Source organism: Clostridium drakei, from assembly GCF_000633595.2.
Lineage (GTDB): Bacteria > Bacillota > Clostridia > Clostridiales > Clostridiaceae > Clostridium_AM > Clostridium_AM drakei.
Map to the genome: position 1 here is coordinate 1 of NZ_JIBU02000014.1, position 57,671 is coordinate 57,671.

64 protein-coding genes and 2 CRISPR repeat arrays (1 of these 66 running past the window's edge) are annotated in these 57,671 nt (G+C 29.4%); of the genes, 52 read left to right on the forward strand and 12 right to left on the reverse strand.

Going from position 1 to position 57,671, the window contains the following annotated elements; translation table 11 throughout:
• The 7 genes from EG57_RS0208430 to EG57_RS0208460 form a co-directional block, all read left to right on the forward strand.
• Nucleotides 1–634: PD-(D/E)XK nuclease domain-containing protein (locus EG57_RS0208430; RefSeq protein WP_032076804.1), on the forward strand; the 634-nt coding region annotated here is incomplete at its 5' end.
• Nucleotides 635–767: 133 nt separating this feature from the next.
• Nucleotides 768–1,475 (forward strand): CRISPR-associated endoribonuclease Cas6, encoded by a 708-nt coding sequence (locus tag EG57_RS0208435; protein WP_032076805.1) that lies wholly within the window; start codon nt 768–770, stop codon nt 1,473–1,475.
• Between the two features lie 270 nt (nt 1,476–1,745).
• Complete coding sequence (locus EG57_RS0208440; RefSeq protein ID WP_032076806.1) at nt 1,746–2,498, forward strand: methyltransferase domain-containing protein; 753 nt, start codon at nt 1,746–1,748, stop codon at nt 2,496–2,498.
• Between the two features lie 27 nt (nt 2,499–2,525).
• Nucleotides 2,526–2,663: a helix-turn-helix transcriptional regulator gene (locus tag EG57_RS26255; protein WP_479686497.1), complete on the forward strand. Its 138-nt coding sequence runs from the start codon at nt 2,526–2,528 to the stop codon at nt 2,661–2,663.
• A gap of 80 nt (nt 2,664–2,743) precedes the next feature.
• The gene (locus EG57_RS0208450; protein WP_032076807.1) at nt 2,744–3,328 is read left to right on the forward strand and encodes a sugar O-acetyltransferase; all 585 of its coding nucleotides are present in this window, start codon (nt 2,744–2,746) and stop codon (nt 3,326–3,328) included.
• A 21-nt stretch (nt 3,329–3,349) separates the two neighbouring features.
• Nucleotides 3,350–3,772 carry a VOC family protein gene (locus EG57_RS0208455; RefSeq protein WP_032076808.1) on the forward strand — a complete coding sequence of 141 codons (423 nt, stop codon included), beginning with the start codon at nt 3,350–3,352 and terminating at the stop codon, nt 3,770–3,772.
• Between the two features lie 48 nt (nt 3,773–3,820).
• On the forward strand, nt 3,821–4,339 hold the full coding sequence (locus EG57_RS0208460; RefSeq protein ID WP_032076809.1) for a GNAT family N-acetyltransferase: 519 nt from the start codon (nt 3,821–3,823) through the stop codon (nt 4,337–4,339).
• A 2-nt stretch (nt 4,340–4,341) separates the two neighbouring features.
• Here the strand turns inward: EG57_RS0208460 and EG57_RS0208465 are convergent, their stop codons facing one another.
• Entirely contained in the window at nt 4,342–5,076 is a 735-nt protein-coding gene (locus tag EG57_RS0208465) for a site-2 protease family protein (protein ID WP_200880535.1), read from the reverse strand.
• A gap of 268 nt (nt 5,077–5,344) precedes the next feature.
• Between EG57_RS0208465 and EG57_RS0208470 the strand changes: the two genes are divergently transcribed.
• From EG57_RS0208470 to EG57_RS0208550, 17 genes are all read left to right on the forward strand, one after another.
• Nucleotides 5,345–5,710: a hypothetical protein gene (locus tag EG57_RS0208470; RefSeq protein WP_029159870.1), complete on the forward strand. Its 366-nt coding sequence runs from the start codon at nt 5,345–5,347 to the stop codon at nt 5,708–5,710.
• 271 nt (nt 5,711–5,981) lie between these two features.
• Nucleotides 5,982–6,248 (forward strand): CD3324 family protein, encoded by a 267-nt coding sequence (locus EG57_RS0208475; RefSeq protein ID WP_029159869.1) that lies wholly within the window; start codon nt 5,982–5,984, stop codon nt 6,246–6,248.
• A gap of 223 nt (nt 6,249–6,471) precedes the next feature.
• A complete protein-coding gene (locus tag EG57_RS0208480) occupies nt 6,472–7,230 on the forward strand; it encodes a class I SAM-dependent methyltransferase (RefSeq protein ID WP_032076811.1) in 759 nt (252 codons plus the stop codon).
• A 144-nt stretch (nt 7,231–7,374) separates the two neighbouring features.
• The gene (locus EG57_RS0208485; protein ID WP_032076812.1) at nt 7,375–8,601 is read left to right on the forward strand and encodes a type III PLP-dependent enzyme domain-containing protein; all 1,227 of its coding nucleotides are present in this window, start codon (nt 7,375–7,377) and stop codon (nt 8,599–8,601) included.
• A 109-nt stretch (nt 8,602–8,710) separates the two neighbouring features.
• Nucleotides 8,711–9,574, forward strand: coding sequence for a cell division protein (locus EG57_RS0208490; RefSeq protein ID WP_032076813.1), 864 nt, complete (start codon nt 8,711–8,713; stop codon nt 9,572–9,574).
• 217 nt (nt 9,575–9,791) lie between these two features.
• Nucleotides 9,792–10,220, forward strand: a complete 429-nt coding sequence (locus EG57_RS0208495; protein ID WP_032076814.1) for an N-acetyltransferase — start codon at nt 9,792–9,794, stop codon at nt 10,218–10,220.
• 148 nt (nt 10,221–10,368) lie between these two features.
• Nucleotides 10,369–10,725 (forward strand): DUF3796 domain-containing protein, encoded by a 357-nt coding sequence (locus tag EG57_RS0208500; protein WP_029954483.1) that lies wholly within the window; start codon nt 10,369–10,371, stop codon nt 10,723–10,725.
• Nucleotides 10,726–10,733: 8 nt separating this feature from the next.
• Nucleotides 10,734–10,934: a helix-turn-helix transcriptional regulator gene (locus EG57_RS0208505; RefSeq protein ID WP_032076892.1), complete on the forward strand. Its 201-nt coding sequence runs from the start codon at nt 10,734–10,736 to the stop codon at nt 10,932–10,934.
• A 35-nt stretch (nt 10,935–10,969) separates the two neighbouring features.
• On the forward strand, nt 10,970–11,500 hold the full coding sequence (locus EG57_RS0208510) for a CDP-alcohol phosphatidyltransferase family protein (protein WP_032076815.1): 531 nt from the start codon (nt 10,970–10,972) through the stop codon (nt 11,498–11,500).
• 226 nt (nt 11,501–11,726) lie between these two features.
• The gene (locus tag EG57_RS0208515) at nt 11,727–12,023 is read left to right on the forward strand and encodes a YciI family protein (protein ID WP_032076816.1); all 297 of its coding nucleotides are present in this window, start codon (nt 11,727–11,729) and stop codon (nt 12,021–12,023) included.
• A 111-nt stretch (nt 12,024–12,134) separates the two neighbouring features.
• On the forward strand, nt 12,135–12,836 hold the full coding sequence (locus tag EG57_RS0208520) for a pentapeptide repeat-containing protein (RefSeq protein WP_032076817.1): 702 nt from the start codon (nt 12,135–12,137) through the stop codon (nt 12,834–12,836).
• Nucleotides 12,837–13,337: 501 nt separating this feature from the next.
• Complete coding sequence (locus EG57_RS0208525) at nt 13,338–13,532, forward strand: DUF4177 domain-containing protein (protein ID WP_032076818.1); 195 nt, start codon at nt 13,338–13,340, stop codon at nt 13,530–13,532.
• 65 nt (nt 13,533–13,597) lie between these two features.
• Entirely contained in the window at nt 13,598–14,089 is a 492-nt protein-coding gene (locus tag EG57_RS0208530) for a hypothetical protein (protein ID WP_032076819.1), read from the forward strand.
• Between the two features lie 100 nt (nt 14,090–14,189).
• Nucleotides 14,190–14,804 (forward strand): DUF3267 domain-containing protein, encoded by a 615-nt coding sequence (locus EG57_RS0208535; RefSeq protein ID WP_032076820.1) that lies wholly within the window; start codon nt 14,190–14,192, stop codon nt 14,802–14,804.
• Between the two features lie 115 nt (nt 14,805–14,919).
• Entirely contained in the window at nt 14,920–15,474 is a 555-nt protein-coding gene (locus EG57_RS0208540; protein ID WP_032076821.1) for a DNA-3-methyladenine glycosylase I, read from the forward strand.
• 261 nt (nt 15,475–15,735) lie between these two features.
• Nucleotides 15,736–16,470: an MEDS domain-containing protein gene (locus EG57_RS0208545; RefSeq protein WP_029159857.1), complete on the forward strand. Its 735-nt coding sequence runs from the start codon at nt 15,736–15,738 to the stop codon at nt 16,468–16,470.
• A gap of 73 nt (nt 16,471–16,543) precedes the next feature.
• Nucleotides 16,544–17,812 (forward strand): hypothetical protein, encoded by a 1,269-nt coding sequence (locus EG57_RS0208550; protein ID WP_032076822.1) that lies wholly within the window; start codon nt 16,544–16,546, stop codon nt 17,810–17,812.
• Nucleotides 17,813–17,960: 148 nt separating this feature from the next.
• Here EG57_RS0208550 and EG57_RS0208555 read toward each other — a convergent pair whose 3' ends face one another.
• Nucleotides 17,961–18,923, reverse strand: a complete 963-nt coding sequence (locus EG57_RS0208555; protein ID WP_032076823.1) for a DHH family phosphoesterase — start codon at nt 18,921–18,923, stop codon at nt 17,961–17,963.
• Nucleotides 18,924–19,215: 292 nt separating this feature from the next.
• On the opposite strand from EG57_RS0208555, the gene EG57_RS26710 reads away from it, so the two are divergent.
• The 3 genes from EG57_RS26710 (at nt 19,216) to EG57_RS0208570 (ending at nt 20,453) form a co-directional block, all read left to right on the forward strand.
• Nucleotides 19,216–19,515 (forward strand): hypothetical protein, encoded by a 300-nt coding sequence (locus EG57_RS26710; protein WP_052037794.1) that lies wholly within the window; start codon nt 19,216–19,218, stop codon nt 19,513–19,515.
• Nucleotide 19,516: 1 nt separating this feature from the next.
• The gene (locus EG57_RS0208565; RefSeq protein WP_032076824.1) at nt 19,517–19,711 is read left to right on the forward strand and encodes a helix-turn-helix transcriptional regulator; all 195 of its coding nucleotides are present in this window, start codon (nt 19,517–19,519) and stop codon (nt 19,709–19,711) included.
• 187 nt (nt 19,712–19,898) lie between these two features.
• Nucleotides 19,899–20,453 carry a flavodoxin family protein gene (locus tag EG57_RS0208570; protein ID WP_032076825.1) on the forward strand — a complete coding sequence of 185 codons (555 nt, stop codon included), beginning with the start codon at nt 19,899–19,901 and terminating at the stop codon, nt 20,451–20,453.
• Between the two features lie 109 nt (nt 20,454–20,562).
• Here EG57_RS0208570 and EG57_RS0208575 read toward each other — a convergent pair whose 3' ends face one another.
• The gene (locus tag EG57_RS0208575) at nt 20,563–21,165 is read right to left on the reverse strand and encodes a hypothetical protein (protein WP_032076826.1); all 603 of its coding nucleotides are present in this window, start codon (nt 21,163–21,165) and stop codon (nt 20,563–20,565) included.
• 349 nt (nt 21,166–21,514) lie between these two features.
• Between EG57_RS0208575 and EG57_RS0208580 the strand changes: the two genes are divergently transcribed.
• The 11 genes from EG57_RS0208580 to EG57_RS0208620 all read left to right on the forward strand — a co-directional run bounded on the left by EG57_RS0208580 (nt 21,515) and on the right by EG57_RS0208620 (nt 29,194).
• Nucleotides 21,515–22,327 carry an alpha/beta fold hydrolase gene (locus EG57_RS0208580; protein ID WP_032076827.1) on the forward strand — a complete coding sequence of 271 codons (813 nt, stop codon included), beginning with the start codon at nt 21,515–21,517 and terminating at the stop codon, nt 22,325–22,327.
• A gap of 146 nt (nt 22,328–22,473) precedes the next feature.
• The gene (locus EG57_RS0208585; RefSeq protein WP_029159848.1) at nt 22,474–22,833 is read left to right on the forward strand and encodes a cupin domain-containing protein; all 360 of its coding nucleotides are present in this window, start codon (nt 22,474–22,476) and stop codon (nt 22,831–22,833) included.
• A 341-nt stretch (nt 22,834–23,174) separates the two neighbouring features.
• Entirely contained in the window at nt 23,175–23,993 is an 819-nt protein-coding gene (locus tag EG57_RS0208590; protein ID WP_032076828.1) for a methyl-accepting chemotaxis protein, read from the forward strand.
• Nucleotides 23,974–24,132 (forward strand): hypothetical protein, encoded by a 159-nt coding sequence (locus tag EG57_RS26645; RefSeq protein WP_162531437.1) that lies wholly within the window; start codon nt 23,974–23,976, stop codon nt 24,130–24,132. The genes EG57_RS0208590 and EG57_RS26645 overlap by 20 nt, the downstream gene beginning before the upstream one ends.
• 264 nt (nt 24,133–24,396) lie before the next feature.
• Nucleotides 24,397–25,023: a GNAT family N-acetyltransferase gene (locus EG57_RS0208595; RefSeq protein WP_032076829.1), complete on the forward strand. Its 627-nt coding sequence runs from the start codon at nt 24,397–24,399 to the stop codon at nt 25,021–25,023.
• Nucleotides 25,024–25,245: 222 nt separating this feature from the next.
• The gene (locus EG57_RS0208600) at nt 25,246–26,010 is read left to right on the forward strand and encodes an alpha/beta fold hydrolase (RefSeq protein WP_032076830.1); all 765 of its coding nucleotides are present in this window, start codon (nt 25,246–25,248) and stop codon (nt 26,008–26,010) included.
• 93 nt (nt 26,011–26,103) lie between these two features.
• Entirely contained in the window at nt 26,104–26,688 is a 585-nt protein-coding gene (locus EG57_RS0208605; protein WP_032076831.1) for a DJ-1/PfpI family protein, read from the forward strand.
• Between the two features lie 491 nt (nt 26,689–27,179).
• Nucleotides 27,180–27,317, forward strand: a complete 138-nt coding sequence (locus EG57_RS27260; RefSeq protein WP_341350110.1) for a nucleotidyl cyclase domain-containing protein — start codon at nt 27,180–27,182, stop codon at nt 27,315–27,317.
• Between the two features lie 88 nt (nt 27,318–27,405).
• On the forward strand, nt 27,406–27,744 hold the full coding sequence (locus tag EG57_RS0208610) for a helix-turn-helix domain-containing protein (protein WP_032076894.1): 339 nt from the start codon (nt 27,406–27,408) through the stop codon (nt 27,742–27,744).
• Nucleotides 27,719–28,123: a hypothetical protein gene (locus EG57_RS26510; protein ID WP_052037796.1), complete on the forward strand. Its 405-nt coding sequence runs from the start codon at nt 27,719–27,721 to the stop codon at nt 28,121–28,123. The genes EG57_RS0208610 and EG57_RS26510 overlap by 26 nt, the downstream gene beginning before the upstream one ends.
• A 384-nt stretch (nt 28,124–28,507) precedes the next feature.
• The gene (locus EG57_RS0208620; RefSeq protein WP_032076832.1) at nt 28,508–29,194 is read left to right on the forward strand and encodes a SanA/YdcF family protein; all 687 of its coding nucleotides are present in this window, start codon (nt 28,508–28,510) and stop codon (nt 29,192–29,194) included.
• 306 nt (nt 29,195–29,500) lie between these two features.
• On the opposite strand, the gene EG57_RS0208625 is transcribed toward EG57_RS0208620, so the two are convergent.
• Nucleotides 29,501–30,892 (reverse strand): amino acid permease, encoded by a 1,392-nt coding sequence (locus EG57_RS0208625; RefSeq protein ID WP_032076833.1) that lies wholly within the window; start codon nt 30,890–30,892, stop codon nt 29,501–29,503.
• 884 nt (nt 30,893–31,776) lie between these two features.
• Between EG57_RS0208625 and EG57_RS25775 the strand changes: the two genes are divergently transcribed.
• Nucleotides 31,777–31,938: a DUF4351 domain-containing protein gene (locus EG57_RS25775; RefSeq protein WP_084572190.1), complete on the forward strand. Its 162-nt coding sequence runs from the start codon at nt 31,777–31,779 to the stop codon at nt 31,936–31,938.
• A 193-nt stretch (nt 31,939–32,131) separates the two neighbouring features.
• Nucleotides 32,132–32,889: a CRISPR direct-repeat array (repeat unit 30 nt; unit sequence GTTGAACTATAACATAAGATGTATTTAAAT).
• Nucleotides 32,890–32,988: 99 nt separating this feature from the next.
• Nucleotides 32,989–33,252, forward strand: coding sequence for a DUF4351 domain-containing protein (locus EG57_RS0208630; RefSeq protein ID WP_032076834.1), 264 nt, complete (start codon nt 32,989–32,991; stop codon nt 33,250–33,252).
• A gap of 209 nt (nt 33,253–33,461) precedes the next feature.
• A CRISPR array of direct repeats spans nt 33,462–34,084; the repeat unit is 30 nt.
• A 346-nt stretch (nt 34,085–34,430) separates the two neighbouring features.
• On the opposite strand, the gene EG57_RS0208635 is transcribed toward EG57_RS0208630, so the two are convergent.
• The 3 genes from EG57_RS0208635 to EG57_RS27380 all read right to left on the reverse strand — a co-directional run bounded on the left by EG57_RS0208635 (nt 34,431) and on the right by EG57_RS27380 (nt 36,324).
• Entirely contained in the window at nt 34,431–34,787 is a 357-nt protein-coding gene (locus tag EG57_RS0208635; protein ID WP_052037798.1) for a hypothetical protein, read from the reverse strand.
• On the reverse strand, nt 34,720–35,724 hold the full coding sequence (locus EG57_RS0208640) for a DnaD domain-containing protein (RefSeq protein ID WP_032076835.1): 1,005 nt from the start codon (nt 35,722–35,724) through the stop codon (nt 34,720–34,722). The genes EG57_RS0208635 and EG57_RS0208640 overlap by 68 nt, the downstream gene beginning before the upstream one ends.
• A 486-nt stretch (nt 35,725–36,210) precedes the next feature.
• The gene (locus EG57_RS27380) at nt 36,211–36,324 is read right to left on the reverse strand and encodes a DUF1659 domain-containing protein (RefSeq protein ID WP_341350111.1); all 114 of its coding nucleotides are present in this window, start codon (nt 36,322–36,324) and stop codon (nt 36,211–36,213) included.
• Between the two features lie 415 nt (nt 36,325–36,739).
• On the opposite strand from EG57_RS27380, the gene EG57_RS0208645 reads away from it, so the two are divergent.
• On the forward strand, nt 36,740–38,623 hold the full coding sequence (locus tag EG57_RS0208645) for an APC family permease (RefSeq protein WP_032076836.1): 1,884 nt from the start codon (nt 36,740–36,742) through the stop codon (nt 38,621–38,623).
• 196 nt (nt 38,624–38,819) lie between these two features.
• Here the strand turns inward: EG57_RS0208645 and EG57_RS0208650 are convergent, their stop codons facing one another.
• The gene (locus EG57_RS0208650; protein ID WP_032076837.1) at nt 38,820–40,367 is read right to left on the reverse strand and encodes a PucR family transcriptional regulator; all 1,548 of its coding nucleotides are present in this window, start codon (nt 40,365–40,367) and stop codon (nt 38,820–38,822) included.
• 177 nt (nt 40,368–40,544) lie between these two features.
• On the opposite strand from EG57_RS0208650, the gene EG57_RS0208655 reads away from it, so the two are divergent.
• The 3 genes from EG57_RS0208655 (at nt 40,545) to EG57_RS0208665 (ending at nt 45,382) form a co-directional block, all read left to right on the forward strand.
• Nucleotides 40,545–41,942 (forward strand): M20 family metallopeptidase, encoded by a 1,398-nt coding sequence (locus EG57_RS0208655; protein ID WP_032076838.1) that lies wholly within the window; start codon nt 40,545–40,547, stop codon nt 41,940–41,942.
• 190 nt (nt 41,943–42,132) lie between these two features.
• Complete coding sequence (locus EG57_RS0208660) at nt 42,133–43,314, forward strand: MFS transporter (protein WP_032076839.1); 1,182 nt, start codon at nt 42,133–42,135, stop codon at nt 43,312–43,314.
• 70 nt (nt 43,315–43,384) lie between these two features.
• Nucleotides 43,385–45,382: an oxidoreductase gene (locus EG57_RS0208665; RefSeq protein WP_032076840.1), complete on the forward strand. Its 1,998-nt coding sequence runs from the start codon at nt 43,385–43,387 to the stop codon at nt 45,380–45,382.
• A gap of 144 nt (nt 45,383–45,526) precedes the next feature.
• Here EG57_RS0208665 and EG57_RS0208670 read toward each other — a convergent pair whose 3' ends face one another.
• Nucleotides 45,527–46,306 carry a cupin domain-containing protein gene (locus EG57_RS0208670; RefSeq protein ID WP_032076841.1) on the reverse strand — a complete coding sequence of 260 codons (780 nt, stop codon included), beginning with the start codon at nt 46,304–46,306 and terminating at the stop codon, nt 45,527–45,529.
• Between the two features lie 322 nt (nt 46,307–46,628).
• On the opposite strand from EG57_RS0208670, the gene EG57_RS0208675 reads away from it, so the two are divergent.
• From EG57_RS0208675 to EG57_RS0208685, 3 genes are read left to right on the forward strand one after another with little or no spacing between them, the layout of a single operon-like run.
• Nucleotides 46,629–46,880 carry a (2Fe-2S) ferredoxin domain-containing protein gene (locus tag EG57_RS0208675; protein ID WP_029159827.1) on the forward strand — a complete coding sequence of 84 codons (252 nt, stop codon included), beginning with the start codon at nt 46,629–46,631 and terminating at the stop codon, nt 46,878–46,880.
• Entirely contained in the window at nt 46,880–48,601 is a 1,722-nt protein-coding gene (locus EG57_RS0208680) for a [Fe-Fe] hydrogenase large subunit C-terminal domain-containing protein (protein WP_032076842.1), read from the forward strand. The genes EG57_RS0208675 and EG57_RS0208680 overlap by 1 nt, the downstream gene beginning before the upstream one ends.
• On the forward strand, nt 48,601–49,773 hold the full coding sequence (locus tag EG57_RS0208685) for a SpoIIE family protein phosphatase (protein ID WP_032076843.1): 1,173 nt from the start codon (nt 48,601–48,603) through the stop codon (nt 49,771–49,773). The genes EG57_RS0208680 and EG57_RS0208685 overlap by 1 nt, the downstream gene beginning before the upstream one ends.
• Nucleotides 49,774–49,849: 76 nt before the next feature.
• Here EG57_RS0208685 and EG57_RS0208690 read toward each other — a convergent pair whose 3' ends face one another.
• Both EG57_RS0208690 and EG57_RS0208695 read right to left on the reverse strand, forming a co-directional pair.
• Nucleotides 49,850–50,206, reverse strand: a complete 357-nt coding sequence (locus EG57_RS0208690) for a hypothetical protein (protein WP_032076844.1) — start codon at nt 50,204–50,206, stop codon at nt 49,850–49,852.
• A gap of 699 nt (nt 50,207–50,905) precedes the next feature.
• The gene (locus EG57_RS0208695) at nt 50,906–51,829 is read right to left on the reverse strand and encodes a carbon-nitrogen hydrolase family protein (RefSeq protein WP_032076845.1); all 924 of its coding nucleotides are present in this window, start codon (nt 51,827–51,829) and stop codon (nt 50,906–50,908) included.
• Between the two features lie 119 nt (nt 51,830–51,948).
• Here EG57_RS0208695 and EG57_RS0208700 point away from each other — a divergent pair, with 119 nt between their 5' ends.
• Together EG57_RS0208700 and EG57_RS0208705 are read left to right on the forward strand one after the other, a co-directional pair.
• Nucleotides 51,949–53,325 carry an aminotransferase-like domain-containing protein gene (locus tag EG57_RS0208700; protein ID WP_032076846.1) on the forward strand — a complete coding sequence of 459 codons (1,377 nt, stop codon included), beginning with the start codon at nt 51,949–51,951 and terminating at the stop codon, nt 53,323–53,325.
• Between the two features lie 149 nt (nt 53,326–53,474).
• A complete protein-coding gene (locus EG57_RS0208705) occupies nt 53,475–54,599 on the forward strand; it encodes a radical SAM protein (RefSeq protein ID WP_032076847.1) in 1,125 nt (374 codons plus the stop codon).
• Between the two features lie 59 nt (nt 54,600–54,658).
• On the opposite strand, the gene EG57_RS0208710 is transcribed toward EG57_RS0208705, so the two are convergent.
• Nucleotides 54,659–55,339: a YczE/YyaS/YitT family protein gene (locus tag EG57_RS0208710; protein WP_032076848.1), complete on the reverse strand. Its 681-nt coding sequence runs from the start codon at nt 55,337–55,339 to the stop codon at nt 54,659–54,661.
• A 191-nt stretch (nt 55,340–55,530) separates the two neighbouring features.
• On the opposite strand from EG57_RS0208710, the gene EG57_RS0208715 reads away from it, so the two are divergent.
• The 3 genes in view from EG57_RS0208715 to EG57_RS0208725 are tightly spaced (at most 55 nt apart) and all read left to right on the forward strand, a layout consistent with a single transcriptional unit that may run on beyond the window.
• On the forward strand, nt 55,531–55,953 hold the full coding sequence (locus EG57_RS0208715) for a MarR family winged helix-turn-helix transcriptional regulator (protein WP_029159820.1): 423 nt from the start codon (nt 55,531–55,533) through the stop codon (nt 55,951–55,953).
• Nucleotides 55,954–56,008: 55 nt separating this feature from the next.
• Nucleotides 56,009–56,908: an MBL fold metallo-hydrolase gene (locus EG57_RS0208720; RefSeq protein ID WP_032076849.1), complete on the forward strand. Its 900-nt coding sequence runs from the start codon at nt 56,009–56,011 to the stop codon at nt 56,906–56,908.
• A 42-nt stretch (nt 56,909–56,950) separates the two neighbouring features.
• A protein-coding gene (locus tag EG57_RS0208725) for a universal stress protein (protein ID WP_032076850.1) crosses the window boundary here: on the forward strand, nt 56,951–57,671 show its 5' portion. It continues 425 nt past the right edge of the window; 721 of the gene's 1,146 nt are visible here — the first part of the coding sequence; it begins with the start codon at nt 56,951–56,953; its stop codon lies beyond the right edge, outside the window.

The following is a 57,671-nucleotide window of genomic DNA, read 5'->3' on the forward strand; positions in this document are numbered from 1 at the left end:
TATTGAAATGAAGGAAATAGACAAGAGTACAGAAAATGTATGGAGTTTTTTACTTCTTAGCGGATATTTGAAAACCGTGAAAAAGACAAGAAAGCCAGATGGAAGACTTGTATGTGAACTTGCCATACCTAATATAGAAGTAAAATACTTGTATAATGAGATAATAATGAGCTGGTTCAGGGAAAGCATAAATAATGATGAATTTAACTTTATGTTGAATAGCCTTATAAATGGTGATATAAAAACTTTTGGAAAAATACTTAAAAAATTTGTATTAAGTAGTGTAAGTTATTTTGATATAAGTGGACAGGAAAGTGAAAAAGTTTATCATGCTTTTGTTCTTGGTATGCTTATAGCACTTTCAGAGGATTATGAGGTAAAATCCAACAGAGAAAGTGGTTATGGAAGATATGATGTAATGATTATTCAAAAGGATAAGAATAAAATAGGAATAATAATGGAATTTAAAAAAGTTGACAGAGATGATGAAGAAGATTTGAAAAAAGCAGCAGAAGAAGGCTTAAAGCAGATAAGGAAAAGAAAATATAAACAAGAACTCATAGCACGAGAAATTAAAAACATAATAGAAATAGGAGTAGCCTTTGAAGGAAAAGATGTTATGGTATTAACCTAGAGCTTAATTTTAACATGGATTTTAAAGAAAGCAAATAGGTGATTTTCATTACTTAGTTGCTTTCTTATTTGAAAATTTTAAGTGAAAGTTTTGCTTTGTAATTTAGCAATAAAGCTTGAAGAGGAGAAATATTGTGCGTATATTTGAATGTAATTTTAAGGTTTTTTTAATAAAGAATATATTAAAAGAAGATGTACAGGAGGCTATAAGTAAGTTAATAGACAAATCTTTTTATAAAAATGAGAGCTTGAAAGATTTTCATGAAGAAAATAGGATAAAGGGGTACTGCTTTAATAGCTTGTATCCAATTTCAATAAATAAAGATTATGGTGAAGGTGAAATATACAATTTTCAGATAAGATGTGTAGGAGAAGAACTAAAAAATCATTTCGTAAAGTTTTTAACTAATGAATATACAACTCATATAAAGGCACTTACTTGCCAGAGTAAAAGCATATTTAAAAAGCCAATAGATAGGGTCTACAGTATAACTCCAGCTGTAATTAAGATTTCAGATTTAGAAAAAACAGAATACTGGAGAAATAATCACAATGAAGAGGACTTTTTTGAATACATAAGAGAAAATAGCATAAAAAAGTATGAAGTATTAACAGGTGAAAAAGTAGATAGAAGCTTAAGGATATTTACATATGAAAGAGTAGATAACAGGACTCCAATAGCTACTAATTTTAAAGGCAGAAGAATGCTTGGCGATAAAATTACATTGACTGTTGATACAGGGATTGAAGCTCAAAATATTGCCTATATGCTTCTTGGAACTGGTATAGGGGATATGTCTCCTAGAGGATATGGATACATGAATTATCAATATATTAAATAGAGAGAAGGGATAATTTGTGTTGAACTTTAACATGATATGTATTTGTAAATATCATGTAATTAAATACTACATAAACTTACCAGCTATGGGAAAAGAAAAAGTGCTTTTAAAGTTTTGAAATATATGCTTTAAGGGTGTTTTTTTATTGGGATTTTAAGAAATTAAAATTAGATGCAATAACATTACAAATATAGTATAATTTTCATATGTTTAAGTAGGAAATGTAAATTACTATGAATTAATGATTATTTATAATAAGGAGATTTTATTATGGATTTTAGGAAAGTTTTTGACAGTATTCCTAAAGAGTTTGATGAATGGAGAACTCGATATTGCGATGAACTTTTCGCTGATGTTATAGAGTACTCAAAGCTAGGTTGCAGCAAAACAGTTCTTGAAATTGGTCCTGGAACAGGTCAGGCTACTGAACCAATATTGAAGACAGGATGTTCCTATTTAGCCATTGAACTAGGTGAAAATCTTGCCGAGTATACAAAGAAAAAATTTAGTTCATATGATAATTTTCAAATTGTAAATGATGATTTTGAAACATATGATTTTGGTTATAATCAATTTGATTTGGTTTATTCAGCAGCTACCATTCAATGGATACCAGAGAAAATTGGTTTCAAAAAAGTTTATGATATATTAAAAAATAATGGAACATTTGCAATGATGTTAACTCGAACAGATGAAAAAAGCGCTAATGAAGCCTTATATTTGAAGATACAGAAAGTATATGCTGAATATTTTCGTCCAGAAACAGAATATACATGCCATTTAAATTATAACAATATCAAAAAATATGGATTTACTAATATTGAATATTTTGAGTATCACAAAACAAGAGTACTTAATTCTGATGAGTATGTCTTGTGGATAAGTACTCATGCTACTCATATAACCCTAAAGGAGCCATATAAATCAAAATTTTACGCAGGTATTAAAGAGGCTATTTTAAGTTTTGGTAATAATATAAAGCTTTATGATACTATAGTTTTGTATTTGGCAATAAAAGCATAATGTGTCAATATCAACAGAGGTTATGGCATGGTCAGAACTACCAAGTGTTTTTCAGAAACAATTATGCGATTAGAATCAGCAAAATATAATCCATCTTTAAAGTTGGCAATAGATATATCAAGAGCTGTCGAGGCACCTATTGAAGAAATATTTATTTTTGACTAGTATTTGTTTAAAAATGTTTTTATAAAATGTTGAACTTTAACATATATCTAATTAAATAGCAATTTGAAAGGAATAAGATAATGGATTTTACAGAAATTATGAAACATAATAAAGGATATTTTTCAAAACATACAGATGCGCAACCAAAATTACAACGAAAGGCCAAGGAACTATGTTGGAGATACAATCAGACTGGACCATCTGAAGAAGAAAAGAGAAGTAGTATTTTAAAGGAATTACTTGGAACGTATCATCCATTAACATTTATTGAACCATCATTTCGCTGTGATTATGGCTTTAATATACATACTCATGGACTTACTGTAATTAACTATAATTGTGTTATACTAGATACATCGCCAGTATATATTGGTGCAAATGCATTTATAGCTCCTGGAGTTTGCTTGGCATGTTCTGGTCATGCTATACTTCCAAAGCAGAGAGCAGAAGGAATTGGAACTTCAAAACCTATTACAATAGAAGATGATGTATGGATTGGTGCTAATGCTGTTGTATGTGGGGGAGTTACTATTGGAAAAGGCAGCATTATTGGAGCAGGAAGTGTGGTAAATAAAGATATACCAGCAGGGGTAATTGCTGTAGGTAATCCTTGTAAAGTGCTGCGAGAAATTACAGAAGAAGATTTGATTAGCTTGTCAAATTAAATAGAGCAAGGGGGAAAAACAATGATTCAATCAGTTGTACATATTGCTTTAGTAGTGAAAGATTATGATGAAGCAATAGAGTTTTATACAAAGAAACTTCATTTTACATTAGTAGAAGATACATATCAACCTGAACAGGAAAAAAGATGGGTGGTAGTATCTCCACCAGGTTCAAATGGAACAACAATATTACTTGCAAGAGCATCTAAGCCAGAACAAAAGCCTTTTATAGGAAATCAAGCAGGAGGAAGAGTTTTTCTTTTCTTAGGTACTGATGATTTTTGGCGTGATTATAATGAAATGATAGAAATAGGAATAGAATTTGTTAGAGAACCTAAAGAACAGGATTATGGGATAGTTGCAGTATTTAAAGATCTATATGGAAACCTATGGGACTTGGTTCAATTCAATGAAAATCATCCAATGTTTAAAAGAGTTAAATAAATTTTAAATTTGGATTTATTAATTAAAAATTTGTAGAGGAGTAAAAATATGATTAGAGTTGCTGCGACATATGATATTTTGGAAATAGAAAATATATATAATGAGATTTTAGATTATGAAGAAAAAACGGTATCTTATACTAATTGGCAAAAAGGGCTTTATCCAACAGTTGATTATGCTAGAAGTGCTATTGGCAATAGTACAATGTTTGTTGGAGAAAATGAAAAAGGAATATATGGCTGTGTAGTGCTTAATAGTATACAGCCAAAAGAATATGGCAATATTTCATGGGGCATAAAGGCAAAGCCAAGCGAAATTATGGTCATTCATACATTATGTATTCGACCTTCTGAAAGTAGAAAAGGCAAAGGAAAAATAATGATGGATTTTATCGAGAAATATGCCAAAGAAAAAGGATACAAAGCTATACGTCTTGATACTTATGAAGGAAATATTCCAGCTGGAACACTATATCCGAAGCTTGGATATCATTACGTAGGTACAACAAAATTTCATTTTCAAAATGTAATATGGGAAAATCTAAAATGTTTTGAAAAATCATTATAGTATTAAGCCTTAAATCTAGAAATACTTTTAAATATATATTTATAATCAAATACATTATAAAGGTATATTGCACTGATTGCTAAAAACAAAATCAATATACTATACATAATTATAAACTTTATTTTACTATTTTTATCCAATTTGTAATAAGAATCAGTTTTATGTTTTACAGTAAAATTATATGTTTGATAAATACCTGCTAACATAATGAAAATCAATAATAGCTTACTCTTTAATCTATTTACAGATATAAACAAATATATTAAAAATGGAAATCCCATGTAGCATAGAATAGGGGATATTGCTTCAACTATTTGTCCACCATCAAGAGGGCTTACAGGTATTAAGTTTGCTAAATTTAATATTATTGAAGTAAATGTTAGTGCTAAAAATGTATAATCACCTGTAACATAGTAAACTATATAGTAAATAAGTCCAAGTATGCCTCCAAATAACGGACCTGCCATTGCAATGAGTGCATTTTCTTTACAATTTTTAGTGTCTTCATGAATTACATATGCCCCAAAAGGAGTGAAACCTCCAAAAGCAACATCCAATTTTAAAAATTTTGCCATAATATAATGACCTGATTCATGAATTATAAGCACAAATAAATATCCCACTGAATATTTAAAATTTATAACAAATCCTAACAATAAAACTATTAAGGAAACCATTAAAATATTTAATAGAATCTTTTTTATATTTAATTTCTTGATTAAATTTTTATTTTCCATAATATACCTTGACTCCTATCTAAATGTGATAATATACAAAAATCATACCATTTTAGTACTATACCTAAATTATAATAACATAACTTACATATTATAGATATACTGTTAGGTTACCTTTTAAATTTTTTAGCCTTTATGAGATATTTGGAATAGTATAAAGTGAGTCTTAGCAGAACTTATCAAGGCGCGTAGCAGTGATTATACACAATTTGAAGAAGATGGGGTATTAGCAATGATAGTGATGTACATAAAAGGAGGGCACCTTAAAATGATTGTTGATGATTTATTAGAAAAATTGAACGAGTTAATGTTTAAAAATATAGATTTTGATGAAATTCTGGATTTACGTGATAGCTCCATATTTGATAGAGAATGGAATCGTGTATATAAAGTTGTTGAGGAAGAAAAGAAGATTAAAGGATATTCGGAGGAAAATAAACAATTATCAGATGAATATCGTAAAAATGCATATTTCAGAGTATATAATTTATGTGAAAATGATAGTTTAGCTGCTTACATATCAGATGATTTTGGTATGATATGTGATAGTGAATTAGTTGGATATACAGATAGTTGGTTAGAAGCGCTAATAAAAACTTATGCTGCATCAAAGATTCCATGTGGAGATATATAATTTTGAACTTTAACATGAGATGTGTACGCGAAGACTGCATAATAATTAATGTTTGGAGGTGAGAAAGTGTTAATGATTCGCTTAAATTTAGCATATTTTGGAGGAAATTTCATAACAAATACAAAACTCTATGCAGAATCAGTCTTATAGACAATGGCGATAGCTGCATAGAGATAATTTAAATCGCCATATTCGTTTTAATTTTGAAGTGATAATAAGTCTGATTTTGCAACCTGAACTATTTTAATTAGTGATGAAGGAGCGAATTAGAATGAAGTATATAAATGCTGTAGAAGTATTACCTAAAAGTCTAATTGATGAGATTCAAAGGTATGTTTCTGGGAAAATAGTGTATATTCCTCAACCAGAAGGCATAAAAAACAATTGGGGAAGTAAAACTGGTGCAAAAGAGAAAATCGAAAATAGAAACAGAAAAATTAGATTTGAAAAAGAAAACGGTAAAACTATTGATGAACTTATGATTAAATACCATCTTTCCTATGATACAATTAAAAAAATTGTATATGTAAAAAAATAGTTATTTATAATCCCTATAGTTTCAGAACTATAGGGGTTTTGTGCATAAAATGATTATAGTAATTATTTATCTTTTATAGTGATAACAGATTGTTTATTATAATTATAGGATTCTTAAGATAATCAATTTTTTAAAGTGAAAAATAAGCTGATTTATGTATATAAATAAAAATTTTTTATATAAACTTAAGAGTCACTTTATAATGAAGGATGGTTGTATTTAAATGGATAAAAACTATACGGATATAAATTCTAAAATTATTAGTGAATGGTCTGAAAAAGGATGGAAATGGGGTCAACCAATTAGCCATGAGATCTTTGAAAAGGCTAGAAACAATGATTGGTTCGTGCTGCTAACACCAACTAAACCAGTACCTAAGGAATGGTTTGGTAAAATGGAAAATACTAAAGTACTAGGACTAGCTTCTGGTGGTGGTCAACAAATGCCTATATTTACTGCATTAGGTGCAAAGTGTACAGTACTAGATTATTCAGAAAAGCAATTACTAAGTGAAAAAGAAGTAGCCATGAGAGAAAATTACGAAATTAAGTTAGTTAGAGCGGATATGACCAAGCCTCTTCCTTTTGAAAATGAAGTCTTTGACTTAATATTCCATCCAGTTTCTAATTGCTATATTGAGGATGTTATTCCTGTTTGGAAAGAATGTTATAGAGTGCTTAAAAAAGGGGGAATATTGCTTGCAGGATTAGATAATGGTATTAATTTTATTATTGATGAAAAAGAAACAGAGATAATTCAAAAACTGCCATTCAATCCTTTGAAAGATAAAGAATTGTATAAGACCTCAATAAAAAATGATTGGGGAATTCAATTTTCACATACCATTGAAGAGCAAATTGGTGGACAATTACAAGCAGGATTTTTGCTCACAGACATATATCAGGACACAAATGGGGAAGGAAGACTTCATGAATTAAATATTCCTTGCTTCTATGCAACAAGAGCAGTTAAAATAGATTAAATAATACAGTATTTATGGTAAAATGAATATATTTAGATGTTGTGATATAATTTGCATATAAATTAAATAATAATTATAAGATAATGTGATTACAATTTATATTTTTAGATTCATACAAATAGTGAACTTAGGGGGATTTAGTTAATGGAAAATAATTTAGATATTATTAAAAAATTGATGATACAATATGACCGACCTTTTTACATCTATAATGAAAGTGTTATTTCTAAGCAAATTGAAATACTTTCAAAAAAGTTTTCACAATTTGAGTTTTTATATTCAGTAAAGACTAATCCATATGCCCCTATAGTAAATTTCATGGCATCAAGTGGATTTGGTGCAGATGCAGCTTCATCAGAGGAAGTAATAATAGCACAGAAATCAGGTTTATCTTATGAAAAAATATTATATTCATCACCAGGAAAAACACTTAAGGATATTGAAAAAACTTTAGATAAATCAATAATAATAGCAGATAGTTATAATGAGTTAGCCATGATTAATGATGTTGCAAAACAGAAGAAATTGCATGTAAAAGTAGGGTTAAGAATAAATCCTGATTATGTTATGGATATTGGAAAAGGAGTAAGTAGCAAATTTGGCGTTGATGAGGAGACAATTGTTAAGAATAGAGATTTTTTAAATAGTTTGACCAATATAAAAATAATTGGTATTCATGTTCATCTACGTTCCCAAGTTCTTAATCATAGTTTACTTTATCGATATTATAAGAAAATCTTTAAAGTGGCCTTATTTTGTAAGGAGACAATGGGATGGGAATTGGAATTTATTAATTTTGGTGGAGGACTTGGTATAGTATATTCACCATTAAATGATAGAGAGCTCGATATTCAGCTTCTTAGTGATGAATGTGAGGAATTGGTTCATAGATTTAAAGATAAAATCAATGTAAGACTTATTATTGAAACAGGTAGATTTGTAGTCTGTGAAGCTGGTCAATATGTTACTCGTATTGTAGATATAAAGGAATCCAGAGGAGTAAAATATTTAATAGTAGAAAATGGGCTTAATGGTTTTTTAAGACCTTCCATTGCAGAACTTTTAGCGGCTTATGCACCACAAGAAAGTAAATTACAGAGCTGTGAACCTATATTTACAGTTAAAGATGCTTTTGAATTTACCATTCTTGAAAGAAAAAAGTACTTTTCTGAAAAGGTAACTATAGTGGGCAATTTATGCACATCAGCTGATATAATGGCTAAAGATATATTGATTCCTAAGGCTGATATTGGGGATATATTAGTGGTGTCAAAGGCTGGAAGTTATTCATATACATTGACACCAGTGCTATTTGCAAGTCATTCTCTTCCATTGCAATTTTATGTAAAAGCAAATGGTGAGTATGTATAGAACATGAAGTTCATTGTTATAATAGTATAATTACAATATACAAATTTGATATACATACTGATTTTAAAGATGATGTTGAACTATTTGAAGATTATAGGGGAGAATAAAATTGATAAAATCAAGAACAATAAAGCTTATTCCATTAATGGTTACAATGCCTTCAATATTTATTGGAGCAGCAGCAATGAGTTATAATAGAGTTCCAGCTTCTATTTGGCAACAAAGCATTGTTTATCTATTTATAGTTGGGATTATTTCATATTTTGCAATTTGCAGTAAATTTAATATAAGAGAAGATAAGTTTTATTATAAATCCATGTTAATATCACTTATATTCATAGTATTAACATTTGCGGGAACAGGTATTGAAGGTGTTCATAGATGGGTATCTATAGCAATAATTAAGATTAATGTTTCAATGGTAGTGCTGCCAATAATATTGATATCATCATGGAAATTATTAGAATTAAAATCATTGTGGATTACTATAATTACAACAATTGCTGCAGCAGTTTTATTATTAATTCAACCAGATGCCTCACAGTTAACGGCTTTTGCTATTCCTATGATGATTATGCTTATTAATAAGATTGATAAATGGATTATTCGCTTAATAATTGTAGTAATATTATCCGCATTAATTATATTTTCCTGGATATTTTTAGACAGTTTACCTGCAGTGGCTTATGTGGAAGGAATATTGGGTTTGGTAAAAAATCTTGGAATACCATTCTTTGTATTAGGGGTCATTTCTCTTATAATATTACCAATGCCTTTTATATTATTTTCACCGAAGAACTTTGAATTACCTTCAATATGTTTAGGATTATATTTTATAATAATCTTGATTTCTACATTGTTTGGTAACTTTCCAGTTCCATTAATGGGGTATGGAATTTCTCCAATTATAGGTTATTTTATAGCAATATCATGGTATACAAGAGCTAAAATTAATGAACATTTAAAGTATTAGATTAAAGACTTGTTTTTAATTTTCATAAAACATATGAAGATGGGAGATATGATGTAAAACGATTAATTGGATATATTTAAATTTTTGTTGTTTAGATATTGAAACAAATATATATTAAGTAAGGAAAATATAATTGTATTTAGTAGAAAGGGTGAACTTGATGAGTGGATTTTGCTCTAATTTTTAATATTTTAAAAAATTAAGGAGAAGAGTAAGTATGATTAAAGATTTTAATTTAAATAAATTAGATTCAATAATGGAAATTTGGCTTGAGACTAATATAGAGGCACATGATTTTATACAAAAGGAGTATTGGATTAATAATTATGATTTGGTTAAGCAAATGTTGCCTTTAGCTGATATTTATATATTTGAAGAAAATAATGTTATAAAAGGCTTCATAGGAATTACAGAAGGAAATTATATAGCAGGACTTTTTGTAAAAAAGGAATATCAAAGAGAAGGTATAGGTAGGAATTTAATAGATTATTGTAAGTGTAAATATTGGTTTCTTAAATTAGATGTGTTTATGAAAAATAAAAATGCAGTGAATTTTTATTATAAAAATGGTTTTAAAGTTTTGGATGAACATCTTAATGAAGAAACAAGCGAGATAGAATATACTATGTTATTTAATAATAAATAATAACAAAATAGTTGTTAAAATTCTAAGGAATCTCTATTTTTTAATCTAAAATAATGAATTTTTGAGTTAGCACTTGACTTCTCAATTACAAAGAGATATATTTGTATCAATAAGAGATAAATATATCTCTTTTGAAGGAGGAATAAAAATGTCTAAACGAAAAAGAGGATATTGGGGATTTATAGGATTCATGGGGTTCTATGCTTTAAACTATTTAACTACACATAATATTTTAGATCTTTGCTATATTGCATACTTTGGTTTTTTTGGATATTTTTTAACTGATAAAATTAGTGTTGATATTCCAGATGAGCGTTATCATGAAAATATTAAATTAGCCACAGCTTTTATAGGTAATATAGCTCTATTTGAAATGGGGATTATGTTCGCCTGTGGAATATTTTTCTCTGCTATCCGTGAAAATATGATAGTATTTGTTTCAGCTTGTTTTGCTTCATTAGTTATTGCATATTCTATAAAATTTTATACTTTAGAACAGAGATAAGGAGTAGTATTGTGGATTTTATCTGTAATTTAAAGAAATATCGGCAATTGAAAGGACTTACACAGGAGGAATTAGCTAATATAGTTGGGGTAAGACGAGAAACAATTATGCGATTAGAGTCAGCAAAATATAACCCGTCTTTAAAATTGGCAATAGATATATCAAGAGCTGTTGATACACCTATTGAAGAAATATTTATTTTTGATTAGTATTTAACAAAATAATTGGAGAGATGGTGATATAGGTGAAGAATATTGCCAATTTAGTTACAATAATAAGAATATTAGGGACAATGGCTTTCGTGTTTATAAAACCATTTTCAAAATTATTTTTTATCATATATTTTATATGCGGTATTAGTGATATTTTGGATGGAATAGTTGCACGAAAAATGAATTTAGTCAGTAAAAAGGGGCAGATTCTTGATAGTATTGCAGACTTTTTTATGTTTATAGTTTTATTATTCGTATTTATAATCAATTTTAGAGTTCCTTTACTAATCATATATTGGGTAGTTGTTATCACCATTATTCGTTTTACATCGTTGTTTTTTGGTTTTATGCGCTATAAAGAGTTAGCTTTTTTACACACTTATGCTAATAAATTAACAGGTATAGCCTTGTTTTGCTTTCCTTTTATGTATGTTGGATTAGGAATGTACATATCGACTATTTTAGTTTGTTTTATTGGAAGCATTTCGGCGCTGGAGGAATTGATTATTAACATTATTTCTAAAAAATTAAGTAGAGATATTAAGTCCATATTTTCATTGTAAAAATATATATAATTTATAAATTAAATGAAAAATGAATAGTTTTTAAAAGCACTGCGTAATTCAATTTTGAATTGTGCAGTGCTTTGATCATATTAAATAGGAAACAAGGATTATTTACAATAGTAGAAATATATGTTACTATTATTACGAACAAATGTTCTTGAAATCTTAAAAGGGTTTGCAGAAAATTTAGCGTCTATAATGAAGAAAGTGAGGATTAATTTATATGAAAAAGGGTGATAAATTATTCGTAAGAATTGATTATAAGAACAGCGAAAGAGAAGTGACTTCAAAAGATTTTCAGGATCACGTAGAGTACTTAAAGGGTGTTGCTGACGAAAGGTATTTTGCTGGAGGAGGCTTTGCCAATGAATCAGGTGGTATGATTATATTTGAGGCTAAGGATTTTGAAGAAGCAAAAACAATTGCTGAAAAAGACCCAATAATTCAAAGAGGACTATTTAGAGTTAAAATATATAAATGGGATTTACTGATATTATCGGATAAAAAATATGAACAATAGTCTTTGAAAATTGAGTAGTGTGGTAGTATACTCAAAATATAAAGATTATTTGCATTTTAAATGAGTGGAAATACATAGAATTACCAATCTATAATTTGGGAGGTAAATATTGTGTATAAATTATCACAAGAAGAATTTAAGGATATATTAAAAAATAGGAAGCCAAAAGAAAGACTTGTTTTGAGAGAGATAGAGCTTTTTGATATGGATTTTACAGGTTGGGATTTATCCAACATTGATTTCTCTTTGAGTGCATTCCATAGAATTAGGTTTGATGAGGCAAATTTACAGTGTAGTAGTGTTTGCAATGCATTGTTTGATGAATGTACTTTACATAACACAGATTTTCGACATGCAAATTTAGAATGTGCAGCGCTTCGATATGCAGATATGCGGGGCTGCAATATTGAGGATGCAAATTTATATGGTGCAGTGCTTGAATATGCAAAATTAGAAGGTATTATTTCTAATGAAAATACAAAATGGTTTAGGCTGCGCTGCCCAGAAAAGGGAGCTTTTCTGGGATATAAGAAGTGTTTTAATAATCGTTTAGTACAGCTTCTTATACCAGCAGATGCAAAGCGTACTTCGGCTACATTACCTTCTTGCCGCTGTAGCAAAGCAAAAGTTCTTACAATCAAAAGTTTTGACTACAAAGAAAGTTATAAGGAAGCTTGGTCCTTGGTAGATGATAATTTTGTTTATCGTGTAGGTGAGTGGGTAGAAGTAAAGGATTTTAATGAGAACCGATGGATGGATTCCACTACAGGTATTCACTTTTGGCTGACAAGGGAGGAAGCGAAAAATTATTAGAAAGGTGCCTTTAAGGCTTTGAAATATAGGCACTAAAGGTACTTTTTTACACAAAAAATACTAGTAGGAATGATTTTGCAATTCAGTACTAAATGTGTACTTTTGAACTTGATTTTTGTATAGTATAACCATTAGATGTAAAAATTTCAATATTAGCATGATATAATATTTATACAAGAACAAAATCAATATACTTATGCATGTATTCACATATATTCTTTAATATCATGGAAGTTATATTTATATATATACCTAAAATTAATAGTTTGTTAGTTACTGTTTTATTTATAATAGCAGCATTCATATTTATGATTTATGGTATAAAGAAACTTGATAGTTTTCAAATGGTTAATTTATAAAATTTTTAAGTACAGAATTAGTTAATAAGGACACCTTTTTAAATAAATTAAAATCAAGGGTTGTATAGGATGTACACGTGGTATTTTAAAGAGTAATTTAAAATAATTGGGGTATAGTGCTTAAATAAAGGAGGGGATTAGGTTGGACAAATGGGAATATAAAAGTATTAAATTTGAAACTAAAGGTTTTTTAAGTATAACATTAGAAATTGAGGATTTTAACTTTAAACTTAATGAACTTGGAAATGAAGGTTGGGAACTAGTATCTTGTGTCCCAATAAGTGGAACTAGTGGAGAAACAGTAGAAGTAACAGCTGTTTTTAAAAGAAAAAAATAGAAGACTTTTACAAAATTACTTTTAAACTATGAAAGATTTATATTTTAGAAATGGAGGTTTATAAGATGAAAAAAAGAAGAAATTCAATTATCTTTTTATTAGTAATCATAATAATTGCAGGAGGAACAGCGCTATATAGAAGCTACTTTAATAATATTGATTCAGATCATTATTTATCAAGCAATGTGCTTGAAAAAAGCGTTGAAGAACATCAGAATGACAAAATGGGTAAAAACAGTAGAAGTTTTGATTTTAAAAAATTTGATGGTCAATGGTCTTTAATACAATTTACATCAAATAAAAGTAATAAAATAAATATTGTTGATAATACAAAAATTAATAGTGGTAAATTTTATATTGTAGTTTTGGATTCGAAAAATAATATTGTAGCTAAAAAAAATGAATTGAAGGATAAAGGAAATATAAGTTTTACTACTCCTAAAGATGGCAAATATGCTATTAAAATTGCAGGGTCAGGTGCAAGTGGTAATTTTGATATAAGTGTAAATGCTAGTAATAATATAGATATTTCTCATAAAGATTTTTTTGATGAATAAAGTTATTCTTAGAAGGATTTTCATATAAAGAAAGTGGGGTATTAGCAATGGTAGCGATGGTATAAAAATTAATTATGTTTAATAAAAAGGAGTTTGATTAATGAAATATTCAAAAAAGATACCTTCTACGGATAAAGAACTAAGTAGTAAATTAATATCAGAGGGATGGGTGAAAATAAAAGAACCTTCTAATTTGGGAATAGCAACTTTACTATCAATACCTTTCATGTTTATAAATGGAATTGTTTCTATGGGAATTTTCTATTACTTATATCCACCATTTAAAGAACTTTTTTTCAATCAACATGAATTTAGTATTACTTTTAAAATAAGTTTATTTACTCTTGTATATGTTGCTATAATTTTCATGTTTATGACTATACATGAATTTATACATGCCTTTTTTATACCTAATGTATTTAAATCAGATAAAACATATTGGGGAATAAATGCTCTTTGTGGATTTGTTTACACTACTGAAAAAATCAAAAGAAACAGATTTTTAATTATTTCTATTATGCCTTTCATTTTGCTATCAGTTATATTACCTTTCATTATAAGTTTTTTAGGATGGCTAAATGGATTCATAATATTTTTATGTTTAATAAATGCAATGGGTTCGTGTGTTGATTGTCTGAATATATGTTTAGTGGCAATTCAAGTTCCAAGAGGTTCGTATATTGTTAATAATGGATTTGAAACATATTTTAAGTAATTTAAGATTATGGGTTTAGTATTTATAGCAAATGACTCAAATGTAAGAAATTAATAAGAAATTTAAGAAGAGTTAGATGAAGATTAAAATATAAAGTAAAAGGATGGTATTCTAGATGATTAAAAGATGTGCTTGGGTAACAGAAGAAAAATTATATATTGAGTATCACGATAAAGAGTGGGGAGTACCAGTATATGATGATAGGAAATTGTTTGAAATGCTGTGTTTAGAAGGAGCACAAGCAGGATTAAGTTGGTGGATTATTTTGAAAAAAAGAGAAAATTATAAAAAAGCCTTTGATAATTTTGAAGCAAAAAAAATTGTTAAATATACAGAGGAAAAATTGAATTTATTAATGGAAGATAAAGGTATTGTTCGAAATAGACGAAAAATTGAAAGTGTTGTTACTAATGCTAAATCATTTTTAGAAATTCAAGATAAGTATGGTTCGTTTTCTAATTATATATGGGAATTTGTAGATAATACACCTATCATTAATTCTTGGAAGAGTATAGGAGAAGTTCCTGCTTCAAATGAATTAAGTGACAAAATGAGCAAACAGTTAAAAAAAGATGGATTTAAATTTGTAGGTACTACAATCTGCTATTCTTTTATGCAAGCAGTAGGAATGGTAAACGATCATACAACAGAATGTTTTTGCCATCCTTAATTTTTAAAAAAATGTAATGATAAATATGCTACATGAGAATTTACCAAAAATATACATGGTATAATTACAAATAAAGAAATAAAATGTAATTAAAATAGGAAATTGATATTTAAATTGTATGAAAATTATCTTATTTGCAATATTAATATAAAATATTGTAGATAAATAAATAATATAGTACAATGTTTGTAATAAATTACCTGTATTGATAATAACTTTAATAAAAGTTCCAAAGCATACATTAAATATTGGGGTGATACTATGAATTCTTCGTGTAGTGATTGTAGTATGTATAGTAAAATAGAAGAATTGAGACTTATGCTTAATAATTTAATACTTGAAAAAAATCAAGAGTTACTTAATAAAGAAATTATTACATTAAGCCAATCTTTAGATGAATTAGTGTACAAGTGTATATTTTGTAGTGAAAATTTGAATACCGTTTTTAAATTGAATTTAAGAAATATATTTGGAATACATTCTACCTTTTATTATTATGGATATCAGCATCTTTTTAGCAGCATGTATTTTTATATAAATGAAGGAATTAATAATGATGAACTCATTTACATTTCTATGGAAGAAAATCTTTATAATAAGTTAATCAGTTTTCTAAAAAATAACAATGTTTCTATTGAACATATCAAATTTAGGGCTGTAAAAGGATTGATTGAAAGTAGTGCTAATGGTGGATTGATTGGATTAAGGAAAGAGATTAAAAATATTTCTTCAGAAGATGAAGTTAAGCAGTATAATGGAGTAAGGTGGATTGGGCAACCTACTTATGCTATTCAAACTACTTCACAAGAAGCCTTTTTGAGTTGGGAGGTTAATTTGAGTGAAGCTTTAAAGAATACTAATATTTCTTTAATTTGCATATATGATGCTTATGATTATATAAATAAGAGAGAATTTATAAATGAAATAGTAATAAAGAAATCTTTAAAGACTCATACACATATTCTAAAAAGCTTAGCTTTAGAAAAAATATGTTAAGAAGGTGAAAGTGTGTATAATGTCACAGAATTAATTGATTATTGATATTCCGTTGAGAGAAGGGCGCGGTAAAATGTTAAACAATCAATCTTTTAATTATAAAGTTGAAGCATGGGATATACTTCAACATCTTTTTAAAGTTAAAAGCATAAATGATCATACATTACATTTTGTAGCAGTACTTGGAGAAAAGCTTGATTTAGAACGTTTGAAGCAAGCTGTTAACATTTCAGCAGATTCTTTTCCTCTAATTAGAAGCAGTTTCAATGAGACAAAAAATAAATGTTACTGGGAAGATAAAGGATATACAGCAGATGATATGGTAAAAATTTTAGAAACATCAAATACGGATAAAAGTGTTAATGAATTTATCTGTAAAGAAATTGATGATTTAAATGGTCCACAGCTGAAAATTTTAGTCGTTCGGAATGAAAAAAGTGATACGCTCTGTGTTCTAATCAATCATATGTTATGTGATGCTGCTGGATTTAAAGAGTATCTTTATATGCTCAGTGATATTTACTCCAATATAGAAAAGAAATTATATTACTCTCTAGTGTCAATGAATAATAGAAAGATAAGTCAAATATTGAAGGCATTTTCCATGCATGATAAATTGAAAATAATGCTTAGCAAAAATGATATGCTTTCGCTTGACCCAGCTAAGTTTGAGCTTAATGGAAATTTTAGCAATCCATTTATAGAGATTCGTATGGTTTCAAAAGAGCATTTTTGTAAGATTAAAGCTTATGCTAAAAAATATGGTGCTACAGTGAATGATGTGATTCTAACAGCGTATATACGTGTGCTCTTTCAAGTATTTGGTCGTGTTGTTACCACAACTTGTACTTTAGACACGAGAAAATATCTTCCAAACCGTAGAGCAGATGGTCTTTGTAATCTATGTACTAATCTTAACTGTAATATAGGTTCAGAAATTGGTACAGACTTTGAACAAACCCTTATTAAAGTAAAAAATACCATGGACAAGGAAAAATCCAATATTGCTTGCATTAAAAGCATTAACTTATTGGAAAAGTTATTTTATGTATTGCCATATAAAGTGGTAAGAAACATTGTAAAAGAGAAATTCGCTAATCCATTTATTGCATTCACAAATATAGGGATACTCGATAAAAAGAGGCTTGTTTTTGGAAATATTGAAATTACTAAAGCTTATATGACAGGTTCAATCAAATATAGTCCATATTTTCAACTAGCTATTTCAACATTTGATGATCAGGCAGCATTTAGTGTAAATCTTTATGGAACACAATCTGACAGAAATACAATATCAATTTTTTTAGATAAACTTGTTGAAGAGTTAAATAATTGTATGTGATTATATGAATATGTAATAAAAATAAGATTGAGCTGAGAAGAACTTATCCAGACGCGTAGCAGTGCTCTATCCCCAACTTAAAGAAGATTGGGATATTAGCAATAGTAGCGATGGGATAAATAGCTCAATCTTATAGTATATTATTGAATTACTTTTTAGTATCCTCTAGTGCATTGATGAAAAGATTATAAATTTTCTGTTCATCAAATTTTGAAGTATCTTTTATTATGCCTCCAGCCATGTCTGCATGTCCGCCACCAAGCCCTAAACCTTTTAACACTTTTTGAATAATAGAAGCAGCATTTACTTCATTTCTTTCGTTTCTTATGGAAAAGTTTATTGCTTCATTATTTTTAGCACATAAAATTACAAAGTCAATTTCCTCAATTGATAATACAAAGTCGCTAAGAATTCCAAGTAAGTTTTGATTACAGCCATCCTTAAAATAGCAAAATGCAATGGATGAGCTAATTTTTATGTTATTTAGCAAAAAACTATAAAAATTTAGATCCTTCACTTTAATATAATTTCTAAGTATTGAATTAACAAAAGAGGTATCTGATCCAATATATAAAGAATGAAAAGCATTAATATCTTCTAAAGATACCCTTCTTGTAAGCTGAGCAGTATCTATATTCAATCCAATAATAAGTGCAGTTGCTATATTTCTTGGTATAATTTTTCCAAGTTCTTTGTAATATGTATAGATAATAGTTGAACATGCTCCATAATTACTTCTAATATCAACATAATCAATGTTTTCCGGCTCATTTACATCATGGTGATCTATTATTGCTATTTCAGTACCATTTAAATATTCAACATTGCTATTTCCTTTACAACCATCTACTACAATTATTTTATCATCTTTTTGTATATCAAAATTTTCACACTTGCTAATATTTATCTGAAGGCTTTCTATCATTCTAATAAGTGAATCTCTTTGAATTTCACCTTTATATATAATATGAGTTTCTATCCCAAATTCTATAAGAAGATTACTTAATCCATATGCTGATGCTACTGCATCATGATCAGGAAAATTGTGGGTTTGTATAAATATCTTTTTTTCATTTTTTAATTCATTAATTAAATCTAAAATTTTAAACATAGTAGTACCATTCCTTATATAGAATTATTAAAAATTAAAATAACTAAATTCATCATATTATTAGAAGTATATCATAAAAAAATTGAGAGTAAAATTAAAAATAGTATATACAACATTATATATAATGACTATGGGATTTATACTTAGTTGTTATAATTTGAATTTTGTGAGGTTTTTATATGTTTTTTAACAATTATCCTACAATTAAAATGTAAAAAGTATTTGACATCTATTCTGATGATTAGTATAATCATAAATGTAAAAACAATTTGACATTAAGGAGAATATTTATATGAAAAAAATGGATGAAATGGAAAAGGTAATTACATTAAAATCTATACGAGTATCTTGGTCTTTTGTTGCTGTGTTTCTTTTTGTATGGGGAATTAAAAATTACATTGATGGATTGGGAGAAACACTACCGATGGTATTGTTTACTTCTCAAGTTGTAATTCTTTTAATTTCCAAATATATTTATATGATTAAGGTTGATGATAAGGATAGTAAGGGCAGTTTGATTAAATTAATTGTAGTCACTTTACTCCTTATTTTAATTGGGTTTATTCTTTACTATTTTAAGAGTGGTTTTTAGTATGAAGAATAATATCAAAGAATTGCGAAAATTAAAAAATATAAGACAAGAGGATCTTGCTAACTTAGTTGGTGTAACGAGACAAACAATTAATGCAATAGAGAACAATAAATATGACCCGACACTTGAGCTTTCTATGAAGCTTGCAAAAATTTTTGATAAACATGTTGATGAAATTTTTACTTTGGATATCTAAGCAAATAGAATGTGTGTAAATCCTAAATTTTAAAATCAAGGCATAAGAGCATTAACTTTAAATCATATTGAAAGAAATTTGAAAAATGCAGGAGTAGAAATAATATGATTGGGTGTTTTTTCATTAAATCAATTTGCTTTAAAGCTGTATCACAGACAAGGTTATATAAAAGTAGGAGGAATATTTAATGAAAACACTCATTTTTAACGGTTCACCTAGGAAAAATGGAGATACGATTACTTTAATAAATGAATTTGTTAAATATATAGAAGGTGAATATAAAATTGTCCATGCATATTACTGTAAGATTCAACCTTGTGTTGATTGTAGATATTGCTGGAAAAACGAAGGATGTCGCATAAATGATGAAATGCAGGGAGTTTATAAATATATTCAAGAATGTGACAATATATTAATAGCATCGCCTTTATATTTTTCTCAATTGACAGGGCAATTGTTGGCAATTACAAGTAGGCTGCAGACATATTGCTGTGCAAAATATTTTAGAAAGGTGAAACCTATTAAAAAAGAAAAAAAGGGTGGAGTAATAATTGTTGGGGGTGGAGATGGAACTATTAGAAATGCTTACACTACGGCATGTACAATTTTACATCACATGAATTCAAATGATATTGCACCAGTTGTTTATACCCATGATACAAATAACATTCCTGCAAAAGATGATGCAAAGGCAATGGAAGGTTCAAGAAAATTGGCATTGCTTTTTAATAATAATGCGTAAAGTTCTTAATTTAACACAATAATCGAAAAAATAAATTAAAGGTTGGGTTCAAGCTTGTTAAATGTCATTTAGACATTTAACTAAGCTGAACCTTAGAAAACTTATTAGATTAAACAAATTTATCAATGGAAACCATATTAGTGTTTGTACTTGCCGCACAACTATTTCCTTGACTTGCTCTTGCGGTAGTATTCCATGCTTGATTATATATTCCCCAAAGCTCAGATTCACGGGCATTTTCAGCCTTTGTTCCATATGAAATCCATTTACCATTTGAGTAAGAAGCTACCATTTCACCATTGCTGTCATAAAATTCAGCATAAGATACATCTGCTGCTACTGTTTCTTTAGAATATTTAACGTTGCCAAATAAATAGTCTACTAAATTAAGTGTTTTAGGTTGAGGATATTTATTTTTGAATACTGCTGTTAATCCTTGTGTGATAATATTTTTTCTGTCTGGTGAAACAGTAGAGACATAACTTTTTACTAAGTTTCTAAATCCAGCGGAATCCGACTGAAATTTTCCAGCAGCTTGGTCTTTTTTTGCCTGCTCGATGATAGCCTCTCTATATTTTTCATCACTCATGGCAGGATCTTTCTTAGTATTAAAGTTAAAATCGTTATAGTTTGGCGAGGGTATATTCCCAATTTTTTTAGTGTCAGATAATAGATTGTTTTGTGTAAAGGTATCACAATTTTCTACACGCATTTTATATCTCCTCTCTTACTATTCATATTTTTATCCATAGAAGTAGATCATTTCTGTGTCGTAATGGTCCACGATATTACTAATCTCTTCATCCTCATATGTCATGGCAAGAATTTTTATGTAAAATTCAAGAGAATAACTGTGATCATCAACTACTGCGATTATATATTACCTAATTTCAATATTGCGTTTTTGCTTTGATTATTGTCATTCATATCGAGTTTGCCACCATTTTTACTTTTATTCTACTATACCTAGGTTGCATAGTCAAAAAACAAGAGTTTATCATATATTTATATCTAAAAGAATAACCTATTAATGGATAATTTTTGTTAATGGAGGTATTTTTATGGGATATTACATTAAAGCAGAACCCAATGTAAAGATTTATGTAGAAGATCTTAACCCAGATGGCAAGAAGACAATATTATTTTTGCATGGGTGGCCTGGAAGTCATAAGTTGTTTGAATATCAGTTTGATCAGCTTCCTAAAATGGGATATAGGTGTATTGGTATAGATCAGAGAGGATTTGGTGAATCGGATAAGCCTTATAAAGGTTATGATTATGATAGATTATCAGATGATGTTAGAGCTGTGGTTAATGTGTTAAAATTAAATGATTTTACATTGGCAGGACATTCAACTGGAGGAGCTATAGCGATTCGATACATGTCTCGTCATAGAGGATATGGAGTATCTAAACTTGCTCTTTTTGCCGCTGCAGCTCCTAGTCTTATCAAACGTCGAAATTTTCCATATGGTTTAGAAAAAGAGGATGTAATCAAAATGATCAATGAAACATACAATGACCGTCCTAAAATGTTAAGTAATTTTGGTGATATTTTTTTCTTTCAGTATATAACCAAACCATTTTCTGATTGGTTTTTTCAATTAGGTTTACAGGCAGCAGGCTGGGCAACTGCAGCTGTTGAAAATACATGGATAAATGAAGTACTCTTTTCTGATCTAGCAGCAATAAATGTTCCAACCTTAATTATTCATGGAATTCATGATAAAGTTGTTCCATTTTCATTAGCTAAAGTACAAAAGCAAAGTATTAAAAATTCAAAGCTTATACCATTTGAATTTAGTGGTCATGGAGCCTTCTATGATCAACGAGATAAATTTAATGAAGAATTGATGAAATTCATTGAAAAATAAAATCATAATACATTCTTCTTTCCAGATGGTAAGTAAATGATAAAAAAGTGCCTACTTGTATATATTATTAATGCAAATTATAATTAATTTATCCCAGAGATACAATTGATAAAATATCTTACAAATGGGTTAGAGGAGATGGAAAAATGGATAAAGTGAATGTTTATGAAAAATTAAATCTTTTTAATGATCATTGGAGCCCAAAAATTTTAGGTGAATTTAATGATTCTTATGTAAAAGTTGCTAAATTTAAGGGTGAGTTTATACGTCACACTCATGAAAATGAAGATGAAATGTTTTATATTTTAAAAGGAGTACTAACCATTAAATTTAGTGATAAGGATGTAATTTTAAATGAAGGAGAATTTATCATTATTCCAAAAGGTGTTGAACATATGCCTGTTGCTAAAGAGGAAGTTCATGTAATGTTGATTGAAGCAAAAACAACATTAAATACTGGAGATGTTAAAAATGAAAGAACAGTTGAAGACCTTGATAGAATTTAGTTCAGATAAATCCTTCTTAATGTAACAACTGAAAAAATAATTAACTTGAACACTGCATTATTCAAAGTTGAATCATGTGGTGTTTTTTGTGTTTTAATATAAAATTATAGTTATTTTTAAAAAAATATGTTGAAAAAGCAGGAAAAATTGAAGAGATTACCGAATAAATACTTTAAATGTAAAATGAGTTTAATAGGCTATATAAAAGATTTTAGAAATAGAAAATTATCAAATAGAACTCTTTCTTAAGTAATGACAGTAGAAATATGCTTTATTTATTAGCTTACAAAGTGTTTAAAATTTACATTTAGTACAATAATTTTCTGGGAGGCGCATAAAACATGGAAAAAATACTTGAATCATTTTTAGAAACGATGCCAGTCTTAAAAGATGTACTACAGGAGGATTTGGCAGTAATTGTAGCAGATACCACTAGTATTCTATATTATCGTGCTGGTGATACTATTGATTTGAGGATTAAAGTTGGACAAAAGTTAACTACTGATCAACCAATATATAAAACAATTGAAAGTGGTAAAATATACAGTGAAATAGTTTCAAAGGAATTACATGGTGTACCATTCAAAGCTGTTACATATCCAATTAAGGATTCACAAGGAAAGGTTATTGGTGGTGTTGGTATAGGAAAAAGTTTGGCAAAACAATCCAAAGTAGAAGAAGTATCTGAAAATATATTCAGTTCATTACAACAAACAAATGCCAGTATCCAAGAAGTTGCTGCTAATTCACAAAACCTCTCATTGTCAATGAATAATATTATAAATTCTACTAAATCAACAGAACAAAACATAAAAGACACAGATGGAATCTTAAATCTTATTGCAAGCATTTCTTCTCAATCTAATCTATTAGCTTTAAACGCAGCTATCGAAGCAGCAAGAGCAGGAGAAGCAGGAAGAGGCTTTTCAGTTGTTGCAGATGAAATGCGAAAGCTCTCACAAATGAGTGGTCAATCAGCAAATAAAATATCACAAATACTTCTTGAAATGAAAAAGTCCATAGATGAAGTTATTAAAGAAATTAATAACACAGGGATGATTGCAGAATCACAAGCTTCAGCCACTGAACAAATATCTGCTGCATTAGAAGAGATTACTTCAAACTCTGAAGTACTGGCAAATGTGGCGAAAATCCTGTAATATTTTTGATACAGCTGATGATTGTGTTAAGAAATTTGATCAGTTAACTCAAGAAGCTCAAGCTTTAACACAAAATATAGGACTGCTGCCTGAGGTGGGTGAAAGAGCTCTAAATACTACTGCTGGAATTAGAGATTAAAAAGGTTACAAGAATATAAATAGGGATTAAATTTAGAGCTGAGTGGAATGAATAGAATAATCTACTGGAACACCGCATTATTCCTTCGAATTTTGAGGTGTTTTTGTGTTATGATTTGAAAATGTTTCGTTATTAAATGATGTCTGGAAATCATTATAATATTTGTGAAATATGTTATAATTAACTGAAATATAAATAGTAAAAAGTATCATTATTGGAAAAATTAAATAACATTTTAATGTTATTATATGTAAAGGAGCTGTTATGATAATAATAAATGAAAATCAAATTGAATCCACAGCTAGACTGTTAGTAAATTGCTTCATTAATGATCCCTTGAGTATTGTAGAGACTAAAGGGATAGAAAATAAAGAAATATTTTTGGAAAAGCTATTTATGAATCAATTACGTATTTGGGAAAAGACAATAGATGTATTTAGCTTAGATGATAAGTTTAATTCTGTAATAGTTGGTTATGAAAAAAAGAATTATAAAAGCTTTAGAATATTCCTACTAACTTTAATGTCAAATTCTAAAATGCTTCGCGATTTGGGAACAAAGAATGTTAAGATATATTCATCCAACATAAAAAATGTTTTAAAGGTTATTAATTTAAAATGGCAAAAAGAATTTATCAAAGGTAACTATTATTACATTAAAATAATTGCCATTGCAAATGAAAATCGTGGTAAAGGTGTTTTCAGAAAATTGATTACACCAACTATAAATTATTGTAAAGAACTTAATATACCTATAATTTTAGAATCAACTAACCCAGACAATATACCAATTTACCAACATTTTGGTTTCAAGCTCGTCAAAACTATAGCAATAGATGGTATAGACTTGAGGCAATATTGTTTTATAAAATATTCTAATCTGTTGGACTAAATACAAATGGTATTATATACCTAAATATAAGAAATCAACAAACAAATATTATGAGCATCAGATAAAAGTAATAGGAGCAGGACTAATAGCATCAGCAGCAGTATTGTTAGTGTTTGCCATAGTATATGTTATATATCCACCTATATTATTAATGTTGCAACGTTTTCAATAACTATACTATTTTTTAGAGAGTGAAGCCTATTAATTTAGGAGGGCTAAGCAATGAGCTATTTTAATTTTGATAACAAACGAGTTTATTATACTGAATTTGGCAACGGAACACCATTATTATTACTTCATGGAAATACTGCTTCTTCGAATATGTTTGTCGAAATTGCAGAAAAATACAAAAAGAATTTTAAAGTAATCTTGATTGATTTTTTAGGACATGGAAAATCAGACAGGCTTGATAAATTTCCTGCTGACTTGTGGTTTTATGAAGCTAAACAGACAATTGCCTTTTTAAGAGAAAAGCAATATTCAAAGGTAAACATTATCGGTAGTAGTGGTGGTGCTTTAGTTGCTATCAATGTTGCATTGGAGGCATCTGAACTTGTTAACAAAGTAATTGCAGATAGCTTCGAGGGAGAAAAACCTCTTAAAGCATTTACAGAGAATATTGAGGTAGATAGGGAAAACTCCAAGCAGAATGAAAATGTAAAAGTATTCTATTTGTATATGCATGGTTCAGATTGGGAGCAAGTCGTTGATAATGATACAAGTGCTATTATCAGGCACGAAAAGGAAATTGGTAAGTTTTTTCATAAAGACCTCCAATCTTTTAAATCTGATATTCTTTTAACAGGTAGTAAGGAAGATGAATTTATAGGTACAATATCTCCCAATTATTTTGAAAAAGTGTATGGAGAACTTGTTTCCAAAATTGGGCATGGCAAAATTAATTTATTTGAAACTGGTGGACATCCTGCTATGCTTACAAATCAAGATAGTTTTTATCAGTTAAGTATGGAATTTTTCGGTCAATAAATTCTAATATTTTCTTAAGCTTTTTGATGTAGTTAGTAATGATGACAATGTTGTTTGGCTAATTGATTATTTTATAATGGAGATGAAAAGTAAATGAATATTAATATTCTACTATTTAATAATTTTGAGACTTTAGATATATTTGGACCAGTAGAAATACTAGGACAGATAGAAGAATATCAAATACATTATTATTCAGAAAGTGGAGGTATTATTACTAATGCACAAAAGCTTAAAATTGTAACTGAGCCTATTAATTCAGCAGATGAAAGTGGCATATTAGTTATTCCAGGAGGGATGGGTACAAGAGAATTAGTTAATAATACATGTTTTTTAGATAAATTGAAATTAATTGCAGAGAAATCTACATATTGTTTATCTATATGCACTGGTTCAGCAGTATTAGCAAAGTGTGGAGTTTTAAAGAATAAAAAAGCTACATCTAATAAACAAGCCTTAGAATGGGTAAAATTAGTAAGTGATCAAGTAAACTGGATAGAAAAAGCACGTTGGGTTGCTGATGGAAAGTACTATACGTCATCAGGTATTTCAGCTGGAATTGATATGACATTGGGCTTCGTTTCAGATAGATTTGGCAAAGATAAAGCTGTAAAAATTGCTAATGATATTGAATATATATGGAATGATGATTGTACAAATGATATCTTTGCAAGATAAATTTTAATTTACATGAACACTGTATTATTCAGAATTGAATTTTATGGTGTTTTTTGTGCTGCAATGAAAAGAATATAATATGAGGAAATTAGTATTTTTATATGATAACTTATACATAAAAATATTAAAATTTATCCCATCGCTACCATTGCTAATATCCCATCTTCTTTAAGTTGGGAATAAGCACTGCTGCGAACCTGGATTAAGCTGCTCTGAACTTGAAGAAATAACTGGATATACCAGATAAGGATTACGCAAAGTATTCAGAAAAACAGAAGAAGGAAAAACACTAAATAAAAAGTTTTTAGTTAGAATCAATGCAGCCATATAAAAAAGATACATAAAGAAGCAGAATTATATGAAACAAAGATAAATGAATTAAAAAAGCTACAAGAAAAACTATTAGAATTATAAATGATTTAGAAGTAAAAAATAAGAGGAGGCAAACCAGAAATTAGAGAGACTTTCCAAAACTGATAGTTTAACAGCTGGTGATTCCACATATGCATTCTTCTATTTTTGATCATGTTACTATTAGCCTAGGTGCCAATACCGTTATCCCATCCAATGCATCATCTGTTGAAGAATTTATTAGAACTACAGATAAAGCTTTATATGAAGCAAAATAAAGGATACTTTTCAAAGCATACAGAAAATTAAAATAGTTGACTCGCCCCTTAGGGGTGGGTTTATAATAAGTACCAAGGTGATGGAGTAATGGAGAATAAAATAAAAATAGGCGATTTTGCTAAAATAACTGGATGTACAGTTAAAACAATTATTTATTATCATAAAATCGGATTGCTGCAAGAGCCAAAGCGTTCTTCAGGAGGATACAGATTATATGGTTCAGTGGAATTAACTAGTATGAAATTGATTAAGTATTTAAAATCTTTAGGATTCGACCTTAAAAAGATAAAAGAAGTATTAGGGAATGCATATGAAAGCAAGACTCTAAAAGAAGCATTGAAATCTCTGCGAATAGAGCTTTTAAAAGAAGGAGAAAAAATTCAAGAAAGAGTAGGTAAAATTGATATACTACTTGAAGAAAATTAAATATGGAGAAAAAAATACTACTAAAAAAGCTCCAACTATATTTAATTTATTCTTTACTGGGTACTTTATTCCTGGTATTGATTTTCGTTTTCATTGGTCAAATGTACCTGTTTGGATTGTAATTGCATCAAATATTATTGTACTCTTAGGCTATATCTTTATCATCTTTGTCTTTAATGAGAACAGTTATGCTTCTACTATTATACAGGTTGAAAAAAAGCAGCAGGTTATATCAATAGGTCCATATTCTATAGTTCGCCACAATGTATTTAGGAATGCTTATGATGCTGCTGTTTACTCCTTTTGCACTTGGTTCTTATTGGGCAGTGATACCTTTCCTTCTTTCTGTGCCAATGAATGTATTCAGAATAAAAAGTGAGGAAGAAGTGCTTTTAAAAGAACTTCCAGGTTATAAAGATTATTGTTTAAGGACACGTTATCGTCATGTAGTACCTTTAATTATTAATGTTTACTGCTTTGCTGTACATTTTAATATTTCATTTCACTAATGGTTATCACTGCCATAAGACTTATTAAAAAGAAAAGTTTAGGATATCTTCTAGCACCTATGATGATAAATTTGCTATAATAACTAATATTGGTATTATTTCTTTAATGATTGCTGCTGTGAATATGGGCATTTCTAATAATATACTGCTAATAATTTGTCTTAGTGTGATTACATTTGTAGCTCTAATATTTCTGTGGTAAATGTTGAAAAAAATCAAGATATAATTATTTAACTTTAAAATATTTATATTGAATGGGGGAGAATATTATAAAGATTTTTAGTAAAACAAAGGTACTTAAGCTTATTTTCATATTTCTATTAATTTTTATATTTCAATTTATATGTGTTGACTTTTGGGTAATAAACAAAGCTAACAAATACATAGTAGATAAAAATTCTGTACCAAGGGTAGAGTGTATAATTATTCCTGGAGCTTATGTATATCCTGATGGAAGATTAAGTGATATATTAAAAGACAGGGTTGACACTGCTCTAGAAATATATAAAGGAAACAGTAATCTTAAGATATTAGTAACTGGTGATCATGGGAATGTACAATATGATGAAGTTAATAATATGAGAAAATATCTAGAGCAGAGAGGGATTAAAAGTTCTAGCATATTTTTAGATCATGCAGGTTTTAGTACATATGAAAGTATCTATAGAGCAAAACATATATTTAAAGTAAATAGTGCTGTAATAGTAACACAGGATTACCATCTTAAAAGGTCAGTGTATTCAGCAAGAGGGATGGGAATTGAATGCTATGGAGTAAAAGCAGACAAGCATATTTATGTAGATATCGTAAAATATAAACTAAGAGAAAGCTTAGCTATTTATAAAGATTTTATTGCAGTAAACATATTAAAAACTAATCCTAAATTCCTTGGAAAAGAAATTCCTATAAATACTGGTAACTTCAGAGAAACTCGTGATTAAAATTAATTCATTAACATTTAAAATCAAGTGATTCTAAGGTTCAGATGGAGTTTGCTTATGAGAATGGACTTCTCCATCTGGACCTTAGAAGAACTTACCCAGGCGCGCAGCAGTGCTTATTTCCAATTTTGATAGAAAAGCAGATATCCCAAATCTTTAATTTGGTTGTAGCTGCTTTCACTGTGTGCGATGTGGGTGTTAGCAATGGTAGCGATCGGATAATACTACTATATAGACAATGCAGTAACATAAAAAAAGCATCATCATGAGTTATAAAAACCCATAATGATGCTTTCGTCATTTAACTTATAAATTTTCACTTTTAAATTCTTCTATTTCTGGAGTAGTTCTTTTGTTAATACCAAAAGCAAAATATGCGATAGTAACAATGGCACAGAAAATAGCTCCAACCAATAGAGGAATTTGTGTATCTGAATTAAAACACATGCCCATTAAAACTAAGCAAAGATAAACCACTACAACATAGTTAGCATATGGAAATAACCTTGATTTAAAAGGATGCGTCTCCATTTCAGCTGCATGTTCCTTTCTGAATTTTATTTGACTGATACATAAAACAACCCATGGGATCATTCCTGGAAGTACGCTGGCACTATAGATATAAACAAATAACTTAGAATTTGGACAAAGATAATTTAAAATTACACAGCATAGTAAACAAGCCAAAGTTGTTTTAAGAGCATTAACTGGTACACCCTCTTTGTTTACTTTTCCTAAGAATTTAGGAGCTTGACCATTTTTTGATAATGTATAAAGCATACGACCACAACTGTAAATTCCACTGTTACATCCAGACATTGCAGCTGTCAATACTACGAAATTTATAATACCAGCAGCAGCGGAAACTCCAACTTTAGCAAAAGTTAAAACAAATGGACTACCAAGGGCACTTATTTGATTCCAAGGATAAATAGTTACAATTACAAATATAGCACCAATGTAGAAAATCAATATACGCCAAATAATATTTTTTGTTGCTTTTCTTAATGTATTTTTTGGATCTTGTGCTTCTCCAGCTGTGATTCCAATAAGTTCTACACCTTGATAAGATGCTGTTACTAAACATAAAGCAAATAACCAACCTTTCAAACCTCCAGCAAAAAAGCCGCCATTTGCTGTAAGATTTGTTAAACCAATAGCTGTACCATGGTTGCCAATACCAAAGAAAATCAAACCAAATCCAACTAATAGCATAACTACAATTGTAATGATCTTAATTAATGAAAACCAGAATTCAAATTCACCATAAAACTTAACTGAAGTCATATTGGCAGCAGCAAGAATAGCCACACCTATTAAAGCTGGAATCCAAGCTGGCAAAGCTGGGAACCAATAATTCATATAAATTCCGATAGCAGTAACTTCGGACATACCGACAGCTATCCACATAAACCAATAACACCATGCTGTCATATAGCCAGCCCAAGGAGATATATACTTATTTGCATAAGTTGCAAAAGAACCAGTTAATGGTTCAAGATAAAGCATTTCTCCCATGATTCTCATAACTATATACATAGCAATACCTGCTACTGCATAAGCCAATAATACCGATGGACCTGCCCATTTAATCGTACTAGCCGATCCCATAAACAAGCCTACTCCAATTGTGCCACCTAAAGCAATCAATTCAATATGACGTGCTTTTAGGCCACGTGTTAACTCTTTCTTTTCCACTTTAAACAGCCCCCTTTAAAAATTTTTATTAATAATTATAAAGACAATTAATTGTTATATATGAATAACATGTTAACATAACTTTATAATGTTTCTAGTTTTGTCATAATTTTCTTATTTGCCAGAATTATATAATTTTTATAATTCACGCAAACAATTTATTCATTATGTATTTTGAATGTAAACTTTCAAATATAATTTTAGTGAGCTTAATAAAAAGATTTTTTGTACCACAAAAAATATATATGCATAAATATATTGAATTAAAAGCATGATTACTATAAAATAATGGCTATAACATCCGATTTTCTTTAAAATTAAAAGCTATATATACTATAAATCAATATTTTTTATTTGTTACGTATATACGCCTGTTTTCATACTTTTACTCTATATTATTCTTTGTAATTTTAAATAAAAAACATTTTTTAAGATAATAATTATTCTTTTATCTGATTTTTCTAAATATAATTTATGACAATATCATAGTCTAAGCAATATATTTTTAAATTAATTATAATATTTTCAAATTTAACCCTATATTATATAGAAAAGTAATAAGGTAAAATATAAATTCTATTGAAAATAATAAATATAGTCTCACATTAGAATTAAATTTTAGATAATTAACTCAAAAAGCTTTTAAAGGAAAATTGATTAATGATTCATAAAGACATAAAAATTCTCATTAATGATATGGAGAAAAGGTATATTTGTAATTATATAGAACTTTAATTTACTAACAAGATATTTACCTAGAAAAATAAGTTGGAGATGCATTTAAAATGAATATAGATGAAATTAGAAGATTACATTATAAACAAGAGTGAAAAGAAGATGGGGTTGCAGAAGCAATAGAACAATCTAGATTAAAAAATGTTGAAATGGTTATAAAATTACTAAATAAAAAATTTAAAAATGTAGATGGAGATGTAATAGAAAAGATAAAAGTATTAAATAGTGACATTCTAAATTTAATTATAGAAGATATACTGGATATAGAAAGTATAGAAGATTTAAAAAAGTATGGGATTAAATCTTTTTAAAATTTGATAAATATGATTTACCAGCCATAAGAAAAACCAAAGTGCCTTTAAAGTCTTGAGAAATAAGGCTTAGAGGTACTTTTTATATTGCATTTTTAAAAATCAAAAAACGGCTGGTAAAATTTTAAGAAAACTCTTTATTTTCAATGGGTTAAGAGGTATAATAAAAAATAAGAATGGCTATTTTACAGTGGTTGAACTATAACATAAGATGTATTTAAATTATATCTTTGCACATTTCATTTATTTAACACTTACTGTTGAACTATAACATAAGATGTATTTAAATGAGTCCAAGCAGAGGACCAATTCAAACGGATATAAGTTGAACTATAACATAAGATGTATTTAAATACTAAGTAAAATGCCCTTTGTTCTATATCCTCTTTAAGTTGAACTATAACATAAGATGTATTTAAATTAATATTTTTACATTACCATATGTGTTGGTAATTTCGTTGAACTATAACATAAGATGTATTTAAATAAAGAGCCATATTATTCTCCCATGTATTCGCAAAATGTTGAACTATAACATAAGATGTATTTAAATCCAGTTGCCGATTTTTTACCTGTATATATTGCATTTGTTGAACTATAACATAAGATGTATTTAAATGAATAATGCATAGCTTTAGTTAGCTTTTTAGTACTAGTTGAACTATAACATAAGATGTATTTAAATGAAAAGGAGAGATGTTCTTCAGTATCTCTCCTAAATGTTGAACTATAACATAAGATATATTTAAATGGCAATATTATTAATAAGACAAGGTATTACTTACTTGTTGAACTATAATATAAGATGTATTTAAATTTGAAGTTCCCCTCCTGAAAATTGGTGAAGGTACTGCGTTGAACTATAACATAAGATGTATTTAAATAAATATGCGTAATGTGAAAATTTATTTTCTCCACTTGTTGAACTATAACATAAGATGTATTTAAATTTATTAATAGAATTTTTTAGAATACTTATTTTTAATTGAAGATCCAGAGTTAGAAAAGAAATATGAGGAATATAAAAAAGAAATTGGAGGTGCATTTAAAATGAGTATAGATGAAATTAGAAGATTACATTATAAACAAGAGGGAAAAGAAGAAGGAAGAGAAGAGGGGATTGCAGAAGCAATAGAACAATCTAGATTAAAAAATGTTGAAATGGTCATAAAATTACTAAATAAAAAATTTAAAAATGTAGATGGAGATGTAATAGAAAGGATAAAAGTATTAAGTAGTGACAGTCTAAATTTAATTATAGAAGATATACTGGATATAGAAAGTATAGAAGATTTAAAAAAAGTATGGGATTAAATCCTGTTAAAATTAAAATCTGATAAATATAATTTACCAGCCATAAGAAAAACCAAAGTGCCTTTAAAGGATTGAAATATAAGGATTAGAGGCACTTTTTACATTGTATTTTTAAAACTCCAAAAACGGCTGGTAAAATTTCAAGAAAACTCTTTATTTTCAATGGGTTAAGAGGTATAATAAAAAATAAGAATGGCTATTTTACAGTGGTTGAACTATAACATAGGATGTATTTAAATTTATCTTTATTATAAAATATAATAGATTTTTCTGTTGTTGAACTATAACATAGGATGTATTTAAATTATATTTTGTACGGTGTATAGTCTGGAATATCTTCTGTTGAACTATAACATAGGATGTATTTAAATTTCATTGGTATATTTAGTTCATTATCTAATGGATTAGTTGAACTATAACATAGGATGTATTTAAATTACATTACTGCTGTTCTTAATGCTTTTTCACTATATGTTGAACTATAACATAGGATGTATTTAAATTGCATATGTATAAGTTGAGCTTCTTGTAAACAAATAGTTGAACTATAACATAGGATGTATTTAAATTAAAGTGAAAGGGAGGAATAATAAATGAATGGAAAAGTTGAACTATAACATAGGATGTATTTAAATTTGCAAGTCCTATTATCAAATTACGATTTTCTGGAGGTTGAACTATAACATAGGATGTATTTAAATAAAACAAGTAAGTTGCTATTGCTTTGACATAGTAAGTTGAACTATAACATAGGATGTATTTAAATAGAAAATGAGTTATTAAATGAAGGGGTACAAAATTTGTTGAACTATAACATAGGATGTATTTAAATAAAGTTAACCATAACAAGATTTTTTATATAGTATATTTAACAAAGCATAGATCAAGCTAAGCGAAACAGTAACTTTGAATTGAACTTAATTACTATAAAATTATAATCTGAGAATTAGCTAGATTTATTCCATTGCTGCCATTGCTAATATCTACACCTTCTTTATATGGAGCTCTTTCATCTATTGTTCAAGGAGTAAGTGATCTTGGTTTTGTACTTAACTTGGATAAGCTTTTCTAAGACTCAGATGTGTTAAATGTCTAGATGAGATTTAACCAGCTTGCTTAGGTAAGAAGTATTACTCATAAGCAAACTTCAGCTGAGTATAGGAATCACTTAATTTCTTTTATTTCAATCTGTAATTATTTTCCTTACCACTTATTGCTACAATGAAATTTTTGTACATTTCCAAAATTCTACTTCCTATACATTTTTTTGTAGCTTCGTTATAAACCTTGTAGTTTCCAAAGATAAGTTTATTTCTTCGTGTTTCTATGCCTGAAAAACTCCAGATTCTCTTAAGATTATCCATTTCTCTACACTTGCAAAAGGCAATAGTATCTTGAGAGTTAGGAGAGTGTCTTATAATATATCCTTTTCCACCACAAATAGGGCAGTTTTCTAAAGCGTCAAATTCAGATGAGTCCTTCCATGTCCCCTTGATACCACTCTGTTTTTTCTTCTTCTCTTTCATATTTTCCAAATTGCGTTTCCTCAATCTCTGAATTATATCCCCAACTTTTTTCATAGTTTCCCCATGTTCTTCCAAAGCTTTCCCCTCCTTGCAGGTTTTTATAATCATCAAAAAAATCACTTTTAGTTTTAAAGTTGTGGAAACCGTAATAACTTTTATGTTTTTTATAATTATTTAAATAATTTATGACTTCCTTTTCATTCCTTAAACCTTTATTTTTCCAGCTGTACAGCACTTTTTCAATATATCTCAAATTCTTGGCATTGCTTTTTAGTGCCTGCTTCATTCCAAGAATAATTAAGTCCTTGGAATTAAAGTCCTCCATAAAATTTTTTAATAAGTTAATTTCATAAGGACTGGCACAGCTTATATTGTCACTGTAAAAACTTACAACATCGGTGAGCTCTTCTTCTTCTTTTTTTAAGTAATTCTCTGTAGTAATCTCTGGTATTGTTTTATTAAAATAGGCATTATCCACAGGACTTTTTGACTCAATGGAAGAAGGAGAAAGGCACGTATTACTGGACTTATTTACATCATCTTCAGAAATGTCAGATGAATTTTTACTTGGCTTTCCTTCAGTGTCAATTGTTGAATTAGTACTATCTTCAAAAGCATCACATAAGCTTTCAAGTTTTTCATAATCGATGGTGTACCATTTAGTCTTGTCCATTTTTGATTTGTTGAAATTAGAGCTTAAAACAACTCCTGAAGTTTCAAGCTTTTTTATAGCTCTTATTATGGTTCTCTTGCATAAAAAGCTTATTTGATTGTGCCAAGCTTCATAGCTGTTATAAATCCATGGTGTGCCATCTATTATGTGATTGCTCTTTAAAAGCCAGTAATGAATTTGCTGCAGTATTATACTTTCTGTAACTCCAAAAATCTCTGCAAGCTTAGGTTGAAAGACCATAGTGATTTCATTTTCCAAAAGTACTTTTTTCATAATAAACACCAATCCTTTACTTATTGATTATTTTTTTCCCTTTAATAATAAAGTCCCATTTTTTGAAGAAAATGTTGCATAATTATAAAAAAGATATTTTACTTATTTGTACAAAGTTTTTACATAATTTAAATTAATTTAGTGATATGTGACGAGTTTTTATATTTATTATAGAATAATTTGGATTTTTAGTGAGGAAAATACTCTAATATAGTAGATTTACAATGAAAAAATCATTCAAAAGAACACATGATAGAAATTTTTTTAATCAAAATTTTTAATTTTGATTTTGATTTTTTATTTTTTGGAACTTACTTTTAGCATTTTATGAAACTTTGATCAATTATTACAATGATTAAAGAGTATAAAAAAGTTCTGATTGGAAAATTTCAATCAGAACTTTTTAAAGTTAACTATTTTACTGCTAAGTTTGAGCTATTTCTTTCTATTATGTGAGCTGAGTCCTTTGATTTTAAATCCAGACCATCAGATGTAAATATGTTTTTTGACTACATCCTTTCCGTTTTTGTCTACTCCATCCTTGTATTTAAGAATCATTGTAGTTTCAAGTTTTGTTGATTTTGCAGCCATATTTATCATATCCTTTCACTTAATATATAGGGTGGATTTTTGAAAAGGAGACATGGATTTTCATACAATTTAAAAAGTTAAACACATAAATTAATAGGTTTGATTTAAAACAGTTAAAAAGGCATATATTCGGCATTTTAGAGTGTTGACAAAATGTGCAGTACCCCTGTAAAAATATTTATGAAATAAAAAGCAAAATTATGAAAGGATTTAATTGAAAAAGTATGTTTTATGATGTATATTTGTAAATGAACGTTTTTAGTTTTAAGGATAAAAGTGTAATTTTGTGTAATAAAAAGCTAAAATTTAAAGAACATAACAGCGGGGAATTTATGTTTGTGTAAATATTAATTGTATTAATATATTTATTATATTCATTCTTTTAAAGATTGAACGAAAGAGAACATAAGGAGAGAGAAACTAAATGCTTAAGAAATTTTTAGATGTTTTATTTGGAGAACCTTTAGCTAATGAGCAAGGAAAACATGAAAAGTATAATATTCCTTTTGGATTAGCAATCATGGCAAGTGATGCAATATCATCTGTTGCCTATGGTGCACAGGAAATTCTTTTCGTATTAATAGTTTTAGGTGCATCTGCATATCAATGGTTAACATGGACTTCCTTTATGATTATAGGACTTCTTATAATACTTACCATTGCATATATTCAAATTATAAAAGCTTATCCTCAAGGTGGAGGAGCTTATAAGGTAGCAAAGGAAAATATAGGAGACAAAGCTGGCTTGTCTGCTGGTGCAGGACTTATAATAAGTTATATACTTACTGTTGCAGTTAGTGCTAGTGCTGGTGCAGATGCTATTATTTCAGCATTTGTTGGCTTAGCAGAATATAAGGTTATTTTTGTTGTGGCCATAATTGTAGTTTTGACTATTTTAAATTTAAGAGGAATAAGTGAATCTTCAAAAATTTTTGCTATACCTACTTATATTTTTATATTTAGTATGATTTTTATGATTGTTTATGGCTTGTTTAAGTATTTTGTATTAAATATACACCCACAACCTATGTTTTCAGTTCCTGCAGGAACCACAGAAAATTTATCAATATTTCTTATTTTGAGAGCTTTTTCTTCAGGTTGTTCTGCATTAACAGGAGTAGAGGCAGTAAGTAACTCTGTTCCAAACTTTCAGGAACCTAGTCAAAAAAGTGCGAAGACTGTTATGATACTATTAGCAGCTTTAATATTTTTTATATTTGGTGGTACTTCAGTACTTGCTATATTTTACACAGCAGTACCAATTGCCAATGGCCCTACAGTTGTTTCGCAGATAGCTTTTGGTGTTTTTCATAATGGAATAATGTATTATGTAATACAATTTAGTACTGCTGTAATTTTACTTATGGCATGTAACACAGCATATACAGGTTTCCCAATGCTCATGTACATAGTTGGAAAAGATGGCTTTGCTCCAAGACAATTTACTATTAGAGGTAAAAGGCTTAGTTTTTCTTTTGGAATTTGTGCTTTGTCATTTATAGCGTGTGTTTTAGTTACTATATTTAAAGCAGATACACATAGACTGATTCCATTATATGCAATTGGAGTATTTATATCCTTTACTTTAGGCCAATTTGGTATGGTAAATCACTGGAGAAAAGAAAGAGGCAAGGGTTGGATAAAACGTGCTATTATCAATGGATGTGGTGCTGCTGTTACCTTATTTACAACTATAATAATTTTAGTTGAAAAATTTAGTGAAGGTGCATTTATAGTTGCCATTCTAATTCCTATGATAATTTTAGTTCAGATGAGAATTAAACATCATTATAATAAGGTTGCTAATGGTTTAAGTATTAGTCAGATAAATTTAAAGAAGTTAAATTTAAGGATAAAATATACTCATACTGTAATAGTTCCAATTGCCAGCTTAAACAAGGCTGTAATTGGTGCACTTAAGTATGCACAAAGTATAAGTGATAATGTTATTGCTCTTAACATTTCAACAGATATGGAAGCAATGGAAAGGTTAAAACAAAGATGGAGTGAGCTGGATACGGATATTACTCTTATTTCTAAATATTCACCTTATAGAGCTGTAATTACTCCTCTTTTACAAAACATAGTGTCAATTGCAGATAAAGCAGGTGAAGATGAAAAAGTAACAGTAATTGTTCCACAGTTTATTACTCACGGACACTTTGGCAAGGTTCTACATAACCATACAAGCTTTTTCATAAGAGAAACTTTACTTAAAAACAATAATATAATTGTGTCTACATTCCCTTATCATTTATCAGATGAGGAAATTGCTGCGGCAAATAAAAAAAATAAAAAAATAAAATAATTATATAAAGTTTCACAAATAAGCATTTTTAGTGCTAAATTACCTAGAGTAGTTGTGAGTTTGTGGAAAATATTAATGAGTTTCATAATATAAAAATGGAGCTGTTGCATTAAGAAATTTTACATACAATATGTTGTGTGATGCATTCTTATTGCAGCAGCTCCATTATTTTAATAACTTATTAAAGTTCAAATTTTTATAATTTAAGGTATCCTAATAATTCTAGAATTCGAAAGGACATATTAATATGAAATACAGTATTACTATTATTTAAATCAATTTGAAGAATATCTTGAATTTTTTTAAGTCGGTATTTCATAGTATTATAGTGTACATTCATAAAATTTGATGTCTTTTGCATATCAAAATTGTTTTTAATATAATTATAAAGGCTTAGCGTATATGAAGTTCCATTTTCTTTGTCCCTGTTAATCAATTGTAATATTAAAGGATCACAAAATTCTTCAAGCTTTTCTTTAGAAGAACAAGTATCAAATAAATGATAAACAGCATAGTCATTATAGAAGTAAGGACTGTCCTCTTTGTCTAATTTGTATCCTAATTCAGCAGCTTTCACTGATTGCATATGAAATTTTGAAATTTTTATTAAGCTTTGAAAACATCGGCTGATGCCTGCAGTAAGTTTGTTATCTGATAATAATTGAATAAATGAATTATATATAGTAGTGTCTATTACTGGGGCACTACTAGTTTTTTTATCAATGAGTGTAATTATATGATCAGCATATATCACTGTATGATAATGATAAAAAAAGCTGCTGATTACTCCCTTCATATGGTAAAGTTTGGTGGTTAAATCAGGAACATGACTTCTAATATAAAAACTTACAACGTAATAGTATGGATATTTTAATTGATTTTTTATTTCTTCAATAGAAATTTCTGAGATTATTCTTCCTTTTAATAGCGCTATTATTAATGTTTCAATAGGAGATTTAGGAATAAAAAAACTATATTTGCTTTTTTCTATTGAAAGTGCCAGAACACTGCAAATTTCAGGGATAATTGTTATATCACTTTGGGTGATTTCCTTGTTATATTGAAGTATTTTAAGATAGGCAATTACAGTGCCATTTAAACGTATTCTTGCAAGTATCTGTTTATGTTTCAAAGAGCCAATTTCCCACATAATATCTGAATCTATAGTGTTTTTTATTGTCAGGTTAAAATTTCGTTGATTTATGTATTTTAAAGGTATATGTCCAGCTATAATACATTCCTTCCATAGAGGTTCGTCTATATTGTCACTGAAACCTGAATAATCCATCAAATGTAAGTACGAATCTGTTAAAAGTAATGGGTTTCCCAGTATTTCCATACAAGTATCCAAAAGTTGTTTGATATTATTACCTTTACATAAAGCCTTAAACAATTTTTCAGAGCAAACTGCTTCCATCTCATGAAATGAAAATAAATCTTGTAATTCATTAAAAATTTTTGAACTGCCTATATTTTCATTAATTAAAATGTAATTTATCATAGTATTATTTTTTAAATAGTTAGGTATGTCCACATCTGATAAAAACAATAAATTTGCGGGACTATTTAAAGAAATATCTGACGATAGGTTTGAAATACTTCCTAAATAAATAGTATCTGAATTTAATGAGAAATCATTACAATCAAGAAATTTACAGCGTTTCACATATAAATCATGTTTAATTCTAAATACAGGGTTATATTTTAGTAATTTATTGACAATTTCACTCATTAGAACTAACATAATTTATCCTCCATAAAATTAATTATAGTCTATTGTTATGGAATTAACAAGGTTGGAATTTTCAAAATTTTTTATTTGATTGCAAATATTTACAACAAACTGTTGATATTTTTTCAAGATATGACGATGTAAAAATATTCTGACTTTGATAGCATTGATATAGAAGGAGGGGAAAGCATGGAGGAGTATCATAGGATTTCTGAAATTATAGAGTCAAAAAGACAGTTACTGATAAATATCAGTGATGAAATATGGAGATATGCTGAATTAAAATTTCAAGAATTTAAATCAGCAGAGTTATTGTGTAAAACCTTGGAGAAAGAAGAATTTTCAGTGCAGCGCGGAGCAGCAGGTATAAAGACTGCCTTTGTGGCAAGCTATGGTAAAGGAAAACCGGTAATTGCTATTTTAGGAGAATATGATGCACTTGATGGATTAAGTCAGGAAGGTGGAGTTACTGAGGAAAAATCAATTATACCTGGTGGAAGTGGTCATGGATGTGGTCACAATCTTCTTGGCACAGGTGCTCTTGGTGCAGCAATAGCGCTTCGTTATTGCATAAGAGAAAATAATTTGCCAGGAACTATCCGTTATTATGGCTGTCCGGCTGAAGAAGGTGGATGTGGTAAAGTGTTTATGACTAGAGAGGGATTGTTTAATGATGTTGATTGTGCATTGTCATGGCATCCTGATACAGGTAACTATGTTGGTACTAATTCTTGTCTTGCATTGTATAATGTATATTTTAAGTTTAAGGGAAAAAGCTCACATGCGGCTATGGTACCACATTTAGGAAGAAGTGCATTGGATGCAGTAGAATTGATGAATGTAGGTGTAAACTATCTAAGAGAGCATATAATTCCAGAGGCGAGAATTCATTATGCCATAACCAATGCAGGAGGCAGTGCTCCCAATATTGTACAAGCGGAAGCTGAGGATTACTTTTCTATTCGAGCACCTAAAATATCACAAGCAAGGGGGATTTATGAAAGAGCTTGTGATGTTGCTAAGGGAGCAGCCTTAATGACTGGAACTAAGGTTGAAATATCAATTGATTCAGCTCTTTCAAATTTTGTTCCAAATAAGACCTTGGAAATGCTCATATATAAAAGTTTTTCTAAGTTAGGAACGCCTGAGTACAGCGAAAATGACAGACAGTTGGCTAAGAAGTTTAGAACCTCACTGTCAGAAGATAACAAGAAAAGTGATATTCATGTATTAACTGTTAAAGAATTAAGAGATAAAGATATTTCAGAAATAGTGAATCCTTTTAATGACAATGAAAAAACTTTACCTGTATCTACTGATGTAGGAGATGTAAGCTGGATTGTACCAACAGGTATGTTCAATACGGCTTGTGCAGTTTTAGGTACTCCAATACATTCATGGATATTCGTTGCTCAAGGAAATACATCTATTGCACATAAAGGAATGCTGCAGGCTGGAAAGGTAATTGCACTAACTGCAGTAGAACTTTTCAAGAATCCTGAAATAATTCAAAATGCAAAAAGAGAATTAAAAGAACGCTTAGGTGGAGAGACTTATTCTTGTCCTATACCTAAAAAAAATCAATAGTCAATTAGTATATTAATTTTTGGAGGTGTAATTATTAGTATGAAAAGTAATGAAGGATTGTGTTATTGGGTTAACTGATATTTCTAAAGCTAAAGAGATTCTTGGTGGACATATGGCTTTTATGGGATATAACGGCTGACACGCCCCTGAATAAGTTCTTCTAAATATAATTATTAAATGGAGGGAAATTATGGCGGAGAAAAAGTATGGTTTTGTAGAGAAAGCAGCGGTTTTATCAATAGCTCTACTGATGTATACAACAAGTGTTACTACACCTGCACTGGGAGAAATAGCAAAAGCATTCCCTGGTGTAAGCCAGGAAGTAGTAAAACAGATTGCTGCTTTACCATCTTTAATGATGGTAATATTTTCATTGGTAGCTGGACAACTTGAACGCTTTATTAGTAAGAAGAAAATACTATATATTGCCATGTTACTTCAATTTGTTGGAGGCATTCTTCCTGCATTTGCAAATAATATGACATTTATTCTTATTATGAGAGGCATCTTTGGTGCTGGTTATGGGCTTTTATTTCCACTTTCTACACCAATTCTTGCAGATATGTTCCAAGGGGATGAATTTAAAAGCCTTATGGGATATAAAGCTGCAATAGGAGCTTTGGCTGGAGTAGTATTTCAGATGTTGGGAGGAGTTTTGGCTGCAATAAGTTGGAGATACGCTTTTTTAGGATTTCTTCTCATGATACCAATTTGTTTGTTGATTATATTTAAAGTACCGGATATTAAAAATAAAAAAATATCAGAAGATGCTCAAAGTGGTAAGTTAACTTCAAAAACCTATATTCTTTCATTTTTAAATGCTTTACTAAATATTTTACAATTCACATTCATGACAAATGTAGCTATGGTAATGACGGCAGGAAAAATAGGAAGTGCCCCTGAAGCTGGGTTTGTACTTACTGTATTTACAGGAGGTGCTTTTGCTGCAGGTATGATATATGGAAAAATATTTAATATATTTAAAAAGTTTACCATTGCAATTGCCGTTGGCTTTATAGGAGCTTCATTTTTGATTCTGTTAAATGTAAATACTTATCCGATGTATATTTTTGCAGGTATTATCTTTGGTATAGGCTTCGGAACCTACAATCCGGATTTTGGTGTTAAATTAGTAGCTTCTGCGGATAAATCTGCTTCTGCACGTGCTTTTTCTATATACGTTGCATTAATGGGATTAGGACAGTTTGTATCTCCTATAGTTTTAGCTTTTATAACCAATAAGTTTGGGCTTAAAGGTCCAAAAGCGGCCTGGTTTGTAGCTGCACCATGCATTTTAACTGCTTCTGTAGTTATGTTCCTTATAATAGCTTTTACAAAGCCCAAAAATGTAGCTGCTTCGATAAGTAAATAATCTCTATTGGTTTCACATATAAATACATTATCTATAAATTTTAACATTACTTAATTAAGGAGGCTTATGTATGACTTATAAATATCAAAAGTTATTCGAATCTTTAAAAATTGGAAGTATTGAAATTAAAAATCGTTTTGCCATGGCACCTATGGGGCCTCAAGGGCTTGGAGATGCAGAAGGGGCATTTAATCAAAGAGGTGTAGACTACTACGTAGCCCGCGCCCGTGGAGGTACTGGTCTTATTATAACTGGTGTAACCTTTGTAGAAAATGAGGTTGAACATCATGAAATGCCTGGCGTTCCTTGTTCCACATATAATCCAGTTCATTTTGTAAGAACTGCCAGTGAAATGACAGAACGAATCCATGCATATGATTCCAAGGTTTTTCTGCAAATGAGTGCGGGATTTGGAAGAGTGGCTCCACCAGCAAATGAAAATGTACCGCCAATAGCTCCTTCTCCTATTCCCAATCGATGGGTGGATGTAACTTGCAGGGAGATTAGCAAAGATGAAATACATCATATTGTTAAGATGTTTGGGGAAGGAGCAGTAAATGCAAAACGTGCAGGCTTTGATGGTGTTCAAATTCATGCAGTGCACGAAGGTTATCTATTGGATCAGTTTGCTATTTCTTTTTTTAATCACCGTACTGATGAATATGGTGGATGTCTTGAAAATCGTCTGCGTTTTGCTCGTGAAGTTGTTGAAGAAATAAAAAAGCGTTGTGGAGACGATTATCCTGTTATATTACGTTACAGTCCTAAGAGCTTTATAAAAAACTGGCGTCAGGGAGCACTGCCAGGTGAAGAATTTGAAGAAAAGGGTAAAGATATTCCAGAAGGCATAGAAGCAGGAAAGTTGCTCGTACAATATGGGTATGATGCATTGGATGTTGATGTAGGTTGTTATGATGCATGGTGGTGGAATCATCCGCCTATGTATCAAAAGAAAGGACTATATATTCCATATGCAAAAATAATGAAAGAAGCAGTAGATGTTCCAATAATATGTGCAGGACGTATGGATAATCCTGATCTTGCACTTTCTGCTTTAGAGGATGGTGCTTGTGATATGATAGGGCTTGGAAGACCTCTTCTTGCAGATCCTGATTATGTAAATAAATTGCGATTGGATAAAACTGCACTTATACGACCATGTCTTTCATGTCATGAAGGATGTTTAGGGCGTATGGTAAAGAGCGGATCTCTCAACTGTGCTGTTAACCCTGAAGCTTGTCGAGAAGGTGTTAATTTTATTATTCCAGTGCTTAAGCCAAAAAAAGTATTGATAGTAGGTGGTGGTGTAGCAGGCTGTGAAGCTGCTAGAGTTCTTAAGTTACGTGGACATGAACCAGTAATTTATGAAAAAACGGGAAGACTTGGAGGAAACTTAATTCCAGGAGGAGTTCCTGATTTTAAAGAAGATGATAGGGCACTTATTAAATGGTATGAAAATACTTTAAAAGATTTGAATGTAGATATAAAACTCAATACTGAAGTTACACCAGAAATTGTGAAAAATAGCAAAGTAGATGTTGTAATAATTGCTACAGGCTCTAAACCTAAAGTTTTCAATTTAGGAGATAATAGTAAAGTATTTACTGCTGCAGATGTGCTTTGTGGAAAAAAGCAGGCAGGAGATAAAGTTGTAGTTTTAGGTGGAGGTCTTGTTGGTTGTGAAACAGCTCTTTATTTAAAGAAAATGGGTAAAGAAGTTACCATTGTTGAAGCTATGGATAGTCTGCTTGCTTTAAATGGTCCAAGTTGTTTTGCTAATTTTGGAATGCTTATGGCTCTTATTTCATACAATCACATTAATGTTGTAACTTCATCAAAGATTGTAAAGACTACTGATAAAGGTGTTATTGTAAATACACAAGGCAGTTGTGAAAGAGAAATTGAAGCAGATTCAGTAGTTCTTGCTGTAGGATATAATTCCAATAAAGAACTTTATGATTCACTTAAATTTGAGGTTCAAGATATACGACTTTTAGGTGATGCAAGAAAGGTTTCTAATATTATGTATGCTATTTGGGATGCTTATGAAGTTGCATCAAGGCTATAGGATATAAATATTTAATAACTCAACTTTTTTAGAGGACAGAGGACAATGAAGGTGAGTTGTCCTCTGTCCTCTAAATAATGTTTTGTATTATTTTTAAATTGTGAAAGTTAATTTATAGTCTTTTAGTTTATATTAGTGAATACTTTAATCTCCAGCAGCTTGTGCATCTGCCTTAGTTTTGTGAAGTGTACCATGTGGATGTTGAGGTGGTGCATAAATAGAATATAATTTAAGAGGTCCTTTTCCTGTATTGATTAGATTATGCCATGTACCAGCAGGCACAAATATTGCAAAACCATCGCGAACTCTCATTTGAAAATCTAAGTGTTTTTTGCTGTTTCCCATTTTCACAATTCCTTGACCTTCCTCAATACGTAAGAATTGATCAACATCAGGATGAACTTCCAAGCCTATGTCATCTCCTGGATCTATACTCATTAAAGTAAGTTGATAATGTTTTCCTGTCCATAAAGTACTGCGATAATATTTATTTTCCTTAGTAGCTTCTTCAATGTTGATTGCAAAAGGTTCTGGACCATAATCCTTTGATTTAGGTGAATTGTTATCTTTTGAACCTTTGAAAGAATCAGGTTTTAAATTACTTTTCATGGGTGGATTGGTATTAATAGGCTTTGGATTATTAGGCTTTGTATTGTTAGGTTTTAGATTGTTATTCATAATATTATTATTCATGTTACTTTTGATATTATTGTTTGGATTATTATTCATATTGCTATTAATGTTATTATGCATATTATTAGTAAAAGGAATATATCTGTCGTCATCCATTTCATTTGGAAAATTTTGAGCATACATAGGCATATTCATCATACAAGGACATTGATAAGTCCTATAAGCATTACGCATATATCTTTGTGGGTTAAAAAAATAGGGGTATGGATATGTTTCGTAAGGATTATACATACTATTCATTCCTTTCATAAGCTTATAAAATATTATATGTTTTAATTTACTAAAGTGTGATTAAACTGATTAATACTTATGAAAAATCAATGCTGCAGAGATTTTATGGGGATGCTATATATACTACTTATAGGTATGGATGAATAATAGGGTTTTTTATATATAAATTTACATAGGATTTTTTTATTTTTTGTTGTAAAATTGTATTATAATATGATTAAAATTTAACAAGAAATAAACTGATATACAGTTAATAATTGATGAAAATTATAGTATATAATGTTCTTAATATTAAATTTTGAAATTTTTGGAGAGTGATATCGTGATAAGTATTAGTGTTTGTGTAGGAAGTGCTTGCCATTTAAAAGGATCTCATAAGGTTATAAAAAATCTGCAAAAATTAATTTCACAATATAAATTAGAGGCTTCGGTTGAATTAAAAGGAGCTTTTTGTCTTGGTCATTGCACAGAAGGCGTTTCGGTAAAAATTGATGAGGAAGAAAAAATATATTCAGTTAATGAAAAAAATGTGGAGCAATTTTTCAATGAGGAAGTTGTTAGGAGGATAAAATAATGAAATATATGAATTTTTCCAGTGCTAATTGTAAAAATTGCTATAAGTGTTTAAGATCATGTCCTGTAAAAGCTATAAAATTTAAAAATCAACAAGCAGAAATTGTGGAGGATAGATGTATTGCATGTAGTCACTGCCTTGCAATATGCCCTCAAAAGGCTAGACATATAGTAAGTGATTTGGAAAGAGTTAAAGAGGCTATAAATTCAGGAAAAAAGGTAATAGCAACTATTGCACCTTCCTTTGTGGGTTTTTTCGATATAGACCCTGGCAGGTTTGTAAGCTTACTTAGAAAGTTAGGATTTTCTTATATAGAAGAAACTGCTTCAGGAGCAGATGTAGTTTCAGAGTTGTACAGGCAGTATATGAAAGAAGAAAAGTTGGACAACTATATATCAACAGCATGTCCTTCAGCTAATTATATAGTTGAAAAATATTTTCCTAATTTAATTAAATACATGATTCCAACAGTATCACCTATGATTGCACATGGAAAAGTGTTAAGAAAAATTTATGGAGAAGACAGTTTTATAGTGTTTATTGGGCCTTGTATGGGAAAAAAGATAGAATCTGAAGGCTTTACAAATAAAGAAGTTTTAGATGCAGTAATAACCTTTGAAGAATTTACAAGTTGGGTAGAGAATTCAAATATTGATATACAGAATTTGGAACCATGTGAATTTGATAGAAATTCCTTTAAGGATGGAAGAAAATATCCGCTATTTACAGGTATAGTAAGCTGCGTAAGCGATGTTATTAAAGAGAAAAAACTGGAAGTTATATCTATAAGTGGTACAGAAGAATGTATGGAGTTATTTAAAAGCATTGAAAAGGGAGAAGTCACTAATGCTTTTATTGAAGCTAGTGCTTGTAAGGGGAGCTGCATTGGTGGGCCAGGTATGATTAATAATGAAAAGGGTTATTATAAGAGAGTTCAAAAGGTTAAGAATTATATAAATAGAAATAATTCCATTGGTGAACGTAAATTGGACTTAGATATGGATATAGAATTTTCTAGATCCTTCATAGATAAAAGTATTGAAAAAAAATTAGCTTCAGAAAAAGAAATAGAAAAAATAATGATGGAAATGGGAAAATACAGTGTTGAAGATGAACTGAATTGTGGAGTATGTGGATACAATACCTGTAGAGAAAAAGCTGAAGCTATATTTGAAGGCATGGCAGAATCTAATATGTGTCTTCATTACATGAGAAATAGAGCTGAAAGTATAAGAAATGTTATATTCGAAAACATTGTAAACTGTATCATATTTCTAGATGGAGAAATGAGAATTAAAGATATTAATCCTGCTGCAGAAAAAGCATTTACAGTTAAAGCTGAAAATATAATAAATAAACCAATAGCATTGATTATGGATGATCAGGATTTTAGGAATGTAAAGGAAACGGGAAAGGACATATTAGGAAAAAAAGTATCCTTTCCAAACTATAATTTAGATTTTATAGAAACAGTGAGATATCTTGAAAAACAGGATATAGTGATGATAGCTTTGGTTAACATTACAGAAGAAGAAAAAAATAAAAGAAAGCTTGTGAAACTTAAAGAAAATACCATAAATACAGCTCAGGAAGTAATAGAAAAACAGATGCGTGTAGCACAGGAAATAGCTAGCCTACTAGGTGAGACTACAGCAGAAACTAAAATTGCATTGACTAAGTTGAAAAAAGTAGTAGAAGAAGAAAAAGGGTGTGATAGTTAATGGATTTTTTCATAGAAGTAGCTCATGGCACTTTAATAAAGCATGGAGAAGAATTACCAGGGGACATGGTAAATGTTGTAAGGTTGGAAGACTGTACAATAATAGTGCTGGCAGATGGGCTTGGAAGTGGTGTTAAGGCTAACATTTTGGCTACTTTAACCTCTAAAATTGCAGGTACTATGCTTAAAGAGGGAGCTGATATATATGAAACGGTGGATACTATAGCTAATACTCTTCCAGTATGTAAGGTTAGAAATATTGCATATTCTACTTTTACCATAATCAAGATTTATAATAATGGAGAAGCATATATTGCAGAATATGATAATCCACCTTTTTTTGCTATGAGAAACGGTGAAAGTATGGAAATAAGCAAAAAGAAATCTATTATAAATGATAAAGTTATAAAGGAAAGTAATTTGGTTTTACAGGAAGATGATGTTCTTACTGTAGTAAGTGATGGGGTAATACATGCAGGACTTGGAGAGATATTAAACCTTGGTTGGCAGTGGAAGGATGTAGAAGCTTATCTTAAAAAGAGAACTAGTAGTAATTTAAATGTACAAGTTGTAGCTAAAGATTTGCTGGAAGCATGTTGGGATTTATACTGCCGTAAACCAGGGGATGACACCACTGTTGTATCTATTAAAGTGAGGAAACCATCTTTTGTAAATCTGTTTACAGGACCTCCTAAAGATAAGGAAAAGGATAGTATGGTCATAAAAAATTTTATGGATGCTCCAGGTAAAAAAGTCATATGCGGAGGAACTGCTGCCAACATTGCAGAAAGAGAACTTGGTAGAAAACTCAAGGTTAATTTAGAATTTTTTAACAAGGATGTCCCTCCTACAGCTACTATGGAAGGAATAGATTTAATAACAGAAGGTGTTTTAACTTTAAGCATGGTTATAGAAAAAATAAAAAAATATTTAAATCCTTCTTCTAAGAATATAGAATATATAGATTGTGATGGAAAGGATGGAGTGTCTTCTTTAGTTAAAATTCTTATGGAAGATTGTACTCATTTAAATTTATGGGTAGGAATGGCTGTAAATCCAGCACATCAAAATCCTGATTTTCCAGCGGATTTAAGCATAAAGTTGAAATTAGTAGGGGAATTGTATAATCAGATGAAAGCCTTAGGAAAAAAAGTTCATATAAATTATGTATAAAAATAGATATAGTGAAAATGTATTAAGCATTACTTAATACATTTTCACTATTTTAAGGTTAAAATTTTTTTAGCATTTAATTTTTTTGTACAATTATATAATCTTCCTTGTCTTTAGCAGGAGCGAACATTATCGCTATAGTCGTATTTGTCATGCCAGTCATATCAATTGACTCAAAATCATCAGAAAGTCTTACAATAAAATCGTTATTTCCAAAACTTGAGGATCCAATAAAGTGAGGTGAATTGCTTTTAGACAAATCAGTAGTATATTTATTCCCTCCAATTTCTATTGTCCCGAGTATTTGTTTGCTATTAAAAAATTGTGATTTATACAATTTGCCTTTTAGATGAAATGTAATGGTGGTTACTTTTTTATTTGGTCCTAAATATACACAGCCTTGATAGTATTTATCAATATCTTTAGGATACATATAGATTATATCTGCAATGTTATTGTACAACAGCTTACAAGATAATTGATAATGATAAATATGCTATAAAACATGTATATTGTGTTTATGATAAAGAAAGCCATTTACTCAACTTTTGAATTTTAAAAATTATGTAACACAAGTATATGTAAGCGAAGTAACCTTCATAATACTTAATAACTAGTTTATACATAAATATCAATCTATTTTAAAGTATTTTTATAAGATAAAAAAAGCTGATATTTAAACTAAATATATTAGTAAAACATCACGCTCCGCCTTAGTTTTTGTATTGCAAGGTATAGTTAAATATAATTTGGCTTACCGAAATTGCCTATAAAAACATAATTATGGTAGTACGCTTGAAGTTGCTAGTTTGAATTTTAACTTTTATGCAGTGATATATGATAAGGGTGTCATCACATAAGCTAAATTGTTTTAGTATTATTCTTAGCTTGAAGATTTGGGAAGCCTTAGAACTTTAGTCCTGTCTGAGGGAACCGAGTTTGACAAAGTTCTTAGGTTTTCCAAATCTTCAAGCTTTAGAATAATTAAAACATTTAGCCGTGATGACACCCTTATCATATATCACGAAATGAAAGTTAAAATCCAAACTTCCACTGCACTCTTGCATCACAGTATGCTTATATTAACTCGAAATTTTATGTTTGAAAGTTGAATTAAATAAAACATACTCTTTTAGTTTTCATGAATAACAAGTTCTAGAACATCTGGGCGTGAATAATGGCCTGTCCCGTCGAATTCCATACGGCTAAGAGGAACTTGTTCCATATCGATGTCTATATAAATAATTTCTTCTTTATCCCATACAGGGGCTTTAACGTAATGTCCAAATGGGTCTACAATGCAGCTGCCGCCGGTAAGAACACCCTCTGGTAATTTTGCTATTTCCTCTGGACAATGGAAGATATCAGGATACATATCCTTTGTTACATATTGATTTACATTGATTACATAACAATGTCCTTCTATTGCTATATGGCGTATTGTAGTTTGCCATTCTTCATTGTTATTTGTATTAGGAGCAAGATAAAGTGATACTCCCTTCATATAAAGAGCTGCACGTGCTAAAGGCATATAATTTTCCCAACAAATCAAGCTGCCCATGTTTCCCCATGGAGTATCGATGACAGGAAAGGCACCTTCATAACCATCTCCCCAGATAAAGCGTTCTGCGCCAGTTGGCTTTAATTTACGATGCTTGCTAACAAGCTTTCCTTCTGGTGAGAAAATAAGATTAGTGCAGTAAAGAGTGCAAGTGTTTATATCTCTTTCTGTGATACCAATACTTACATAAGCATTTGCTTCACTAGCTGCGTTGGCAATGCGGTCTGTATCAGCACTTGGTACAATGACAGAATTATCATAATAAACTTTCCAATCTTTTCTGCCTTCTTCGGTACGACTGCCTACAGTAAAGCCAAAGGTCATTCCATATGGATAGCAAGGAATAAAAGATTCAGGAAAAACAATTAAATTGGCACCTTGCTTTCCGGCCTCAAGAATTTCCTGAACAACTTTATCAATAGTTGCGTCCTTATTGAACATAACGGGTGATGCTTGTACAAGAGCAACTTTGCAATTTTTTTCTAAATTTTTCATTATAACGCCTCCTATGTATTTTTATATTATTTATGTTTTGATTATATTATAGTATAATTGCAGTATCAATTGATAAAACTTCAATCTGTTATAGTACAAAATCAAGGAGGCTGTTTAAATTGCTAAAGTATCAGCTAATTGTTAAATATATTAAAAGCGAAATATCAAATGGAAATTTAGAGGCAAAGAAAAAGCTGCCTTCACTTAGAAGGATATCTGAATTATTTCAGTGCAGTATTGGTACAGTTTTAAAAGCTTATACTGAACTTGAAAAGGAACATATAGTTTATTCTTTATCTAAAAGTGGGTATTATGTATTAGAAAGCGATCTTTCTAATAGTAATTCACAGGATAACCCTTTAATTGATTTCTCATCAGGATCTCCAGATATTGAGTCTTTGCCTTATAAAAAATTTCAACATTGCTTAAATAATGCTATAGAACTTTATAAAGAAAATTTGTTTACCTATTCTAATCCAAAGGGATTGAATTCATTAATACAGATTTTAACTAGTCACTTAGAGGAATATCAAGTGTTTACCAAACCCGAAAATATTGTTATAACCACAGGTTCTCAACAAGCACTAAATATCTTAACAAATATGCCATTTCCAAATGGAAACTCTAAGGTTTTAGTGGAACAACCAACTTACTATGGAATGATTAGAGCGCTGGAATTGAATAATATTCCTAGTGTGGGAATTGAAAGAGGCTTTAATGGTATAAATCTTGAAGAATTAGAAAGATTGTTTAAGTATGGCAATATTAAATTCTTTTATACCATTCCTAGGTTTCACAATCCAACAGGAAATTCATATACTAGGCAGGAAAAAGAGGCAATTGCAAAAATGGCTAAAAAGTACAATGTGTATATTCTTGAAGATGATATTATGGCGGATTTAGAGACAGACAAGAAATCTGATCCCATATTTGCTTATGACACCTCCTCAAAGGTAATTTATTTAAAAAGCTATTCTAAAGTTCTTATGCCTGGTTTAAGAATTGCAGCAACTATATTGCCTAAATTACTCATAAATACTTTTCTGGAATATAAAAAATGGTTGGATATGAATAGCCCAATATTATCTCAAGGTGCTTTAGAAGTTTATTTAAAGAGTGGCATGCTTGATAAACACAGAAAGAAAATAAGCAAGTTATATTCAGATAGAATGAGCTGTTTAAAAAATACTATTTCATCATTTAAGCAGTCTAAAATAAAATATAATGTGCCTAAATCTGGATATTTTGCTTGCATTTATGTAGATAGTAAGCTGCAATATGACAAAATAATAAGTACATTATCCAATAAAAATATACAACTTTTGGATACAAGAACTTGTTTCTTAAGAGAATATAGAATTGACAACTATTTTAGAATTAGTATAAGTAAAACAAATGAAGAAAAAATTAAAAAAGGTATGCCCATATTAATAGATACTATACAGAAATATTTAACTGATGACAATGACAATTTTCATTTTTATCCTAAAATATGAATTATTGTTTTGGAAATATTGATAAAAGTATAGTAAAATGTATAAGGTGGATTGTCCAAGTGCATGTTAAAGTCTGTTTTTATGCTATTATAAAAAACATTATTGATTATTGTAATATATGAAAAAAAGGAACTATAGGAGGATACATTATGAAAATTTCAAAGAAAGATGCGTTGACATGGTTTGAATTCTTTTCAACATTGCCAGAAGATGAAGAACTTATGATAAAGCAACAAGAAATCATTTATGCTACCTTTGCACAAATTGAGGCAGCAATTGATGATAGAAATAAAAAATTAATGTCAGAAATTAAAGGTTTAAAAACCTTGGAGAATAGAACTTTTTTTGTTGGAGATGAAAGCAAATTCTCTAAAGGATGTCGTTCTTGCTTATTAGGAACTGGTTTGAGTGCAATTAGAAAAACCAATAAATGTAACATAGAGTGTAAGTTTTGTTATAATTATGGGGATCTAGATAATATTCCTCCAATTGGTGAAGGTATGTGGGAAATTGGTGGTACGAAATTTTATGAGAAGGATATAGATTTACTTCTTTCAATACACAAGAAACCTACTGGTATTTCATACGTTTATTTAGAACCATTTATGGAAATTGAAAAATACTATTCTATTATAAAGAAATTTAATGATGCCAATATTCATCAACACCTATATACAAATGGCATTTTAGCTACTTCAGAGACATTGAAAGCACTAGGTGAAGCTGGTCTTGACGAGATACGTTTTAACTTGGGGGCGTCTAATTGCTCAGATAAAGTTATTGAAAATATTAAAATAGCAAAAAAATATATTAAAAATGTAGGCATTGAAACTCCAATGACTCCTGAGTTTTTTGAAGCATTTTTTAAGAAAAAGCAAGCGATTTTAGATACAAAACTTGATTTTATTAATTGTGCAGAATTACATTTAAATGAGAATAACATAGACAATTATTATGGAGAAAATATGTACATTTCCAGACAAGGCTACATATCTCCAATTTGGAGCAGAAAATTAACTTTTGAATTCATGAAAATAGCTGATGAAGAAAAATGGGATTTATTAGTTCATGATTGTTCAAATCATACAAAATTTGCTAGAGATTTGAATTTGAGCAGCAAAGAAGGAAAATGGTTTGGGGCTAGTGATTATGCCTGTGAGTTTGCAAAGGTACCATACGAAGCATTTTTGTCAATACTTCGTGATGACAATTTTAAATTTTTAAGTGAAGAGGAATTGCCTCAGGGATATAAACCAGGAGAGATGATTTTTTAGATAGTATCTTGATGTGAAAGATTTTGGAATAGATGTAGTTCACATGGGCAATCAGAAGGTTATGCACTCTGATTGCTTCCAGAATCTTCATTTACACGTATATTATTTCTAGACTTAAAATATTGAAAAATAGCACTATATATTTTTGTTATATTTCCTACAAGTACAGCACAAATTATTGTCCCTTCACGTACTCCTTTTATATTTCCGAAAGTAAAAAGTGAAATTATTATTGCAATTATACATAGGGTAGAATCAAGAGCAATTTTTATATTTCCAAACTTTTTTGTGAATTTATTAGAGATGGCTTTTACAACACCTTCTCCAGGATTTATAATTACATTGGCAATAACCTGTAAATATACTCCTAAAGCAAGAAGAAAACAGCCAGAAAGCAAAACAAGTATTTTTACTAAATAAGCATCAGGATTTACAAAGGCGAAAATGCTCATTCCTAAATCAACGAAAAAACCAAAACATGGACCTACAAATAATTGAAGATACTGTTCTTTGGGAAAATCTTTTCTTAAAACAATTATTTCCACAATAAAAAATAAAATACTCAATAAAAAAGTAAATTGTCCAACAGTAAGCGGAAATATCATTGAAAGTACATAGGGCAAACTGTTAATTGGAGAGGTTCCTAAACCTGATTTTGAGGTTAAGCTTATTCCTAAACCCATAAAAAATAAGCCAGATATGAATATAAAATATCTTATAATTATTTTAAGCTTTGACATTAATGATGCCTCCTAATTAGAAAATTTTATCTATAATAATAGTTTCGTATGCAACTATTATTATAGTGTTCTATTACGTTAGTGTCAATATTTAGTAGGATTTACTTCTGTTATTAGGGGATTAATTGACATAAAAGTTTTGTTACTTTAAAATTAAAGTTGCATATAAAACTGAAATTAGGAGAACTATTATGAAAAATTTATCAAAATATATTTCTGTGGCACACAGACGTTCACAAATATTTTATACAGAACAGCTTGAAAAAATAGGAATTAGCAGTGGACAGTTTATGTATATAGTTTGTATTTGTGAAAATCCAGGGTACACTCAGGATGAATTATCTCAACAATTGATTATAGATAAGAGTACTGTAGCAAAGGTTTTATCTCAGCTTGAAGCAAATGGCTTTATTACTAAAATTACAAATTCAAATGATAGACGTGCATTTAATATTTTTCCTACAGATAAAGCACTCAATATTTATCCTAAAATATTAGAAATAAAAGATCGGTGGCATCGTGAAATAACAGAGGGTTTAAGTGATATAGAATGTGATGTTTTTCAAAAGCTAATGGAAAAGGTTATGGAAAATAGCATTAAGAATTGCAAATAAATAAAATTTGAGGTAATCTAACTATAATATTATTTGCTACAAAGGAGAAATTTAATTGGAGATATTGAAAGTTAAAGGGAATACATATTGCATTGACACTGGAATGTCATACATACCATTTTATAAAATTAATGATGAAGAAATTATTATGTTGGATACTGGTTGGAAAAATGGAGAGCGTGAAGGTATAGAGGAAGTTTTGGAAAGCAATAATTTTAGGGTTAGGGCTATTCTAAATAGTCATGCTCATGTGGATCATATTGGAAATAATACATATTTAAAAAATAAATATGATTGTATAATTGCCATGGCTGCTTATGAGGCTAATATTTGTAGTTCTGAGATTAATCTTAAGCTTTATTATGGAAGTCAAACTTTGAAGGAAGTAAAGGAACATTTTGGACATATGATTTGTAAAACTGATATAAGAATAGCTGAAGATCAAGATAATGTATCAATATGTGGGGTTAATTTTAAAATTCTTCATACACCTGGCCACAGCCCTGCACACATATGTATTATAACACCTGATGATGTTGCATATATGGGGGATGCTCTTATAAGCTATGAAGTAATGAAGGGGGCAAAGATGCCTTATGCTTACATATTGAGTGAAGACATGAAAAGCAAGGCAAAGCTTTATGACTTAAATTACAGTAAATATGTAGTTGCACATAAAGGAATGTATGATGATATTAAAAAACTAATAAGTGATAACATTGATTTTTATGAAAGCAGAGCAATGAGAATATACGAAGCAATAGATAAGGCTATGACTATGGAAGAGGTTATGAAAGTTGTCATTAAAAGATTTCATATCAATATAAATGATGTATATAAATATTACGTTATAGAAAGAATGTTAAAATCTTATATGGATTATTTATATGAAATAGAAAAGCTTAATTTAATTATGGAAGATGGATTTCTTAAATATGTGAAAAATGAAAACTAATATTAAAAGCAAAAATTATAGTTGCTTTAGAGGTTGAAGTAAATGAAGAATGATTATAAGAGGACTACTCCAGAGGAAGCATTAAAGAAGTTAACGGAAGAAGGACGAGGAAGCTTAAAAATATATATAGGTTATGCTCCAGGTGTAGGAAAGACTTATGCTATGCTCAATGATGCCAATGGTAGACTTAACAAAGGAGAAAAGATAATAATTGGTTATTTAGAGTCTCATCAGAGAAAAGAAACAGAAAGTCAAATAGGTAATCTTGAAGCTGTGCCTAGAAAGAGTCTTGAGTATAACAATGTGGCAATGGAAGAAATGGATACGGAGGCTATAATAGGAACAAAACCAGATACTGTGCTTATAGATGAGCTAGCACATACAAATGTACCAGGTTCTAAAAATAAAAAGAGATATGAAGATGTTGAAGATATTTTAAGCCAAGGAATAAACGTGGTTTCTACATTAAATATTCAACATTTGGAAAGTCTTAATGATGTAATAAGGCAAATTACAGGTATCACTGTGAGAGAAACTATACCAGATAAAATTATAGAAAAAGCAGATGAAGTAGTAGTAATAGATATTGCACCAGCAGCTCTTCAAAGTAGACTTAAAGAAGGATATGTATACAAAAATGACAATATTGCTAGAGCTCTTAAAAACTTTTTTAGACTAGGCAATTTAAATGCACTTAGGGAAATTGCCCTCCGTCAAACTGCCGAAGAAGTTGATGAAGATCTTGAAGAATATAGAAAAGAAC

Bases quoted from the DNA above. Each gene is read 5' to 3' on its own strand.
- EG57_RS0208450 (WP_032076807.1), top strand. From the start codon at position 2,744: ATGGATTTTACAGAAATTATGAAACATAATAAAGGATATTTTTCAAAA.
- EG57_RS0208680 (WP_032076842.1), top strand. From the start codon at position 46,880: ATGAAATATATGAATTTTTCCAGTGCTAATTGTAAAAATTGCTATAAG.
- EG57_RS0208460 (WP_032076809.1), top strand. From the start codon at position 3,821: ATGATTAGAGTTGCTGCGACATATGATATTTTGGAAATAGAAAATATA.
- EG57_RS0208585 (WP_029159848.1), top strand. From the start codon at position 22,474: ATGGATAAAGTGAATGTTTATGAAAAATTAAATCTTTTTAATGATCAT.
- EG57_RS0208550 (WP_032076822.1), top strand. From the start codon at position 16,544: ATGTTAAACAATCAATCTTTTAATTATAAAGTTGAAGCATGGGATATA.
- EG57_RS25775 (WP_084572190.1), top strand. From the start codon at position 31,777: ATGGTTATAAAATTACTAAATAAAAAATTTAAAAATGTAGATGGAGAT.
- EG57_RS0208705 (WP_032076847.1), top strand. From the start codon at position 53,475: ATGAAAATTTCAAAGAAAGATGCGTTGACATGGTTTGAATTCTTTTCA.
- EG57_RS0208715 (WP_029159820.1), top strand. From the start codon at position 55,531: ATGAAAAATTTATCAAAATATATTTCTGTGGCACACAGACGTTCACAA.
- EG57_RS0208440 (WP_032076806.1), top strand. From the start codon at position 1,746: ATGGATTTTAGGAAAGTTTTTGACAGTATTCCTAAAGAGTTTGATGAA.
- EG57_RS0208595 (WP_032076829.1), top strand. From the start codon at position 24,397: ATGATAATAATAAATGAAAATCAAATTGAATCCACAGCTAGACTGTTA.
- EG57_RS0208645 (WP_032076836.1), top strand. From the start codon at position 36,740: ATGCTTAAGAAATTTTTAGATGTTTTATTTGGAGAACCTTTAGCTAAT.
- EG57_RS0208605 (WP_032076831.1), top strand. From the start codon at position 26,104: ATGAATATTAATATTCTACTATTTAATAATTTTGAGACTTTAGATATA.
- EG57_RS0208515 (WP_032076816.1), top strand. From the start codon at position 11,727: ATGAAAAAGGGTGATAAATTATTCGTAAGAATTGATTATAAGAACAGC.
- EG57_RS0208695 (WP_032076845.1), bottom strand. From the start codon at position 51,829: ATGAAAAATTTAGAAAAAAATTGCAAAGTTGCTCTTGTACAAGCATCA.
- EG57_RS0208710 (WP_032076848.1), bottom strand. From the start codon at position 55,339: ATGTCAAAGCTTAAAATAATTATAAGATATTTTATATTCATATCTGGC.
- EG57_RS0208455 (WP_032076808.1), top strand. From the start codon at position 3,350: ATGATTCAATCAGTTGTACATATTGCTTTAGTAGTGAAAGATTATGAT.
- EG57_RS0208470 (WP_029159870.1), top strand. From the start codon at position 5,345: ATGATTGTTGATGATTTATTAGAAAAATTGAACGAGTTAATGTTTAAA.
- EG57_RS0208620 (WP_032076832.1), top strand. From the start codon at position 28,508: ATGGGGGAGAATATTATAAAGATTTTTAGTAAAACAAAGGTACTTAAG.
- EG57_RS0208640 (WP_032076835.1), bottom strand. From the start codon at position 35,724: ATGAAAAAAGTACTTTTGGAAAATGAAATCACTATGGTCTTTCAACCT.
- EG57_RS0208530 (WP_032076819.1), top strand. From the start codon at position 13,598: ATGAAAAAAAGAAGAAATTCAATTATCTTTTTATTAGTAATCATAATA.
- EG57_RS0208665 (WP_032076840.1), top strand. From the start codon at position 43,385: ATGACTTATAAATATCAAAAGTTATTCGAATCTTTAAAAATTGGAAGT.
- EG57_RS0208630 (WP_032076834.1), top strand. From the start codon at position 32,989: ATGAGTATAGATGAAATTAGAAGATTACATTATAAACAAGAGGGAAAA.
- EG57_RS0208535 (WP_032076820.1), top strand. From the start codon at position 14,190: ATGAAATATTCAAAAAAGATACCTTCTACGGATAAAGAACTAAGTAGT.
- EG57_RS26255 (WP_479686497.1), top strand. From the start codon at position 2,526: ATGGTCAGAACTACCAAGTGTTTTTCAGAAACAATTATGCGATTAGAA.
- EG57_RS0208555 (WP_032076823.1), bottom strand. From the start codon at position 18,923: ATGTTTAAAATTTTAGATTTAATTAATGAATTAAAAAATGAAAAAAAG.
- EG57_RS0208475 (WP_029159869.1), top strand. From the start codon at position 5,982: ATGAAGTATATAAATGCTGTAGAAGTATTACCTAAAAGTCTAATTGAT.
- EG57_RS0208655 (WP_032076838.1), top strand. From the start codon at position 40,545: ATGGAGGAGTATCATAGGATTTCTGAAATTATAGAGTCAAAAAGACAG.
- EG57_RS26710 (WP_052037794.1), top strand. From the start codon at position 19,216: ATGAAAAAAATGGATGAAATGGAAAAGGTAATTACATTAAAATCTATA.
- EG57_RS0208465 (WP_200880535.1), bottom strand. From the start codon at position 5,076: ATGGAAAATAAAAATTTAATCAAGAAATTAAATATAAAAAAGATTCTA.
- EG57_RS0208575 (WP_032076826.1), bottom strand. From the start codon at position 21,165: ATGCGTGTAGAAAATTGTGATACCTTTACACAAAACAATCTATTATCT.
- EG57_RS0208600 (WP_032076830.1), top strand. From the start codon at position 25,246: ATGAGCTATTTTAATTTTGATAACAAACGAGTTTATTATACTGAATTT.
- EG57_RS0208480 (WP_032076811.1), top strand. From the start codon at position 6,472: ATGGATAAAAACTATACGGATATAAATTCTAAAATTATTAGTGAATGG.
- EG57_RS27380 (WP_341350111.1), bottom strand. From the start codon at position 36,324: ATGATAAATATGGCTGCAAAATCAACAAAACTTGAAACTACAATGATT.
- EG57_RS0208660 (WP_032076839.1), top strand. From the start codon at position 42,133: ATGGCGGAGAAAAAGTATGGTTTTGTAGAGAAAGCAGCGGTTTTATCA.
- EG57_RS0208650 (WP_032076837.1), bottom strand. From the start codon at position 40,367: ATGTTAGTTCTAATGAGTGAAATTGTCAATAAATTACTAAAATATAAC.
- EG57_RS0208495 (WP_032076814.1), top strand. From the start codon at position 9,792: ATGATTAAAGATTTTAATTTAAATAAATTAGATTCAATAATGGAAATT.
- EG57_RS0208545 (WP_029159857.1), top strand. From the start codon at position 15,736: ATGAATTCTTCGTGTAGTGATTGTAGTATGTATAGTAAAATAGAAGAA.
- EG57_RS0208610 (WP_032076894.1), top strand. From the start codon at position 27,406: ATGGAGAATAAAATAAAAATAGGCGATTTTGCTAAAATAACTGGATGT.
- EG57_RS0208580 (WP_032076827.1), top strand. From the start codon at position 21,515: ATGGGATATTACATTAAAGCAGAACCCAATGTAAAGATTTATGTAGAA.
- EG57_RS0208500 (WP_029954483.1), top strand. From the start codon at position 10,369: ATGTCTAAACGAAAAAGAGGATATTGGGGATTTATAGGATTCATGGGG.
- EG57_RS0208485 (WP_032076812.1), top strand. From the start codon at position 7,375: ATGGAAAATAATTTAGATATTATTAAAAAATTGATGATACAATATGAC.
- EG57_RS0208590 (WP_032076828.1), top strand. From the start codon at position 23,175: ATGGAAAAAATACTTGAATCATTTTTAGAAACGATGCCAGTCTTAAAA.
- EG57_RS0208570 (WP_032076825.1), top strand. From the start codon at position 19,899: ATGAAAACACTCATTTTTAACGGTTCACCTAGGAAAAATGGAGATACG.
- EG57_RS0208685 (WP_032076843.1), top strand. From the start codon at position 48,601: ATGGATTTTTTCATAGAAGTAGCTCATGGCACTTTAATAAAGCATGGA.
- EG57_RS0208690 (WP_032076844.1), bottom strand. From the start codon at position 50,206: ATGTATCCTAAAGATATTGATAAATACTATCAAGGCTGTGTATATTTA.
- EG57_RS0208670 (WP_032076841.1), bottom strand. From the start codon at position 46,306: ATGTATAATCCTTACGAAACATATCCATACCCCTATTTTTTTAACCCA.
- EG57_RS26645 (WP_162531437.1), top strand. From the start codon at position 23,974: ATGTGGCGAAAATCCTGTAATATTTTTGATACAGCTGATGATTGTGTT.
- EG57_RS0208540 (WP_032076821.1), top strand. From the start codon at position 14,920: ATGATTAAAAGATGTGCTTGGGTAACAGAAGAAAAATTATATATTGAG.
- EG57_RS0208565 (WP_032076824.1), top strand. From the start codon at position 19,517: ATGAAGAATAATATCAAAGAATTGCGAAAATTAAAAAATATAAGACAA.